The organism is Deinococcus sp. AB2017081 (assembly GCF_034440735.1).
GTDB classification, from domain to species: domain Bacteria; phylum Deinococcota; class Deinococci; order Deinococcales; family Deinococcaceae; genus Deinococcus; species Deinococcus rufus.
In genome coordinates this window covers 706,588-760,973 of the sequence record NZ_CP140098.1, presented here as the reverse complement: position 1 = coordinate 760,973, position 54,386 = coordinate 706,588, and the positions used below count along the sequence as shown (strand labels likewise).

Sequence of the window (54,386 nt, the reverse complement as noted above, 5' to 3'; positions counted from 1 at the left end):
CGCCGTGGCATGACCGGCCCCGTGACGGCCGTGATCATCGCCTGGGGGGTCGTCCGCGCCATGTTTCGCGGCAGCGGTGCCCAGCGCCAGGGCAGCGGCGAGCAGAACGTACAGCGTCCGGGATTTCGCGTTCATTCGAGACCTCCTGACCCTGTGGTGTGCAGGTGCCCTCACCGTACGTCCGTGCGCAGACGTCCGCCATGGCCCACGGGCGGGCCTGCCCCCCGGGCCATCGTCCATGCGGCGCACGTCCTGAGGCTGTCCGTGCATCCTGCGGATCCGCGTGGAGCGGATCGGCCGCCCTCCGACCTTGGCCCACTGCACGGGGGGCAAAGCGGGGCGGATAATGACCCATGGCCCTGTCCGCCCCGCCGCTGCGTGCTGCCCCGCGTCGGGCGTGGCGCTGGCATACGCTCACCCTCGCGGCCCGCTTCAATCTGGCGAGCCTGCTGGTGCTGCTGGTCAGCATGCTGGTGACCGGATGGTGGGTGGGCGCCCAGATCCGGCAGGGTGTGATCCACCGCACGGCGGCGACGGCCGCGCTGTACGTGGAGAATTTCCTGGTCACGCAGCTTCAGGAACTCGGTTCCTCGACGTGGCTGTCGCCCGGGCGTCAGGCGGCCATCGAGAAGCTGCTGGCGACCACGCCGCTCGGCCGCGAGATCGTGTCCATCAAGATCTGGGCCCCGGACGGCCGGGTGGTGTACGGGCAGGATGCCGGCGGCATCTTCCCGATCAAGGCGGACCTGGCCCGGGCGTGGCGGGGAGAGATCTCGGCCGAGATCACGAACCTGCGCGACGAGGAGAACGCCTCGCAGCGCGGTCAGTACCGGCACCTGATCGAGACCTACGTGCCCATGCGGCTGGAGGGCACGGACCGCGTGATCGCCGTGGCCGAGTTCTACCAGACGACCGGCCCGCTGGACGCGGAGATCGCACAGGCGCAGCGGCGCTCGTGGGGGGTGGTCGCGGCGATCACGCTGCTGACCTACGCGCTGCTGTCGGGGCTGGTGCGGCGGGGCTCGGACACCATCCGGCGGCAGCAGGCGACCCTGCGCGAACAGGTGGGCACGCTCGAAGGACTGCTCGCGCAGAACGCGCAGCTGCACGGCCGCGTGAGCCGCGCCGCCGCCCGGTCCACCGCGCACAGCGAGCGCGTCCTGAGCCGCGTGTCGAGCGACCTGCATGACGGCCCCGCGCAGGATCTGAGTTACGCCCTGCTGCGGCTGGACAGCCTGGGGGCCCACGCGACCGGGCCACAGCAGGAGGCCCTGGGCAGCGTGGAGCAGTCGCTGGAATCCGCGCTGCGCGAGGTGAGGGCCATCGCCACGGACCTGCGGCTCCCGGATCTGGCGGCCCTGACGCTGCGCGAGGTGCTGGAACGGGCGCTGCGCGACCACCGCCGCCGGGCCGGGGTGGACGTGCCCCTGGACGCCGCGGCACTGCCGGACGATGTGCCCCTGCCGGTCAAGATCACGGCCTTCCGGATCGTGCAGGAGGCCCTGAACAACGCCCACCGGCACGCTCCAGGCGGCCCGGTCACCGTGACGGCCGACACGGCCGACGGCGGCTGGCTGGTGCTGCGGATCACCGACGCCGGGCCGGGCTTCACGTGGTGTGGCGCGGCCCCCGACGGCCACCTGGGTCTGGTCGGCATGCGCGAGCGGGCCGAGAGCCTGGGCGGGACGTTCACGGTCAGGGCGCAGGCCCACGGCGGCACGGTGGTCGAGGCCCGGGTGCCGCTGTCGCCCGAGGAGCATCATGACTGACGTGCCCGTCGATGCCATCCGGATCGTGATCGTGGACGACCATCCCCTGTTCCGCGAGGGCGTGGCGGCGACCCTGGCCGCCGAGCCCGGCCTGGAGGTGGTCGGCGAGGGCGGCAGCGCCGAGGACGCCCTGCAGCTGGCGACCACCCTGCTGCCGGACGTGCTGCTGCTGGATCTGAACCTGCCGGGCAGCGGCCTGAAGGCGGCGCGGGAGGTCACGGCCGCGTGCCCGGTGACCCGGATCGTGATGCTGACGTTCAGCGAGGAGGAGGCCGACGTGCTCGCCTCACTGAAGGCCGGAGCACGCGGCTACATCCTCAAGGGCGTGTCGGGACGCGAACTGCGGCGCGTCGTGCGGGCGGCGCACGCGGGCGAGGTCGTGATCACCCCGTCCCTGGCCGCCGGCGTGCTGGTCGAGATGGCGTCGCCGGGGCGCGGCCCCGTCCACCCGCTGAGTGACCTGACTCCCCGCGAGCGTCAGATCCTGGAGGGCGTGGCCTCGGGGCGCAGCAACAAGGAGATCGGCCGCGACCTGGAGCTGACCGAGAAGACCGTCAAGCACTACATGACAAACATCCTGCAGAAGCTCCAGGTGCGCAACCGCGTGGAGGCCGCCCTGCTCGCCCAGCGCGAGGCGGGGCGGTAGGGCGGGTCGCCGGGCTCACTCACAGCGGCCTTCGCGGAGTCGAAAGGTGAACAGCGCCCCCCTGGGCTCCACGGAGGCCGCTGTCAGGGCGCAACGACGACCACGTTGTAGGTCTTGCCCGCCAGCATGGGCTTGCTGGTGTCCTCGTGGTAGATGCACCACTTGCTCTGGTAGTACCACACGCCGGTCAGGTTCGGATCGTAGTTGTTCAGGGCCGAGTTCCCGCCGGGATTGAAATTGTGCGTGACGGTCACGATGGCGTCCGGGCGGCCATTCGTGGCGGCGTTGTCGAGGCACGTCCAGTTGCCGGTGATGTTCGTGGCCGTGCTGGTATGCACGAAGCCGACCACCTTGCTGTCCAGGCGACGCAGTTCCGTCTGGGCGGCCTCGAAGTTGCTGTTCACCTCGGCGGCCTTGATGGGCGACCCCGCCGTGAAGGTGTGCGGCGTGGTGAAGGTGGCGGCCAGCGCGACGGCGGTGGCCAGGGCAGCGGTGATCATCAGGGAACGGAACATGGTGGTCTCCTTGAAACGTGGCGGCACACGGCCACGACAGCCACGGGGGATCCCGCAGCCCGGGAACGGTCGGTCAACGGCGGGCCTACTGGTACAGGGCGCTGTCCCACATGCTGGTGTCGAAGACGCCGGGCGGGGTCGTCGTGGCCGGCGGCCCTCCACCGCCACACGCGCTCAGCAGGAGCAGGGCGGCGGCGCACACGGCACCCAGGGACAGGCGGGCCCGGCGGCCCACGGCGGACTGGCATTTCGGCATGGTTTCCCCCCGGAAGTCGGGCTTATCCGCCCCTCGCGGTCAGCGCCGACTTCTGGATTGATCATCCCGACGGGCCGTGACCCTGCCATGATCGCCACCCGGCCCGCCATGACCGGCTCATGATCAGGGGGCCGGAACGTGGGCGGGCGGAGACCGGAGGACGCTCCCTCCAGTCTCCGCCCACGCTGTGATGACCGTCAGTCCCGCGCGGCTGCGCTCAGGGCCTCGGCCCGGTCCGTCTGTTCCCACGGGAACTCGCTGCGGCCGAAGTGCCCGTATGCAGCGGTCTGCGCGTAGATGGGGCGGCGCAGATCGAGCTGCGCGATGATCGCCTGGGGCCGGGCGTCGAAGTGCGCGGCGACGAGCTGGGCCAACGTCTCGTCGCTGACCGTGCCGGTGCCGTAGGTGTCCACCCGCAGGCTGACCGGGCTGGCGCGGCCGATGGCGTACGCGATCTCGACCAGGGCGCGGCGGGCCAGCCCGGCCGCGACCAGATTCTTGGCGATGTAGCGGGCGTAGTACGCGGCGCTGCGGTCCACCTTCGTCGGATCCTTGCCCGAGAACGCCCCGCCCCCGTGCGGCACCGCGCCGCCGTAGGTGTCCACGATGATCTTACGGCCGGTCAGCCCAGTGTCGCCGTGCGGCCCACCGATGACGAAGCGCCCGCTGGGGTTGATGAAGTACTTGGTCTCGGGCGTCAGGTACTGCGCCGGGATCACGGGGCGGATCACGTGCTCGATCATGTCGGCCCGGATCTGTTCCTGCGACACGTCGTCGGCGTGCTGCGTGCTGATCACGATGGTGTCCACCGCCGTCTCGGTGGCCTCGTGCGGCTCGCCGTCGCGCACCACGGTCACCTGGGCCTTGGCGTCGGGGCGCAGGTACGGCAGGGTGCCCGCCTTGCGCAGGTCTGCCAGCTGCCGCGTGAGTTTGTGCGCCAGCGAGATCGGCAGCGGCATCAGCTCGGGCGTCTCGTCGGTCGCGTAGCCGAACATCAGGCCCTGGTCGCCGGCCCCGACCTCGGAATGCGCGTTCTCGGGGCGGGCCCGCTCCTCGGCGCTCATGGCCCGCCATTCCTCGCTGCTGCTCACGCCGCCCGCGATCTCCGGGCTCTGCTCATGGATGCTGACCAGCACGGCGCTGTACTCGGCATCGAAGCCGTAGTTGGCGCGGGTGTAGCCGACCTTCATGACCGCCTCCCGCACGGTTCTCTGCACGTCCACGTGCGCGTGCTGGGCCGTGACCTCGCCCGCCACGACCGCCATGCCGGTGGTCAGCAGCGTCTCGACCGCCACGCGGCTGCCCGGCTCCTGGCGCAGGAACTCGTCGAGCACCGAGTCCGAGATGAAGTCCGCGAGTTTGTCCGGGTGGCCTTCCGAGACGGATTCCGACGTGTAGTACTTCCGCATGCGTGCTCCTTGCGGGGGGTACCGGCGTCTCGCAGAACGACCTGGAGAGGGATGCGTCCGGCCCCACCCGCCACGCCCCCGACGCGGGAGCGCACCGCAGAGCAGGGTAACGCAGGGCGGCCGGGACTGTCAGGACGTGGGACAGAACAACACGCCCAACCGGGCGTGGACTGGACACCTTGAGAGGCGCAGGCCGGAGGTCGAGAGGGCGTGACTTCAGGGCTGTTCCGCCAGAGCACTCTGATTCCACACCCTGTCGGGCACAACGCCGACAGGGTGTTCCATCGCCGTGCTCTGACTCTGTCTGGCACTCGCTCCGCTCGGGCTCGTCTCCGACTCGCCCCAGTTTTCTTCAGGATCGCCGCGAGGCCACTCACTACCGTACCGAAAGCCGCCACCAGAGCAGCGAATTCAGTGAGTCTGAGTTGTCTGCGCGGACGTTTTGGTGTACCCTTACGCTGCTTACGCATAAGGAATCACCTCCTTTAAGCGCCTGGAGCGGCAACTCCAGGCGCTTTTCTGCGCTCAGAGTCTGTGCTCCCCTCATTTCCTCCGGCTGTCATGCACCCCGTCCCTTTCGGGCCACATGCAATTTATCCTAAAACCGAACACCGCCCCGACGCGGGATGGCAAGCGACGCAATCAAGCAAACGCCTCCACAAACCACTCTCCGAACTGAAGCGCGTACTGAGGCAATGTCCGCTCAGGATCGAGGGCCAGCAACGTCGCCATACAGGCAGTCAGTCGGACATCGGCCGGGCATGTGTCCAGCGGTGTTCCGACTACACGGAGCACCTCGACCAGCTTCCCACCATCTTCCACAGCCGCTTGACCGAGAGCCAAGCCATCCCGGCAGCCCTGGATGGCCGCCGCCACCCACTCAGGCTCAAGTGATGCGTTGATCTCGCCAGCACCGGTGTCGGGATGCTCGGGCAGCACGGGAACGACATGCATGCCCAAACCCAGGCGAAACCTCACGCTCACACAGGCGAAGTGCGTGAACCCGTTCACGACGCGCAGTAGCTGGTATTCCTGGGTGACCATGGACGACAGTGTGACGGCCTCGCCCGTCAGTGAACAGCAGCCCCACCCTGACACCGCCCTGACCTGGGGCGGCAGAATGGAAGGGATGAGCCACGTGGTTGTCATAGAGGACGAGGGCACGGTGCGCGATGTCCTGCGGTTCCACCTGGAACGCGCGGGGCTCACGGTCACGGCGCTGCCGTCCACGGCGGGGGGCCTGGAGGCGCTGGAGGGCGCGGACGCGCTGGTGCTCGACTGGATGCTGCCCGGCGAGAGCGGGCTGGGCTTCCTGCGCCGCGTGCGCACCGACGCGGAGCTGCGGCGCATGCCGGTGCTGATGCTCACGGCGCGGGCCGCCGAGGCCGAGCGGGTCGAGGGCCTGGAATCCGGCGCGGACGACTACCTGACCAAGCCCTTCAGCGCGGCGGAGCTGGTGGCGCGGGTGCGGGCGCTGCTGAGGCGCTCGCAGCCGGAGGTGCCGGCGGTGCTGGCGAACGGGCCCCTGAGCGTGGACATGGGCGCGGCCGAGGCCCGCGTGGGCGGCGAGCGCCTGAACCTGACGCGGCGCGAATTCGACCTGCTGGCGTTCCTGGCACAGAACGTGGGGCGGGTGTACTCGCGCACGGAACTGCTGGACAGGGTCTGGGGCGCGGACTTCCTGGGCGGCGAGCGCACCGTGGATCAGCACGTCACGCAGCTGCGGGCACACCTGGGCGACGATCCGGGGCGACCGGGCTTTCTGGAGACCGTGCGCGGCAAGGGCTACCGGATGCGCCCATGGGCGGCCTCGGCGTGAGGGTGGGGGGGCTGCCCACCGGCGAGACGCCGCAGCCGGGGGCGGCCGAGGAGTGGATCATGTGGATGGACGCGCTGCCGCAGGCCGTGATCCTGACCCGGGATGGGGCCGTGACCCGCGTGAACGCCGCCGCTGCGCGGCTGTGGGGGGTGACGCAGGATCGCGCCGTCGGTCGCCCGGTGCTGGAGGTCGTGCGCCGGCACACGCTGGAAGCGCTGCTGGAACGTGGCGGCGAACTGGAACTGGAGGTCTCGGGGCGCACGCTGCGCTGCACCGCCACCCGTGACGGCGCGGACGGCGCCCTGATCGTGGAGGACGTCACCGATCACCGTCGCCGCGAGGCCGAGCTGCGCGAGGCGACGGCCGTCCTGAGCCACGAGTTCCGCACGCCGGTCGCCGCGCTGCGCGGTGTGCTGGAGGCGCTGGAATACGACATGCCGCCGGAGCTGTCGCAGAACTTCGTGCGCCAGGGCCTCCAGGAGACCGAGCGGCTGGCCCGGCTGGTCGAGGACCTGGCCGTGGGATTCCGGCCCACGCGGGCACGTACCCTGGCCCTGGCCGAGGCCTTCACGCGGGCCGAGCGGCTGCTGGCCCCCGAGCTGCTGGCGCGGCAGGCGGCCCTGAGCTTCGGCACGGACTACCTGGTGCGGGCCGATCCCGACAAGCTGCTGCAGGTGCTGCTGAACCTCGTCGAGAACGCCCTGAAGTACGGCCCGGCGGGGCGGCCGGTAGACGTGCAGACCGCCGGTCGCGGCACCTGGGTCGAGGTGTGCGTGCTGGATGACGGCGCGCCGCTGTCGGACACCGACGGCCTGTTCCGGGCCCACACGCGCGGCGCAGCCGCGACCGGACAGGGCAGCGGCATGGGCCTGTACATCGTGCGGAGCATCGTGCAGGGCTGGGGGGGGCAGGCGTGGGCGGAACGGCGGGACAACCGCAACGCCTTCTGCTTCACGCTGCCCGGCGTGGGCGGACTGGGGAGCTGACGACCCGCGTCTCCCCTGACCGCCCTCTGACCTTTCCCCCACCCCGGAGTGCTACGTTCACCCCACAGGAGTGTCCATGCGTGAAGCCCTTGAAACTGACCTGAGAGCCGTCCTGAACGGTGCCCTGAACATGCTCGCCACGGTCGAGCGCATGCTGCCGGTGGCGGCCGATGTGCTGCTGCACGAGAACGTGGAGCGCCTGGACGAGGTCAGGGCCATGGACCGCGAGGTGGACGCCCAGGAAGCGCAGATCGAGGCCGAGTGCCTGCGGATCATCGCCCTGCACCAGCCGGTCGCGCGCGACCTGCGGATGGTCGCCCTGATCCTCAAGAGCCTGTCGGACATCGAGCGCATGGGCGACTACGTGGTGCATGTCGCCAAGGACGGTGCGGAACTGGCCCAGGCCCCGGCCCTGAAACGCTACGTGAACCTGGCCCGCATGCTGGAGCGCCTGGGTGAGATGAGCCAGAACCTCCGCACCGCCATCGCCGAGCGGGACGTGGCGCGGGCCGAGGCGACCACCCAGATGGACGACGAGGTCGACGACCTGTACGAGCAGATCCAGCGCGAACTCGTGACCTACATGCTCGAAGATCCCCGCAACATCAGCAAGGCGCTGATGCTTATGCGGGTGGGCCGCTCGCTGGAGCGCGTGGGCGACCACATGGAAAACGTCTCCGAGCGCGTGCGGTACTGGGTGACCGGCCAGCGCGAGGCGTAGACCCGGCGAAGCATCCGGCCTGACCGGCCAGCGCAGGCACAATAGGGAGCATATGGCGCACTTTCCGACCGGGTTCGTGTGGGGCGCGGCCACCGCGTCGTACCAGATTGAGGGGGCCGTGCACGAGGGCGGGCGCGGCGCGAGCATCTGGGACACCTTCGCGCACACGCCGGGCCGGGTGAAGGCCGGCGACACCGGCGACGTGGCCTGCGACCACTACCACCGCTTCCGCGAGGACGTGGCCCTGATGAGGGCCCTCGGGCTGGGAGCGTACCGGTTCAGCGTCGCGTGGCCGCGCGTGCAGCCGGACGGGCGGGGCCGGGCAAACGAGGCGGGCCTGACCTTCTACGACCGCCTGGTGGACGAGCTGCTGGGGGCCGATCTCCAGCCGTGGGTGACGCTGTACCACTGGGATCTGCCGCAGGCGCTGGAGGATCGCGGCGGGTGGATGAACCGCGACACGGCCCACCGCTTCGAGGAGTACGCGTTCATGGTGGGCGAGCGCCTGTCGGACCGCGTGACCGGCTTCATGACCCTGAACGAGCCATACATTCACTTCCTGCACGGGTACGCCCTGGGAAACCACGCGCCGGGGCGCACGCTGGGGGTGCACGCCTTCCCGGCGGCGCATCACCAGCTGCTCGGGCACGGGCTGGCCGTGCGGGCGCTGCGCGAGGCGGGCGCGAACATGGTCGGGATCGCCAACAACCATGCTCCCGCGTGGCCTGCGGGCGACCGCGACGAGGATCTGGACGCCGCCAACCGCATGGACGCCCTGCACAACCACCTGTTCACCGATCCGCTGATCCGGGGGGAGTACCCGGCGCTGGCGCTGGACATCCTCCAGGGCACCGATCCGGCGCTGCTGGAGGTGATCCGCCCCGGCGACCTGAGCGTGATCGCCGCGCCGCTGGACTTTCTGGGCGTGAATTACGACCGGCCCGACTCCGTGAGGGCCGACCCTACGGGGCCGTTCGGCGTGTCCCTGGGCCGGATTCCCGACCGGGAGTACACGGCGTCCGGGTGGCCGGTCGTGCCCGAGGGCCTGACCCAGACCCTGACCGGCCTGAAGGCCCGCTACGGCGACACCTGCCCGCCCCTGTACGTCACCAGGAGCGGCTGTTCCGTGGCCGATGTCATTGACGTTGACGGCCGCGTGCGCGACGATCTCCGTATCCGCTACCACGAGGCGCACCTGGAGGCCGTGCGGGACGCCATCACGCAGGGGGCCGGCGTGCGCGGGTACTTCGCGTGGTCACTGCTCGACAACTTCGAGTGGGCCGAGGGCTACAGCCAGCGCTTCGGGCTGGTGCATGTGGACTTCGCCACGCAGGTGCGCACCCCCAAGGACAGTTACCACTGGTTCCAGTCCTTCCTGCGGGAGCAGGCGTAGCCGGGAATCTGGACTACTTCCGGGTCACCGTGCACACGCCGCCGGTCAGTTTTGTCCCGCTGCCGGACAGCTTCGCGAACACGGCCTTCAGCTCGGCCGTGCTCCCGGCGATGCCCACGCCGGTCAGCCGGGGGGTGAGGCGACGGGTTCCGACAGGGGCGTCCTGGGAGACAGGGCTGAAGACGATGCATGCCTTCTCGCGTCTGGGATCGCTGGTGTCCCAGAACTGGGAGGGGCCGCCCGTGACCGGACCGGCCAGGATCACGTAGCCGCCCCTCGCGTCGAACCGCCAGGAATCGGAGCTGGAGCGGTAGACCGGCGCGCTGCTCAGGACGATGGTGCCGCTCAGGGCGTCTTCGTTCTGGTCGCGCCCGCTGATCAGCAGGGTATCCCCCCGGCGGAAGAGGGGCGGCGCGGCCACCTGCAACGTGGGGCCGGTGGTGGCCGGGGCACACGCCGCGAGCAGCAGGGCCAGGGCCGGAACCGTCAGCAGGAAGCGCATCTCCGCCACTGTAGATTCGAGGTGTGAACGGTGGGCAAGAACCGCAGGGCCACCGGACAGGCCCGGATCGCCACGTGCCCGGACTACAGCTCCAGGTTCCGGGGCGTGGTCGTGCCCGCAGGAATCGCCGTCACCAGGATCTCGTGCCGGCCGGTCACGAAGACCTTGAAGCCGCGCCCGTGCAGGCCGCGCCGCGCCCCGGTCACGTCGGCCATGAGCAGGCTGTGGTCAGGCCGCGCGAAGTTCCGTACCCGTGCCCCCGGGCTCAGGGTGCCGTCGCGGTAGCGGGCGTTCGGATAGCCCAGGATCAGGCCGCCCGTGGGGGTCAGGTGGTGGCGGCGCAGCGCGGCGAGCAGCACGTCCTGCCGGATACCAGGGCTCTGGAGCAGGCTCAGGGCGATCACCACGTCGAAGGTGCCGAGCTCCGGGCGGGGCAGCGTGGTCACGTCCAGCGTGTGAAAGGTGGCGTCCGGGTGGCGGGCACGGGCCAGCTCCAGCGCCGAGGCATCCAGATCCACGCCGTGAACCTCAAAGACGCGCTCCGGGAAGGCGAGCGGCAGGGCGTCCAGTTCGCGGCCGCGATTCACGCCCAGTACCAGCACCCGGCCGCCAGGTGGGGGATTCACGCGCCGCAGGGCCTCCACGAAACTCAGCAGGAAGGTCGGATCTTCCAGCTTGTCCACCCGTGCCCAGTCGCCGCCTGCCCCGTACCCGGCCGCGTCGGGTTCTGGACGGGCCGCCCATGTCCGCAGACGCACCCGGACGTGCCCAGGCGCGGCCCGCTCTGGCGTGAGCAGGTGGGCCCCCAGCAGATCGGCCATCTCTGTCCACACGGCCCACGGCCGGTGGATGCCGTGTGGAGTCATCTCGCCCGCATACAGGCCCAGCCCGGCGTCCGGATCAGGCACGGTGAACGTCACCTCGCCCCTCTCCCACAGGGCACGTCGCAGGGCAGGAATGATGGTCGAGAGCGGTTCAAGACGGAAGGCAAGATCGTCAGGCATGAGAAAACCCCGTCAGCATAGACGGGGTTCGCGGACAAGAGGCGGTGCGGTGGCTCAGCCCTGCAGGGCAGCGGCCAGCTGGCGCAGGCCGTCCTGATCGGCGGCCGGGGCGTCCGGCGCGAGGCTCTCGGTCGCAGCACCGAGATCAGGCAGGAGGGCGGCGGCCCCTTCCAGGTCACCGCTTTCCAGCGCGCTCTTCAGGCTGGCGAGGTGATCCACGACCGTCTCGGCACCGGGAACGCCGTCGAGCGTCTGGTGCCAGGAGGTGACGTTGGCGACGGCCGCGCTGGCCGGCACGCTCTGGAGTCCGCCCGAAAGGGCATCGATGGTCTGCTGGAGCTGTTCGTTCATGATTGACCTCCTGAAGCTGGTATGTCCTGCCGCCACAGCAGACCACCACCGGACACGCGGGAGTGTACGACCGCACGCTTCATGAAGGGTGCCAAACGTGCCAAAAACACCGTCCTGGCGAGGAATTTGCAGGGAATGCTACGGTGATGCCCGGTGCGTTGCACTGGCCTGACGTCATGGCCCTTTCGTCCCACCCCAGTGGCCCCGACATGGAGGCGCTGCTGACCCGCGTGTTCCTGCGGGCCGCCGACCCCGCCCCGGCCCGTGAGCGGCTGGCCCTGCGCTTTGTGCAGACCGACCCGGACGCCTGCGTACTGGTCGATGGCCGCAGTGGACAGACCACGGTTCTCAGTGGCGACGCGGCCCGCAGTGGCCCCGCTGACCTGACCTTTGCGCTGCGTGGTACCGGTGCCGACGCCTTCTGGCGCGGCGACCTGAACGTGGTGGCCGCCATGACCGATGGCACGCTGCGGATCACCGGCCCCCTGCTGCGGGCCCTGGCCCTGGCCCCCGGCCTGAAACTGGTGCAGGCGGCGTACCGCGCCGAGACGGGAACAGACTAGGGCGCTCAGTACCCCCGGTGCCGCACCACGGCGCCCTGCCCCTCCAGCCACTCGGTCACCGTGCCCACGGCGGCCTTCACGCCGGGCGTGATGATCGGGCCTCCAAATTTGGCGAGCCGCACCAGATACGAGCCGTCCTCGCGGGCGGTGATGCCGATCAGGACTTCCTGGGTCAGGTCGCCCTCGACGACGTGTGCCAGGGCGACCCAGCCGTCGCGGCGCAGGCCCTGGTACAGGTCGAGCAGGATCACGGTCCAGCCCGCCTGGGGGCTGCGCTGTGTGACCTTCTCGAAGGCGGTGGGGGCGAAGGTCTGGGGCAGGGTCAGGACAGCGTGGGGCACGGTGGATTCGTCCTCCGGGTAGGGGTACACGTCGCCGTGTGGCACGGGCCGATGAGCGGTGGGCGTGAAGCTGGCGTGGTGGGCACCGAGCCCCAGATCTCGCCACTTCAGGGCGTACTTGGTCTCCAGCGCGGCCGGGGGCGGATCACCGGTCTGCACGTCCATGACACCGCTGGCACGGGCCTGTTCCAGTGCGAACTCGAAATACTCGTCGTGGTCGGTGGTGAGCAGCACGCGGCCACCGGGCTTCAGGCGGCTGGCGGCCAGCTGGAAGAACGGCACACGCAGCAGGCGGTGATCGGTGTGCCCGGCCTTGGGCCACGGATCGGGAAAGTTCACGATGATGGCGTCCAGTGCTCCGTGCGGGATGACCTCGCGGATCAGCACGTCGGCGGGCAGCTTGGTCAGGACGGCGTTGTCCAGGCCCGCGTCCCTCAGGCGGCGGTGCGCCTTGAGGAGCGACACGCCCGACAGTTCCACGCCCAGATAGTTCGGCACCTCGGGCAGGGTGCGGGCATACGCGGGCCAGAAGCGGCCGTCGCCGAACCCCACCTCCAGCACCCACGGCCGCCCCGGCGTATGGGGGTACAGGCGGGCCGCGTCGTCCGGAACGTGGAAGTCGCCCAGACGGAAGATCATGCGTCCCCCAGCAGGTCGGCGGCCAGCCGCGCCGCGTCGGTCAGGACGCTGGCGTAGGTGTGCTCGCCGGGCGTGCACTGGCCGACCATCCGCACCCGGTTCAGGCGGGGCACCCGGAAGCCGTCAAGTTCGCTGGGCGCGGGTGTCAGGAAGCGCACGTCGTAGGCGGGGGCACCGTCCACGGCGGCGGCCGTGCGCTCGGCCCCGATCAGCCAGATGCCGCTGCTGGCCAGGTCGTCCGCCAGGAAGTCGTAGGCGACCTCCGAGAGCCGTCCGGCCTCCTCCAGCCCGTCCCCGATCAGCAGGCGGCCCTTGAGGAACGCGCCGACCGCCAGCACGACCCGCCGGGCGTGCAACATCGGCCCTTCCCACGTGGACAGCACGACCTGATCATCGTCCTCGTCCAGCGCGGTCACGGTGCTCTGGAGCAGGTGGATGCCGCTGGTCGCCTCGATCTCGGCCTTCAGGTGGCGGTGGAACGTCCAGCCGTCGGTGTCGGGCGCGACCTGGGCCTGCACCTGCGCGAACACGCTGCCCTCGGGGAAGTCCACACCGGCCGTGGTCGGCTGGTACAGCGTGCCCAGGTGGTCGAGGGCCTGCGAGACGAGCAGCACGTCCTGGCCGCCGTGCGCGAGTCGCCACGCGAGTTCCGTGCCGGCCAGTCCGGCCCCGACGACCGCCACGTCGTACACGTGGCCGGGCTGGGGGCGGCTGCGGGGCGCGTGTCCATGTTGAGACTGTGGGCCGAACATCGCCCGGAAGTGTAGCCCGGCCATACTGGACAGCGTGACCCTGAACGCCGGCTACGCCTACCGCACGCCCGTCCAGACCGGCGGACAGACGGTGCTGGCCTTCCTGAGCACGCGCTACACGCACTCGGATGCCGGGATCTGGGCGGCGCGGCTCGCGGCCGGCGAGGTCACCGTGGACGGCCGGCGGGCACGCGGCGATCACGTGCTCCGGGCCGGACAGGTGCTCGTGTGGCACCGTCCCCCGTGGCCCGAGGAGGACGTGCCGCTGCACTACACCGTGCTGTACGAGCACGCCGGGCTGCTGGCGGTGGACAAGCCCTCCGGGCTGCCGACCCTGCCGGGTGGGGGCTTTCTGGAGCACACGCTGCTCACGCTGGTGCGCCGCACGTCTCCGGGCGCGTCGCCGCTGCACCGGCTGGGACGCGGCACGAGCGGTGTGGTGCTGTTCGCACTGGACAGCCACGCCGGGGCGGCGCTGGCCCGCGAGTGGCGGGAGCACGCCGTGCGCAAGACCTACCGGGCACTCGTGTCGGGCCTCGTGGCGCCGGACGCCCTGACCGTCACCGCGCCCATCGGGCCGGTCGCGCATCCCCGGCTGGGCGACGTGCACGCGGCCACGGCCGGCGGAAAGGTCGCCCGCTCCGACCTGCGGGTCGTGGAACGCCGCGCGGACACCACCCTGCTCGACGTGGACATCCTCACCGGGCGGCCCCACCAGATCCGCATCCACACGGCGTGGGCAGGACACCCCCTGGTGGGCGATCCACTGTATGCGCCGGGCGGCGGTGTCCGGCCGGACGTGCCGGGCCTGCCGGGCGACCTGGGCTACTGGCTGCACGCGTGGCAGCTGTCCTTCACCCATCCCCGGACGGGAGCCGGCGTCACGGTCACGGCCCCCCCGCCGACCCTGCTGCGGACAGCCGCCGCACCGGTTCTCCCCCCCTCCCGTGAATAAATGTGAACAACCCGCCGGCCTGTCAGAAGACCGAGAGTCTCCGGCGGTCATAGTGAACAGGTGAATACCAACGTGGAGCGCACCGGGCCGACCGGACGGCAACGCTCCGGGAAGCGGTCATGACGTCCACCGACGTCCCCCCCGGACGGCCCGCGTGGGCGTCGCTGGCGTGGTTCTCGGTGCGGGGCAGTCCGGTCTGGGTCACCGGACTGCTGCTGCTGTCCGTGCTGTCTGTTCTGCTGTGCTCCGTCGCCATCCGCAGCGCCGATCACCAGCGGAACACGCTGCTGCTGCTCGCCGACACGACGGCCGGCGCCAGCCGCCACAACGCCCTGGAATGGGAGGCGGTCAGCCGCGACGGCCTGACGGCAGACTTCTGGCTGCGGGTGGATGCCAGCCGCACCGACCTGATCGAGCGGCACGCGGCCCTGGGCGTCGCCCAGGTGACCGATACCCGGGGGGTGGCCGGCTGGATTCATGCCCGGCTCCACCACGTCTCCACCCATGACCTGAGCCATGTCGCCGGCCTGCTGCGGGCCTACATCCGGGCGACGGATCAGGAGTTCGTGCTGCTGCGGGACGGCGACCGGACGGCGGCCCTGGCCCTGGACGAGACCACGGTCGATCCCCTGGCGGATCAGCTGGAACGCGCCATGGCGCAGGTGCGGACGGTTCGGGAACAGGAAGCCCACGGCACCCTGGTGCTGGCCGCCGTGCTGATCGGCGTGGCCCTGCTGTCGTCGCTGGTCACCGCCTCGGTGCTGGCGCGGCGCCTGCGCGTCCAGGTGCGGGCGGCACGGATGCTCGAGGAGCAGCGCCAGCTGGAGCGGGAGCAGGATGAGCGCGATTCGCTGACCGGACTGTGGAACCGCCGCGCCCTGCACCGCCTGTATGCCCGCTGGACGGCGCAGGGTGCCCTGAGCGTGCTGGTGCTGGACCTCAACCGCCTGAAGGTGATCAACGACTCCGGCGGACATGCCGCCGGGGACGCGTACCTGCGCCGGGTGGCACTCACCCTGCTGGACGTGAGTCATCCGCACGGCCTGGCCGCCCGCTGGGGTGGAGACGAGTTCGTCGTGCTGCTGCCGGGCCTGGACGCCGGAGCTGCCCAGCGGCTCGCCGAGCGGGCCAGCGCCCAGCTGGAGGCCCCGGGCGACCCGATGCCGCCCTTCGCGTACGGCGTGGCGCACGTGCCCGAGGCCACGTCGCTGGAGCGCGTGCTGGCCCTGGCCGACGCCCTGATGTATGAGCACAAGGAGGTGCAGCGCCAGGAGGTCGCCCGGCTCGTGCCCGGGCGGCGGGTGGGCGTGACCGTCGAGGAGTTCACGTCGCGCCTGGAGCAGCTCGAACGCCCGCAGGACATCCTGACCGAGGGCCTGAGCCTGGCCCGCGCCGTGCTGGACTTCCAGGCCAGCGCCTATCTGGAGCGGGTGGGCGACGACTTCGTTCTGCGGCGCCTGGACGGCGACGTGGACGCGGATGTCCGCACCGCGCTCGAGGGCCGGATGTACCGCGAGGGCGACGGCGTGACCGGTCAGGCCATCGCCCAGAGTGCCACCCGCTGGAGCAACGACTACCCGGCCGAGCCCTTCGCGCTGGAATCGTGGGTGCACAGCGGCCTGAAGAGCGTCGTGATGGTGCCCGTGCGCTACGGGGGCCGCATGATGGGTCTGGTCGGTCTGCTGCAGTTCAACACCTGGCGGGTGGTCACCCCCCAGGCCCGGCGGCTGCTCGAGGCCCTGGCGTCCCGCCTGGGTCATTCCCACGAGCGTATGAACGCGGTCGAGAGTGTCCGCAGTGCGCTGCAGGGGGGGCTGCTGGCCCTGGGGGTGGCGCTGGAGGAACGCGACCTGGAGACCGCCGGGCATACCGAGCGTGTCGTCACGCTGGCCGAACACCTGGGCATGCAGCTCGGCATGAGCGACGCGACCCTCGACGCCCTGCGCCAGGGCGCGTCCCTGCACGACATCGGCAAGCTGGTCATCCCGGACTCGATCCTGCTCAAGCCCGGCCCACTGTCGCAGGGCGAGTGGGCGGTCATGCGCAACCACGCCGAGCGGGGCTACGAGATCGCGCACCGGCTGTCCGGCCTGATGCCCACCACGCTGGAGGTCATCCGCAGCCACCACGAGCGCTGGGACGGCAGCGGATACCCGGACGGCCTGCGGGGCACCGCGATTCCGCTCGCCGCCCGGATCTTCGCCGTGTGCGACGTATACGACGCTCTGACCCATGTCCGCCCCTACAAGGACGCGTGGACGCACGACGCAGCCGTCGCGGAGATCCGGGCCAAGAGCGGCACCCACTTCGATCCGGCGGTCGTCGAGGCGTTCCTGGCCCTGGTCACGCCCCCCACGCCGGAGGCCCGCGACGTGGCGACCGCCGAGACCCACCACCGGCCCACCGGCTGATCCCGGCGGCGCGAGGCCGCGCCCTGCCCGGTCACTCCAGCAGATGGGCGCGCTGGCGCTTGGCCGCGTACATGCGGTGATCGGCGCGGCGTACCCAGTCACTCAGGGTGTCGCCCGCCCGCACCTCGGCCAGCCCGGCGTTCACGTACGGAGCGTCCGGGATCGACCACGGCCTCAACCGGAGGTCATGCAGGAACGCGTGCACCCACTGCTGCCCGGCGTCCGCATCGCCGGGCAGCAGCACCGCGAACTCGTCGCCGCCCAGCCGGAACGCGTGGGCTGGTGGGGCCGCACAGACCATCAGGGCCTCACCCAGACCGTGCAGAACCTCGTCGCCCACCTGATGGCCGTGGGTGTCGTTGATCCGCTTGAAGTCCTGCACGTCCATGACGACCAGCGTGGCGGCGGGGGGCTGCGCGGCCGCGTCCAGGGTGGCGGCGACCTGCGCCGTGAAGGCCCGGCGGTTGGGCAGCCCGGTCAGGGGATCCGTGCGGGCCTCGTGCTCCACCCGTTCATGCAGCGCGGCGTTTTCCAGAGCGATACTGACGTGCAGACCCAGCAGTTCCAGAAATTCCAGATCCTCGGGCGTGAAGGCGCCGGCGTGGTCACTCTGCACAGACAGCACGGCATGTGGCGCGCTGCCGGGCCGCAGGGGGACGCCCATCCACGACCGTGTGATGGGCCGTCCGGAAGCGGCGTTCAGGCGGAACACGTGCAGCCCCTCACGGCGCAGGTACGCGCTCAGGTCGTTCTCCAGACGCAGGCGACCGTCCAGCACCCGCTCCAGTAGGCCGTCATGGCGGGGCGCGATGTACTCGTCGACGCTCGTGTCGCCCTCCAGGGTACGGGTCGTCCAGCTGCCGTCGGGGCCGCGCGTGGCGAGCAGCGTGACCGGGGCGGTAAACAGTTCCCTGGCCTGCCGGTGCACCGTCCGGACGAGTTCGTCCGTGCGGACACTGCGGGCCACGACAGCGGCCACCTGGACCAGGGAGCGGTACCGGGCGATCTGCCGGGCGAGGTCGGGTGGAACCGTGGCCATGCGTGCGGTCAGTATCGCACGGGCCTCCGGGAACCGTCCCGGTGCGGCGCCTGCCGTGCGCGATCCGCTGATTTGCACTGTTTTTTCTGCCGCGGTCGTCCACAGTGGGGGGAACGTGAACACGACCCCACTGGTGATCCCATGACCGCCGTCCCCATGACTGCCGGCCTGCTCGACGCCGGGCTCGCCGCCGAGGTCCTTCAGCTCGCGCGGGCGGGCGGCGCGGACTTCTCGGAACTGTTCGTCGAGGACACCCTGAACACGCAGCTGCGCCTGCACCAGGGCGACCTCAAGGACGCCGGGGGCGGCAACCTGTTCGGCGCCGGGCTGCGGCTGCTGTACGGCACGCGGGTGGTCTACGCCTACACGAACGACGTGACCCCCACCGGTCTGCGTGAGCTGGCACAGACCGTGGCCCGTGCCCAGGGCGGATCGGGTACGGTCGGTTCTGGCGGCGCGGGCGGCCTGGACTTCCGCACGGTGGAGGCCCGGCCGCTGGCGGTGGCGCGCGAGCATCCTCTGGCAGCCGCAAAGCGCGACAAGCTGGCCGTGATGCGCCGGGCCCACGGCGGCGCGGCCGGGGTGGGGGACGTGAAGACCGTGGACGTGACCTACTCGGATCGTGTGCAGCGCGTCCTGATCGCCAACTCCGAGGGGCTGTGGGCCGAGGACGAGCGCGTGCAGGTGCGGCTGTACGTGAATGCCATCGCGCAGGACGGAACGCTGCGCGAGAGCGGCTACCACGCGCCCGGCGCGTCGCGCGGCCTGGAATTCTTCGAGGAGGTGAGCCCCGAGGGCGTCGGGGCCGAGGCCGCCCGGATCGCCAACGCCATGCTGCGCGCCGGCTACGCGCCGGCCGGAAAATTCCCGGTCGTGATCGGAAATGCCTTTGGCGGCGTGATCTTCCACGAGGCCTGCGGCCACATCCTGGAGACGACGGCGGTCGAGAAGAACGCCAGTGTCTTCGCCGACAAGCTGGGCCAGAAGATCGCCGACACCTGCGTGAGCGCCGTGGACGACGGCACCATCCCGGGCTCGTGGGGCATGGTGACCGTAGACGACGAGGGCATGCCCGCGCAGCGCACCGTCCTGATCGATCAGGGCATCCTGACGTCGTTCATGGTCGACCGGCTGGGCTCGCAGAAGACCGGGTACGCCCGCACCGGGTCGGGCCGGCGGCAGAACTACACCTACGCCCCGGCCAGCCGCATGCGCAGCACCTTCATCGAGAACGGTGACCGCACGCCCGACGACCTGATCCGCAGCGTCGACCACGGCATCTACGCCCGCACCATGGGCGGCGGGAGCGTCAGCCCCGGCACCGGGGACTACAACTTCGCGGTGAACGAGGCCTACATGATCCGGAACGGAGAGCTCGCGGAACCGCTGCGCGGGGCCTCGCTGGTGGGGAACGGTGCGAGCGACCTGCTGAACATCGTCGGCGTGGCGGGCGACCTGGCGCTGGGGCAGGGCATGTGCGGCAGCGTGTCGGGCAGCATTCCCACCGACGTGGGGCAGCCGCACCTGCTGATCAGCTCCATCACCGTCGGGGGCCGGGCATGACCGCCGCCGAGCAGCTGGGCATCGCCGGAGCCCGCACCTACGTGCTCGAACGGGCCCGCCAGCGGGGGGTCGAACTGGAGGTCTACGCCGAGCGCGAGACGGCCACCAGCATCCAGGCCTTCGGCGGTGAGGTCAGCGAGTTCAAGCTCCAGGCGCGGCAGGGTCTCGGACTGCGGGCGCTGGTCGGCGGCGCGTGGGGATACGCCTTCACGGAGAACCTGTCGCGGCCCGCCCTGGATCGTGCGCTGGACAGCGCCGTCGAGAACGCCGGTCTGGTCGCCCCCGAGGCCGGCTCGGCGCTGTCGGACTGGCCCGCCCCACCCGCCCTGGATCTGTACGGCGAGGGCCTGAGCGGTGTGGGCGTGGAACAGAAGGTGCAGTCGGCGCTGACCCTGGAGGCCGCCGCGAGAGGTGCCGATCCGCGCGTGACCAGCGTGCCCTACGGCGGCTACCGCGACTCGGACAGTGAGACGCTGATCGGCAACACCCACGGCCTGGAACGCGGCGAGAAGGCCCTGAACGCCGTGACCTTCGTCGCGCCGCTGGTCAGCGAGGACGGCCAGAACAAGATGAAGGTCGACTGGCAGTTCACACGGGAGTTCACGGCGCTCGACCCCACCCGCACGGCCCTGAGCGCTGTGGACAAGAGTCTCGCGCTGCTGGGCGCCCGCCCCGCCCCGAGCGGCACGGTGCCCGCGATCATCACGGGGGAATGCCTGGGCAGCCTGCTGGCCCTGTTCGCTCCGATGTTCAGCGGCAAGATGGTCGAGGAGGGGAAGAGCCCCCTGGCGGGCCGCCTGGGGAGTACGGTCGCCAGCCCCCTGGTCACGCTGCTCGACGACCCCACCCTGCCGCGTGGCCTGAACTCGCGCTCCTTCGATGCCGAGGGCCATCCCAGCGTTCCCCTGACGCTGATCGGCAGCGGGACACTCAGCGCGTTCATGCACAACGCCCAGACCGCCGCCCGCGCCGGCACCGTCAGCACCGGGCACGCCACGCGCTCTGGCTACCAGGGCACCGTGGGGGTCGGCCCCAGCAACCTGCTGATGCTGGCCGGCGACACCCCGCCCGACCAGCTCGCGGCGGGCCTGACGGGCGTGAAGCTCACCGACATCTCCGGCGGCCACGCAGGCGCCGACCCGGTCACCGGGGACTTCAGTCTCCAGGCCGAGGGCTTCTGGATCGAGGACGGCGTGGTCGCGTATCCCCTGGAGGTCTACACGGTCGCCGGGAACATCATCGACGTGCTGCGCGACATCCAGGCCGTCGGCCGCGAGACCGAATGGACGATGCACGCCACCGGCGCGCCCGCCGTGCGCGTGGGAGCTCTGGCGATCGGCGGGAGCTGAACTACTCCGCCCTCTCCCCCGCCCGCACCGGCTCCCGGAGCACGTTCTGCGGCGGCGCGAGCGGGCAGCTCCAGCGCGGATCGTAGAAGCACGACGGGTGGAACGCGAAGTTGAAGTCCAGCACGAGGTCGCCTGCGGGCGTGCTGCCCAGGTCAGCACTCTTGGCCGTGTCGAGCAGGTACCGGCCGCCGCCGTAGCTGTCCGTGCCGCTGGTGGCGTCCCGGAAGGGCACGAACACGCCGCCGCCGTACACGTCGATCCAGTACACGTCCAGGCTGCCCACAGGCAGGGTCACGCGGCCGAAGCGCACCAGCGGCATGTCCTGCCCGGTCGAGGAGGGGATGGTCAGGCGCTCCTGCGGCAACGGTTCGATGGCCGCAGCGAAGGACAGCGCGGGGTCGTAGGGCCAGACGGGCAGGGCGTCGAAGGAGGCCCGCGCTTCGGGGAGCAGCGGGGACTGGGCGTGGTCGCGGAACAGGCGGTTGCGTTCTGTCTGCCACAGCCCATGCGCGGCCACGGGATCATGTTCCCGGAGCTCTCGGACACGGGCATACAGGGCACCGACCTGCCGCCGCCAGTCGAGCAGATCCAGCCACGCGGTGTCGGAAGCACTGGAGTCGGGAGTCATGCAGGCCATGCTAGGCCGGGCGTTTCCGCGCGGTCTTCACGCCTTCCTTACCCGCCGCCGGGTGTTCCCGGCGGGACACTTTCTGCCCCATGCCGGGCGTATCCTGCCCTCATGAAGTGGCTCTCTGACCGTGGGCTTGCGCCCGTCGTGGACAAGGTGGAGGCCGGGGAACGCCTGTCCTTCGACGAGGGCATGGCGCTGTTCCACACCCGTGACCTGAACGCACTGATGCGCCTCGCGAACCGGCGCAAGGAGCGGCTGCACGGCGACAAGGTGTATTTCGTCCACTCGATGCGGCTGGAGTTCACCAACATCTGCTACGTGGGCTGCACCTTCTGTGCCTTCGCGGCGCACAAGAACGAGGAACGCGCGTGGGACTACTCCCCCGAGGAGGTCGCGGCGCAGGTGCGGCGGCGCTACCTGCCGGGCATCACCGAACTGCACATGAGCAGCGGCCACCACCCGAACCACCCGTGGGCGTACTACCCGCAGATGGTGCGGAACCTCCGCGAGGCGTTCCCCGACCTGCAGGTCAAGGCCTTCACGGCGGCCGAGATCGAGCACCTGAGCAGAATCAGCAAGAAGCCCACGCTGGACGTGCTGCGCGAGCTGCAGGACGCGGGCCTGAGCGCCATGCCCGGCGGCGGCGCGGAGATCTTCGCGGATCGCGTCCGGAAACAGGTCGCGAAGAACAAGGTGAAGGCCGAGAAGTGGCTGCAGATCCACAGCGAGGCGCACTCGCTGGGCATGCGGACGAACGCGACCATGCTGTACGGCCACATCGAGACGCTGGAGGAACGCCTGGATCACATGGATCGCCTGCGCACCCTGCAGGACGACTCGCTGGCCCGCCACGGCGGCGGCTTCCACGCGTTCATCCCGCTGGCCTTCCAGCCGCTCGGGAACACCCTGGCGCAGAACCTCGGCAAGACCGACTTCACGACCGGCCTGGACGACCTGCGGAACCTCGCCGTGGCGCGCATCTACCTCGACAATTTCCCGCACATCAAGGGCTACTGGGTCATGATCGGCAGCGAACTGACGCAGGTGTCGCTCGACTGGGGCGTGTCGGACATCGACGGCACGATCCAGGAGGAGCACATCGCGCACGCGGCCGGGGCGACCAGTCCCATGAAGCTGTCCGAGCAGGGCATGATCCGCATGATCCAGGCCGCCGGACGCACCCCGGTGCTGCGCGACGCGTACTACAACGAACTCCAGACCTTCCCGGCCACCCAGCCCGGCACCACCGAGGCCGCCGACTGAGCGGGGCCGCCACCACGGACGACCCCGCCCCGGACGGCACCGTCAGCGACCTCGACGCCGTGCTGATGCTCGACGAGATGTGGAACGCCGCGTACCACCACCGCGACCCCGGCCGCCTGGCGGGCGTCCTCGCCGACGACTGGATGGCGTTCTTCCCCGACGGCACGGCCGTCTTCAAGAGTGACCTGCTGGACGGCATGACCCGCAACGCCCCCGCCACCCTGGTCTTCGAACGCCATGCGAGCCGCGTGTACGGCGACACGGCCGTGACGCGCGGCACCCTGTACGCCAACGGCGAGCGCGTGCAGAGCTTCCTGCGCGTCTACGCCCGCCGCGGCGGAAGCTGGCAAGCGGTGAGCGTGCAGGTGGTGCCGTGAATTACACGAGGGTTGATTTGATCAAGTCGTATCTTGACGCGCAGCGCTATTCGAATGCAGATAAGGTTTTGGCCGATGATACTCAAGCGTTTACGGTAGCACTACAGCGAGGTTTCAATATATATCTCACTGATTTAAAAGATATCGATGCGACAAATCCCCAGTGGCCTTTAGCATTTGTATTTCATCAGGGCATCAAGGTAATTCAGACACAAGACGATGGTGTACTTGAGGCAGGATTGCTCTACCTGAAGTTAGAGCAGGGCGGAGAAGCCGGGAAGCAGATTCTGAATCAGTATGTATTGGTCGGAGAGGCCAGGCAGCAGGTCATGACCCATGCAATGAAGCTCCTGACTGATGTTGTGGATGCCGTCTGGCCTGACTCGCCTCTGTCAGTCACCTCGGACAACCTTTTGCAGAATGGTTTCGATGACAGCAATCGGCCCGACCCAATGGATTTCTGGTGATCCTGTGACCTACCGTGCCGGCTGGATCCACTTCACGAACGTCGCGCCGATCCTGGATTCGCTGGTGCTGCCGGCGGGCGTCACGGCGATCACCGGCGTGCCCACGGAGATGAACGAGGCGCTGCTCTCGCGGCGGGTCGATATCGCCAACATCAGCGCGGTGGAGTTCATCCGGAACGCGGACGCGCTGGAGGCCCTGCCGGATTTCAGCGTGGCGGTGCTGGGGCCGGTGTACTCGGTGAACCTGTTCCACACGCAGCCCCTGGCGGAGCTGCACCGGATCGCCCTGACCAGCCAGTCGGCCATGAGTGTGGCGCTGCTGGAGGTGCTGCTGCGCGGGCGGGGCCTGTCGCCGGTGCTGGAGCGCGCCGAGGGCACCGCCGAGGAGCTGCTGGCCACGGGCTTCGACGGGGTACTGCGGATCGGGGACAGTGCGCTGCGCGAGTGGTACGGCGTGGTGGGGCCGCTCACGCCCGAGACGACCATGACCTCGCTGCCGCACACGGCGCGCGGCATCACCGTGACCGATCTGGCCGAGGAGTGGTTCGCGCTGACCGGGCACCCCTTCACCTTCGCGGTGTGGGCGTACCACCGGGACAATCCGCCGCCACCGGCGCTGGTGCAGGCCATGCGGGAAGCGCGGCGCGAGGGGATCGGACACCTCGCCGGGGTGGCGGGGCGGCACGCGCTGAAGCTGGGGCTGCCCGAGCGGGTGGTGCAGCACTACCTGTGGAACTTCCGCTATCACCTGGAAGCGCCGGATCGCCTGGGCCTGACCGAGTTCGCGGCGATGGCCGTACCAGGGCACGCGCCGCTGCGCTTCGGTCCCCGGCCGGGAGTGCTGGAAACGACGGGCTGAGCGGGGCTCAGGTCAGCGTGTCCAGCGGCCCCAGGGCCACCACGGTCAGGCGATCCAGGGGGCACAGCGCGAGCACGGCCTGCACGTCCTGCACGGTCAGGCGCTCGAAGCGGGCGACGAGCTGCTCCACGGTCACGACCTGCCCGGTCGCCACGTACTCCATGCCCAGCGTGAACAGGCGATCCTGCGGCGTGTCGGCCCGCAGCAGCAGACCCACGGCGTGTTTGCGGGCGGCGCGGCGCACGGCGTCCGGGGTGATCAGCGACCCGGCGTCCGCGAGCACCCGGCGGTAGGTGTCCAGCACCGTCTGGGCGCGGGCGGGGTCACACGAGAAGCCGCCCTCGAAGATGCCGGTATCGACGTAGTCCAGGTGGCTCAGGTCGGCGCTGTCGGCCAGGCCGGTGTCGATCAGCGCCCAGTACAGCGCCCCGTTGTCGCCGCCGATCAGGTCGGCCAGGACGCTGGCGGCCTCGCGCAGCGGGTGCGTGATGCCCAGGCCGGGCGCGGCCGTGGCGACCTGCACGCGGCTCAGGGCCATGTCCGTGAGCACCCGCAGCGTGCCGGGATGGGCAGGCACGGCGGGTACGGACGCCGGGGGCACCGGCGACGCCGGCCACGTCCCCAGGGTGTGCTGTGCCCAGTCCAGCACGGCCGCCGCGTCGAACTGCCCGGTCACGACCAGCGTGACGCGCCCCGCGCCGTAGCGCTCGTGGTGGTTGCGCCGCAGCGCGTCCGGACTCAGGGCGCTGACCGTATCGACGGTGCCCAGGATGCGGTGCCCCAGGGGATGCGCGGCCCAGTAGTCGGCGTGCAGTTCCTCGGCCACGCGCACCGTGGGCTGATCCGCGTACATGGCGATCTCCTCCAGGATCACGCCGCGTTCGGGTTCGATGTCGGCGGCCCGCAGCGCCGGGCGCATCAGCTCGGTCAGGGTGTCCAGCAGCTCCGGCAGGCGCTCGGGCAGGCTGGCCGCGTGGTACACGGTCGCCTCCTCGCTGGTGAAGGCGTTGGCGTGGCCGCCCAGGTCGTCCAGACGGGCATTGAGTTCCGCCGCGCTGACGTGCTCGGAACCCTTGAACAGCAGGTGTTCGATGAAGTGGCTGACGCCCATCTCGCCGCTGCGCTCGTCGCGGGCACCGGTGCGGACAAAATAACCGGCGGCCACGGTCTGCGCGTCCAGATCCGGGTCGAGCAGCACGGTCAGGCCGCCCGGCAGGACGTGGCGCCGGGCACCGGCCAGCGTCGGCATGGAATCAGGCATGCGGGAGCTCCTGTGGCCCCAGGGTGACCAGACTCAGGTCACGAACCGGGTCGTAGCCGGCCAGGAAGGCGTTCACGCGCTCCAGGGTCAGGGCCGCGAGCTGCGCCCGCAGCTCGGGCAGCGGGCGCACACGGCCGAACAGGGCGACATCGCGGGTCATGGCCCCGGCGCGGGCCCGCAGGCCCTCGGCCCCGAAGGTCACACTGGCGTGCAGGCCGGAGCGGGCCCGCCCGAACTCGGCGGCCGTCAGACCACGCGGCAGCCGCGCGAGTTCCGCGATCAGCACGTCCAGCGTCTCGGGGGCCCGTTCCGGGGTGCTGCCCGCATATGTGGCGAGAAAGCCCTGGCCGCCCAGGATCACGGGGCTGGCGCTGACCGCGTAGGCCAGCCCGCGCTCCTCGCGCACGGCGTGGAACAGGCGGCTGGCGCTGCCACCGGACAGGGCGCCCAGCGCGACCTGCCACGGCAGCCAGTCCGGGTCACGCGGGGACACGCCGGGCGCCGTCAGGCTCAGGTGGGTCTGTTCGGCATCGGCATCCGGGAGCCACGCCCGCACGCCGGGCACGTACGCGGCAGGCACGGTCTCACTCGCGCCGGGGCGCAGGTCGCCCAGCCGCGCCATGACGAGTTCCAGCGCCCGCCCGGGCTCCAGATCGGCCACCAGACCGAGCACGCCGCCCGCCTGCCCCAGACGGCGCAGGTGGGCACTCAGGCGGCCGGGCGTGAGCGCCGCCAGCCCCGTCACGGTGCCGCTGGCCGGGTGGCCGAAGCCCGCGAAGGGCGAGCCGGCCGGGGGCGGGAAAGCCAGCGCGCGCGACGTCACCGCCAGCCGATCCGTCGGGCTGTCCTGCAGGGCCTCCAGATCCTGCCGGGCCAGATCGGTCAGGATGGGCAGTTCGTCGGCGGGCAGGGTGGGGCGGTTCAGGACGTCGGCGGTCAGGGCCAGGGCGGCGTCCAGATCGTCGGCCAGGCCACCGAGGCTGAGTCGGGTGGCCTCCAGGCCCACACCACCCCCACGCCGCACGCCCAGATCGTCGAAGGCGTCCTGCAGGGCGCGGGCATCCCGGCCGGCCGCACCCTTGAACAGCCATTCCTCCAGCACGCCGGTCGTGCCCTCGTGACCGGCCGGGTCATGGGCGCTGCCGGTGGGCAGACGCAGATCGAAGGCAAAGCCCGCTGTGCGGCGGCGCTCAAAGGCCACGCGCAGGCCGCCGGGCAGCGTCCACACGGCCGTCTCGGACGGGCCCGTCTCGGACAGGGCCGGGGCGGTCAGGGAGACGCCGGGGGCGTCAGTGGGGCGGGCGGACACCGGGGGATTCTACTCCGCAGCCCGGCCCTGACGGGTGCCGTGATCCGCCCCGCCGGCACCGGTGCTCCGCCCGCTCCCCCTTGACGACCGGGGCACCGGATCATACATTGGTAACGTTACCACCCACTCTGGCCTCGGCCCCGATGATCCAGTCATCGGCTCCAGTGCCGCACATGTCGTCTTCAGCGATCTTCGGTCAAGGTCGGCGGAGCACGCCGCGCTCCGAACTGGAATCGTTACCATCAGGGCAGGAGGTGGTTCATGGACAAGCCCAGCCTGAGGGACGTCGCCCGCCGCGCCGGGGTCGGCACGACGACCGTGTCGCGGGTGCTCAACCAGCATCCGAACATCTCGGACACGACGCGGGCCCGGGTCACGGCCGCCATCGAGCAGCTCGGCTACGTGCCGGACGTGGGCGCGCGGCACTTCCGGCTGGGGCGCACCCACGCCGTGTCGGCGCTGCTGCCCATGATCGGCACCCCCTTCTACGAGACGCTGCTGACCGCCCTGCACGGGCCACTGGAGGCCCAGGGGTACGATCTGGCGCTGTTTCCGCTGCTGGGCTCACAGCGCGTGCGGAGATTCCGCGATGCCAGTGCCCTGGCGTACCGTGCCGACGCCCTGCTGATCGTGTCGCAGCACCCGGACGAGCTGTACGGTGGGCCTCCGCCCTTCCGGGGCCCGACGGTGCTGCTCGACGCCCAGCACCCCACGTACCACAGCGTGTCCTTCGACAACCACAGCGCCGGGCGGCTGGCCGCCGAATATGCATTGGGCCGCCGCCTGCCGATCGTCTTCCTGGACGGTGCAGATGCCCCGGGCGCGCCCGGCTCGCCGGTCTTCGTGGCCCGCCGCGCCGGGATCGTGCAGACCCTGGGCCGCCACGGCATCCGGCCGGTGCTGACCGTCAGCGTGCTGCCCGAGCAGGAGGGCCTGCGCCTGGCCGCGCAGCAGATCGCCGCCCGGCGCCCCCCCGGGCCGTTCCTGCTGCTGGCCATGACCGACGACCTCGCGCTGGGGGTACGCCAGCACCTGCACGACAGCGGGGGCCTGCGCCTGGGGGAGGACTACCTGCTCCTGGGCTTCGACGGCAGTGCCGCCGCCGCCGCCGCCGGCCTGAGCAGCGTGGTGCAGCCCGTGCAGGCCATGGGTGAGGCCGCTGCCAGCGTGCTGCTCGAGGCCCTGCGTGGGGAGCTGAATACCCTGGTGCAGCGCCAGTTCTCGCCCACCCTGCGGGAAGACCGCAGCACGGCCCTGCAGGCCGATCCTCAGCAGCACCCCACATGAGCACGCCGTCCGAGGCCCGTGGCCCCCCGGTCACGGACGACCGTTCCCCAGCCTGTTCCGTCAGCCCGACACCCCCCCCGGGCCACTGGCCCACAAGGAGCCCACCATGAACCGAGCCCTGACTGTCCTGTCCCTGGCGCTGCTCGGCAGCGCGCACGCCGCCACCCTGACCCTGTGGACGTCCTTCGAGGCGGCGGGCGAACTCGCGTGGATCAAGGCGCAGGCGGCCGCCTTCGAGAAGGCCACCGGCCACAAGGTGAACGTGGTCTCCGTGCCCTTCGCCCAGACCCAGGACAAGTTCATCCAGTCGGCGCCCAAGGGCCAGGGGCCGGATCTGATCGCCACCGAGCCCCATGACCGCCTGGGCCGCTACGCCGCGTCCGGCGTGATCGAGCCGATGGACAAGTACATCACCTCCAAGGCCGACCTCGACAAGACCGCGCTGTCGGCCTTCACGTACCAGGGCAAGCTGTTCGGCCTGCCCCTGAACGCCGAGGCGGTCGCGCTGGTCTACAACAGGGCGCTGGTGCCGCAGGCTCCCACCACCTGGGACGCCTTCCTCAGGGCCGCGAAGGCGAATACCGGCAACGGCAGGTTCGGGTACCTCTCCGATATCGCCGAGCCGTACAAGAGCTACGGCTTTGTCAGTGCCTACGGCGGCTACGTGTTCAGGAACAATGGCGGCACGCTGGACACGAAGGACATCGGCCTGGACAACGCCGGTACCGCAAAGGCCCTGGGCTTCCTGAACGACCTGCGCTACAAGTACGGCCTGGTCGCGGAGGGCGTCAGCCAGGACGCCGCCAAGAGCGCGTTCGTCGACGGTCGCCTGGCAATGTTCTACACCGGCCCGTGGGACATGGGCGACATCAAGAAGGCGGGCATCGACTACGGCATCCTGCCGTTCCCCACCCCCCCCGGCGCGACCGGCAAGTGGAGCCCGTTTGTCGGCGTGCGCGGCATCCTGGTCAGCGCGTACAGCAAGAACAAGACCGTGGCCGTGCAGCTGGCCCGGCAGCTGACGTCCTCGGCGTCGCAGCTGTCGTTCAACCAGGCGAACGGCTCGATCCCCACCAGCCTGTCGGCCCGCGCAAAACTCCGCGCCGATCCGGTGGTCGCGGGCTTCGGCAGGGCCGTCGCGCTGGGCACGCCCATGCCGAACATCCCGCAGATGGGCGCGGTGTGGGGGCCCTGGGCCGCCGCGACCGCCCAGGGCGTGCAGAAGGCCAATCAGCCCTACGGTGACCTGCTGAAGAAGGCCGTGACCGAGATCGAGAGCAACATCAACAAGTAGGCCAGATCACGAAGGGCGGAACGGAACCCGAACCCCGTTCCGCCCTTCGGCGTGTCTTGAGATCCCGCACGGTCTGCAACTTTCCACCGATTCGGCCCCCCGCCCGGCACGGCATGGTGGGGGCATGCGGCGCTTTCTCGGCCTTGTGCTGACCCTGGCGATCCTGGCGGGGGCGGCGTACCTGCTGTGGCCCGTCCTGAAGAATGCCCAGCGCTACGCGGCGCTGCTGTCGGCCCCCACACCCACGGCCCGCAGCCTGCCCAACCCCCTGCCCGGCACGCGCTTCGTGGACACCTGGGGCGGAGCCCGCAGCCAGGGCCGCACGCACGAGGGCGTGGACATCTTCGCGAAGCGCGGCACACCCATCCGGGCCACCACGCGCGGCATCGTGCTGAACGTGGGGCCGAACACCCTGGGGGGCCGGACGGTCATGCTGCTGGGGCCGGGCGGGCAGCGGCACTACTACGCCCACCTGGAGCGCTACCCCGACCTGAAACGCGGCGACTGGGTACAGGCGGGCGACGTGGTGGGCTACGTGGGCGACAGTGGCAACGCGAAGGGGACGCCCCCACACCTGCACTACGGCATCTATACGGGCGGCGGCGCGATCAATCCGTACCCGCTGCTGCGGCAGAACTGATCCGGTCGTCCAGACGCGCCTGCACCTGCGGCCACTCCGACGCCGTGACCGAGTACATCACCGTGTCGCGCATGGTGCCGTCGGGGCGGCGCATGTGGGATCGCAGCACGCCCTCGCGCACGGCTCCGAGTGCGGCGATGGCGGCCTGTGAGCGCCGGTTCAGGATGTCCGTCTTGAGCTGCACGCGTTCCATGCCCATGCCTGTGAAGGCGTGGGCCAGCAGCAGGCGCTTCATGCGGCGGTTCACGCCCGTGCCGTACCAGCGCGGATGCAGCCACGTCCAGCCGATCTCGACGCCGGCGTCGGCGGAGCGCAGGTCGCCGTAGCGGGTGCTGCCGGCCAGGGTTCCCGCGACCTCGACCACGAACAGAAGCTGGTTCGGGGCATCCAGCCCGGCGCGGTAGTACTCCGGGGTGGCTGGCGGCGAGCCCATGAACCGCAGCTCGTCGCCGCAGTCTGCGGCCAGGGCACACAGCGGGCCGATATCGGCCTCCGTCAGCGGGCGCAGGGTCAGATCCCCATCGGTGAGTACCACGGCATGCTGCATGCCCAGATGGTAGCGGTCAGCGCGCCTGGAGCGCCCCGATCACCGCACCGTAGGCGGGCTTCTTCGCGTACAGGTCATCGAACAGCAGCGGCTTGCCACCGGCCCGCCACGAACTCGGATCGTTCACGCCCCAGGTCACGAAGGCGCTGCACTTCACGCTCAGGCACGCGCCCACGAGGTCGCGGTACACCTGGGCCTGCCGGGCGAGGTTCGCGGGAGTCGCGCCGCTGGCGGGCAGGGTCACGTCCACCTCGGTCATCTGGATGTCCAGGCCCAGGTCGCGGAAGCGCTTGAGGTTGGCGAGCATACCGGAGTCCTTCACCGAGAAGGCCGAGCTGACATGGGTCTGGAAGCCCACGCCGTGGATCGGCACGCCCCGCGCCAGCAGCCCCTTGACCAGGGCGTACACGGCATCGCTCTTGCCGTTCAGGCCCTCGGTGTTGTAGTCGTTGTAGTACAGCCGCGCCTGCGGGTTCGCCGCGTGTGCCCAGCGGAACGCCTGGTCGATGTAGTCCGGCCCGGCCGCCGCGAAGGGACTGTTGGCCCGCAGCGGGTGGCCGGGGGCGTCCGACACGACCTCGTTCACCACGTCCCAGTACTTCACGCGTGATCCGAAATGGGTCACGACGTTCGTGATGTGGGACTTCATGGCCGCCTGCACCTCGGGAGCGGTCTTGAACTGGTACAGCCACGCCGGCGCGCTGTCGTGCCAGATCAGGGTGTGGCCGCGCACCGCCAGGCCGCGCTGCTGGGCCCACGCGACGGTGGCGTCCGCGAGGCCGTACACGAACTCGCCCTGGGTGCCCTGCAGGGTCTTCCACTTCATGCCGTTCTCCAGCACGACGACCCCGAATTCCCGCGCCACGGTATCGGCGTAGTCGGGATCGAGGTCGTCGAAGAGGGCGCTGTTCACGGCGGCGCCGATCAGGACGCCGCGTGCCTGGGCCGCCTGCTTCAGGGTGGGGGCCTGCCCGGACGCCGTGGCGACCGCGCCGAGCATCAGGGCCGGGAGGAGAAGGAGGGGGAGTTTCATGTCATGACCGCCTTGCCGGGGGTGACCACGGCGGCCCCAGCCCGCAGCGGGGCGGGTGGGGCCGGGAGAGAGGGATGGACCTCCGCAGGAGCACCGGATGTCCGGGAACCGGATGGCCATGCCGGTCAGCGCACGCGGAAGGTGTGCACCGTGCGTGATGTGAAGGTCTGGCCCGGATCGAGACGTGTGGATGGAAAGTCCGGCCAGTTGGGCGAGTCCGGGAAGTGCTGCGTCTCCAGGCACATCCCCGCGTGTTTCGCGTAGACCTGCCCATGCTTCCCGGTGACGCTGCCGTCCAGGAAGTTACCGGAATACACCTGCACGCCGGGCTCGGTCGTGTGGATGGTCAGCTCGCGCCCGGAGTGCGGATCGTGCAGCACGGCCGCCAGCCGCAGCCCCGTGCCGTCCAGCACGAGGTTGTGGTCGTAGCCGCCGACCAGCGTGAGCTGCTCATCCGGCGCGTCCACGCGCTCCCCGACCGGGCGCGGCGTCCGGAAGTCGAAGGGCGTGCCGGCGACCGGACGCACCTCGCCCGTGGGAATGCCCCCCGCCCGCACGGGCGTGAAGGCGGAGGCGTGCACCGTCAGCTCGTGCTCCAGCACGCCGCGCGACGGATCGGCCATGAGGTTCCAGTACGCGTGGTTGGTCAGGTTCAGCACGGTGGGCGCGTCGGTGACCGCGTGGTAGTCGATCTCCAGCGTGTGCGCGCCGTCCAGTTCACCCAGCGTGTAGGTGACGGTCACGCGCAGGTTGCCGGGAAAGCCCATCTCGCCGTCCACGCTCAGGCGCGTGAAGGTGACGGCCGGACGGCCAGCCTCCACGCGGGTCTCGCCGTGCCACACGCGGTGGTCGAAGCCCTGTGGGCCGCCGTGCAGGGCATTGTCTCCGTCGTTGGGCGGCACACGGTACACCTGCCCGTCCAGCGGGAACTGTCCCCCGGCGATCCGGTTGGCGTAGCGCCCGACGGTCGCGCCGAAGTACGGCGAGGTCGCGTGATCCGCGTACGGGCCGGGCTGGTCGTGCCCCAGCACCACGTCCCCCAGGACACCCCGCCGATCCGGGACACACACCCCGACGAGCGTGGCCCCGAAGTCCGTGAGGGTGGCCTGTACGCCGCCGGGCAGGGCCAGCGTGTACAGGTGGATGGCCTCGCCGGCCGGGGTCTGTCCCCAGTGCCGCCGGTCGGCCCGGCCCGTGGGTGTGCTCACGGTCTTACCGGACTCCGAGCAGCAGTTCCATGGTCAGCTGATCCAGGTGCTCCAGGCCGGGGCCACGGGCACCCAGCGCGGCACGGTCGAAGGTGCGGGCTTTCAGGGCCGTGGCGTTCTCGGCGCTGAAGGTGCCGGTCAGCTGGGCCAGTTCGGCGTCCTCGACGCGGTACGCGGCCAGCGCCGCCTGGATTTCGCTGTCGGCGGCGAACTGCGCGGCCTTCTCCTTGAGGATCAGGTACGTCTTCATGCAGCCCTTCGCGAAGGCCCACACGCCCGCCTCGTCCTCGGTGCGCAGGGCGTGCGCGTCGAAGTGGCGGGGGCCGTCGTAGCCCGACTCTTCCAGCAGCTGCACCAGGAAGAACGCGCCCTTGGGATTCTCGGCACCGAAGCGCAGATCCTGGTCGAAGCGGCCCATCTTCTGGTCGTTCAGGTCGATGTGGAACAGCTTCTTCGCGTCGATGGCCTGCGCGACCGCGTGCGTGAAGTTCAGGCCGGCCATGGTCTCGTGCGCGAACTCGGGGTTCACGCCGAACAGCTCGGACTTCTCCAGCGTGGCGATGAAGCCCAGGGCGCTGCCCACGGTCGGCAGGAAGATGTCCGCGCGGGGCTCGTTCGGCTTGGGCTCCAGCGCGAAGCGGTAGCCGTAGCCCTGCGATTCGCTGTACTCGGCCAGGAAGTTCAGCGAGTCGCGGAACCAGCCCATGGCGTCGAGCAGCTTGCCGCCGGCATCGACCTCGGTGCCCTCGCGGCCCCCCCAGAACACGTAGGTCTTGGCGCCCAGTTCGGCCCCCAGATCCATGCTCCGCATGGTCTTCTGCAGGGCATAGGCCCGCACGCGGGCGTCGGCGCTGGTGAAGGCCCCGTCCTTGAAGGCCGGGTCGCCGAACAGGTTGGTGGTCGCCATGGGCACGACCAGGCCGTGGTCAGACAGCGCCTGCTTGAACTCGGCCACGATGCTGTCGCGCTCGCTGGCGTTTGAGCTGATCGGCACGAGGTCGTTGTCGTGCAGGTTCACGCCCCACGCCCCCAGTTCGGCCAGCTTCTGGACGATGTACGGGGCCTTCAGGCCAGAGCGGGTGGACTCACCGAAGGGGTCGCGGCCGGTGTTGCCAACGGTCCAGAGGCCAAAGGTGAACTTGTCGGCGGGGGTGGGGGTGTAGTCGGGCATGGTGGGTCTCCTTGTGAAGGGGTGTGCCGGTCTCAGGGTCGGACGGTCGGACGAGGGCGGTGACTCAGGGCGTGGGACGGGGTGACGGTCAGACCTCCGGCGGATACAGGGCGTCCCGCGTGCGGGCGTACGCGCCCAGGGCGGCCGTCATGTCCACGCTGGGCACGGCCTCCAGGGCGTCGGGGCGGGTGGCGTCGATGGCGGCGGTGAGGTTCTCGTGCAGTCCGGCGGCGGGCATGGCCAGGATCGCCGCGCCGTGCGCCGCGCCGGGCCGGGCAGACGTCGGATGCACCGGCAGCCCCAGCGCCCCGGACGCCAGCCCCAGCCACATCTCCGAGCGGGCTCCGCCCCCGGTCGAGAGCAGCGACCGCAGCGGGGCAATGGGGGCCATGACCGCGTAGGCGTCGGCCAGGGCGGCCACGCTGCCCTCCAGCACGGCACGCACCAGGTGGCCACGCCCGTGCGCGAGGCTCAGGCCGGTGAAGGCCGCACGGGCATGGGGGTTCATCAGCGGGCTGCGCTCGCCCGACAGGTACGGCAGGAAGCTCACTCCATCCGCCCCGGCCGGCACCGCCAGCGCCTCGTCCAGCAGCGTGGGCAGCGGCACGTCCGGCGCGAGCCGGTGGTGCAGCCACTCCAGCGACCCCGCCGCCGACAGGGTCACGCCCAGCAGGTGGTAGCCGCCGTCGGCGTGCGCGAACAGGTGGACGCGGCCCTCGGGATCCGGCGTGGGGGTGGTCAGGGGGCTGAACACCACGCCGGATGTGCCCAGGCTCAGGCTGCCGACGTCCGGCCGCGCCGAGGTGAGGCCCAGCGCGATGCCGGCCGCCGCGTTGTCGCCGCCGCCCGCGACGACCGGCAGACCGGCGGGCAGGCCCGTCTGCGCGGCCCACTCGGCGTTCAGGGTGCCGGTGATCTCGACCGAGCGCACGACCGGCGGGAACAGCGCGGGGTCAATGCCCAGCTCACCCAGGATGTCCGTGTCCCAGTCCTGCCGCGCCAGGTTCAGCGCCCCGACGCCCGATGCGTCCGAGGGCTCGGCGGCCAGCACGCCGGTCAGCACGTACCCCAGGTAGTCCTTGGGGATCAGGGCATGCCTCAGCCGGGCGTACAGTTCCGGTTCCTCGTCCTTCATCCACAGGATCTTGGGCAGCTGGAAGCCGGTCACGGCGCGGTTGCCGGTGCGGGCGACCAGATCGGCGCGGGGAATGCGGGCCTCGATGGCCTCCACCTGCGCGCCGGTGCGCTGGTCGTTCCACAGCAGCGCGGGGCGCAGCACGTCGCCGTGGGCATCCAGCGGCACCAGGCCGTGCATCTGTCCGCTCAGGCCCAGTGCGATCGGCGTGGCATCCTGCTCGCGCAGGCGGGCGACGATGGCGCTCAGGGCGGCGCGGGTGCCCGCCAGCCAGTCCGCGGGGCGCTGCTCCGTCCAGCCGGGGCGGGGGGTGAGCAGCGGGTAGGTCTCGGTGACGTCCGCCAGCACGCGACCGGCAGCGTCCAGGGCGACGGCCTTCACGCCGCTGGTGCCGAGATCCACCCCCAGGGTGACGGGCGTGCTCATGCGCTCAGCTCCGGCGCGTTGATCGCACGTTCGAGCACCTGCGCGGCGGCTCCCCGTGCAGGCAGGTACAGGCTGTCCGGGCGGACGTCCACGCGCACGGGCGGGGCATTGCCGCTGCGGCGGGCGAGATGGGCGTTGAAGAAGTCCAGTGCGGTATCCATGAGTGGGCCTCCCAGGCGGGTGACAGCCCCGCCGATGACGACGACGCTGGGGTTGAGGGTGTGATGCAGGTTCACGAGCAGCAGGCCCAGGGCCTCGCCCGCGCGGCTCAGGGTGATCTGGACGGCCGCCTCGCGCACGCGGGGCAGCAGCGCGGCCTCCAGGGGTTCCAGGGCATTCAGACCCAGGGACGCCCGGATCGCCCAGCCGCCCAGCAGGGTCTCAACGCAGCCCCGGTTGCCGCAGTGGCAGTACAGCCCGCCGGGCTGGATGACGGTGTGCCCCAGTTCCCCCGCCAGCCCGTGGGCGCCGCGCAGCACCCGCCGCCCCCCCTCCACCAGGCCCGCTCCGACCCCGGTGCCCAGGCTCAGGTACGCCAGCACGCCGGCCCCGGTGTCCGGCGGGGACTGCACCGGCAGGTAGGCCTCGCCGAAGGCGGCGGCGTTCGCCTCGTTCTCCAGCACGCGCAGGGAACCGACCCCGTCCACGTGCGGCGCGAGCACCTCCAGAAAGTTCAGCTGCGTCCAGCCCAGGTTCGGGGCGTGCAGCAGGGTCTGGCCGCCCTGCGCGACCGGGCCGGGCACCGCGACGCCCAGACCGAGCACCGTTCGGCCCTGCACCTCCGGGTGGGCGAGCACGGACTGCACCAGGGCGGCCAGGTCGCGGGCCGCACTCTCGGGACTGCCGGTGGGGTGGTGCAGGGCCTCGCGGGCCAGCACCTGACCGGTCAGGTCGCACGCGACGGCGCGTACCCCCAGCACCCCGACCTCGGCCCCCAGCAGGACGTGCCGGCGGCGGTCGAGATACAGCTGACGACCGGGGCGACCGACCGTTCCGTGCTGCAATTCCCCCTCGTGCAGCCATCCGGTGCCCAGCAGCTCCTGCACCACGCTGCCGACCGTGACCTTGGTGCGACCGGTGCGGGCGGCGAGTTCGGCGCGGCTCAGCCCACCCTCACGGCGCAGCGCATCGAGGATCGCGGCGCGGTTGAGGTGTTTGAGATAGCCCTGGTCGCCAGAGGGAGACAGTGGTGTCATGGAGTCCTTGCCGCCGCCGGCCGAGTGGGTGCAGATAAGTAAAAGGGGTTTACGAACAGGAGCCTAGCGCGTGTCGGATCGCCCGTCAAGCCGCAGCGACCCCAGACGGCATCGAGGACAGTCCGACTCCGCTTTTCTCGGCCTATCAGCCACATCTCCTGAATCGATATTGGTGGTGTTAACCACGTTTTAAGTTCGTAAGAATTACGAATGCGTGCCCCCGCAGACCGTGATGGACGCACGTCCCTGACGCAGGCAGAAGGTGCTTGAGTTGCTGACGGGCGTCGTTCTCCTCCTCCCCCCCCGATGGCCGGGTGCTGCGGCCGACCGGGTCAGGGCTTGACAGCGCTTTCAGATGGGGGTAGGCTCGATTTATCAGAAATTAAGCCTTCGTTCAGGCACCTGTGCCTGTCCCGCACTTCGCCGTGTCCTGCCCCCTGGAGTCCGTATGCTCGAACCCGTCACCCTGGCCCACGTGGCCCAAGAAGCTGGCGTCTCGCCCAGCACGGTGTCGCGTATCCTGAACGGCACCGCCAACGTGGCGCCCGAGAAACGGGCACGGGTCGAAGCGGTGATCGCGCGGCTGAACTTCAAGCCCAATCCCCAGGCGCAGGCGCTGGCCAATGGCCGCAGCCTGACCATCGGCGTGATCACGCCCAGCCTGAACTCCACCTTCTACGGAGAGGCCCTGGCCGGGATCGAGGCCGTCCTGAACGACACGCCGTACCATCCGCTGGTCATCAGCGGCCAGTGGCGGCCCGAACGCGAGCAGGAGGCCCTGGATGTGCTGCTGCTGCGGCGCGTGGACGCCGTCATCCTGATGGGCGGGATCCTCGACGACGCCATTCTGGAGCGCGTCGCCGTGCGCGTCCCGATGGTCGCCCTGGGCCGCGACGTGCGCGGGCTCAGCGAGCGCTGCGTGGTCATGGACAACCGGCTGGGCATGCGGGCGATCGTGAGTCACCTGCTCGACCTGGGACACCGCGACTTCGCCTTCATCGGCGGGGCCGAGCGGCAGCAGGATGCTGTGGAGCGCCGGGAATCGGTCATGGCCACGCTGCTCGAGGCGGGTGTCCCCATTCCGGACGCGCTGATCGCGAGCGGCGAATACACCGAGGACGGCGGACGGGAGGCAGCGGCCCGCCTGCTCGCCACCGGACTGCCGTTCACGGCGCTGGTCTGTGCAAACGACCAGATGGCCCTGGGCGCCCGGCTGACCCTGTACCGCCACGGGCTGCGCGTCCCCGAGGACGTGTCCCTGACCGGCTTCGACGACGTCATCACGTCCTCGCTGATGACCCCGCCCCTGACCACGGTGCGCCAGGCGATCTACGACATGGGCGAGGTCGCGGCGCGTGCCGCGCTGAGCCTGCTGCGCGGCGAGAAGGTCACCATGCAGGTCTTCACGCCGGAGCTCGTGCTCCGTGAGTCCACCATGCCCCCCGCCCGCACCCACCACCCGACCACCCTGAGCGAGGCGATGACCGTGCCCAGCGGCTAGGCCGTTCCCGGCAGGTCATGAGCACCACCCGACCGAACCATCACCCATCCGAACTCTCCCGGAGGTTCACCATGAAGAAGTCCCTGTCGCTTGCCCTCGTTTCCGCCCTGCTGCTCGGCTCCGCCAGCGCCCAGGAGAAGGTCACCCTGACCGTCGCGGCCTTCCCCAGCCTGGACAGCGCCATCAAGGCCATCCTGCCGGCGTGGAACAAGGCGCACCCGAACGTCACCATCAAGCTGCAAGCCCAGGAGTACGCCGACCACCACAACGCCATGACCACGGCGCTCGCCACCGGTCAGGGCCTGCCTGACGTGATGGCCATCGAGATCGGCTTCGTCAGCAAGTTCGCCGACGGCCAGGGCCTGGAAGACCTGAACAAGGCTCCCTACAACGCCGGCCAGTACAAGAAGCTCTTCACGCCCTTCACCATCGCCCAGGCCACCGGCGCGGACGGCCGCTACATCGCCATGCCCACCGACATCGGCCCCGGCACCTTCTTCTACCGCAAGGACGTGCTCGACAAGGCCGGCGTGAACCCGGTGACCATGACCACCAGCTGGGAGTCCTTCATCGCTGCCGGCAAGCGCATCAAGCAGAAGACCGGCGCGTCCCTGATCAACACCGCGGCCAGCATCAACAACGTCATCATCCGCACCAACCTCAAGCCCGGCGAAGGCATCTACTTCGACAACAAGAACAACCTGCTCGTCGGCCCCGACAACGCCCGCTTCGTGCGCGCCTTCACGCTCTCCAAGCAGGTGCGTGACGCCGGCCTGGACGCCAAGATCGGCGAGTGGAGCAACGAGTGGTACGACGCCTTCAAGAAGGGCACTGTCGCCACGCAGTTCTCCGGCGCGTGGCTCCAGGGCGCCCTGCAGAACTGGATGGCCCCGGACACCAAGGGTCTGTGGCGCGTCCAGAACCTCCCCGAGAAGGGCTTCGCGTCGTGGGGCGGCTCCTTCTACGCCATCCCGACCAAGGCCGCGAACAAGCAGTGGGCCTTCGAGTTCATCAAGTTCATGACCCTGGAGCAGAGCTCGCAGATCACCGCGTTCAAGGACAACGGCGCCTTCCCCGCGCTGCTCGCGGCCCAGAAGGACAAGGCCTTCAGCGAGCCCGTCCCCTTCCTGGGTGGCCAGCAGGCCCGCGTGCTGTGGCGCAACGCCGCCGCTAAGACCCAGCCCATCGACGTGAACAAGTACGACTCGGTCGCCGAGCAGATCCTCCAGACCGAGCTGACCAACGTGCTCGAGCAGGGCAAGGACATCAAGCAGGCGCTGACCGACGCCCGCGCCCAGATCGCGCGCCGCGCCCGCTGAGCCCAGACCCAATCTGACTCGGGCGGGTGGGGGCCTCCAGCGCCTCCACCCGCCCACCTCATTTCGCCCTGCTCCCGAGAGAGGCCCTGCCATGTCCGACCGCGCCAACCTTGCCACCAGCCCGCCCCGGCGCTCCACGTGGAATTACGCCCGCGTGCAGCAGCGACTCGCGCCGTACGTCTTCACCAGCCCCTTTTTCATCCTCTTCCTGATCTTCGGGCTGTTCCCACTGGGCTTCAGCCTGTATCTGGCCTTCCACCTGTGGAATCCGCTGGATGGACTGGGGAACTGGAGATTCGTCGGCTGGGAAAATTTCGCCCTGGCGCTCGGCCCCAGCGACATGTTCTGGAAGGCCCTGAAGAACACCGTGTGGATCGGCCTGCTGTCCGGTGTGCCGCAGCACCTCGTGGCGCTGCCACTGGCCTTCGTGATCAACCAGGCGCTGCGGCGCTGGCAGAGCTCGATCAGCACCATCCTGTTCCTGCCCTATATCACCAACGCCGTCGCCATCACCATCGTGTTCGGCATGCTGTACTCCGAGAACCTGGGGCTGCTGAACTACCTGCTCGCGCAGATCGGCCTGGGCCCGGTGCGCTGGCTGGCCATCCCGGATCTCGTGCCGTACTCGGTCGGGGCCGTGGTGTTCTGGCGCTACGTCGGCTGGAACGTGATCCTGTACCTCTCGGGCCTGCAGGCCATCAGCGAGGACGTGTACGAGGCCGCCACCGTGGACGGCGCGAGCAACTGGCAGAAGTTCTGGTACATCACGCTGCCGCTGCTGCGGCCCATGATGTTCTATGCGTTCACCCTGACCATCGTCGGGAACATGCAGCTGTTCGAGGAACCGTTCATCATGACCGGCCAGGGCGGCGGCAGCGGCGGCGCGGCGCTGACCAGCGCCATGCACATCTTCAACACCGCCTTCCGCGACCTGGACATGGGCTACGCCAGTGCCATGAGCTGGCTGCTGTTCCTGGCGATCTTCGTGCTGAGCATGGTCAACAACTACCTGTTCAGCCGCGACGGAGGGCGTGACGTATGACCACCAAACCCCTCGACACGTCGGCCACGACTCCCCGCCCCCCCCGCCGCGCGCTGCGCCTGCCCGTGGGCCGCGCCGCGCTGTGGGTCTTCGTGGGCATCGCCTGCTTCCTGTCGGTCGTGCCCTTCTATCTGATGTTCGTGTGGGCCTCGCTGCCCAGTGACCAGATCTTCGCCGTACCGCCGCATCTGTGGTTCGGCACCGCCATCGTCGACAACTTCAACAAGATGATGGACGCGACCTTCGGGATGGCCCTGCGCCAGTTCTGGAACTCGCTGTACATCTCGCTGCTGTCGACCGTGACCACGCTGTTCTTCTGCTCGCTGGCCGGCTTCGCCTTCGCGATGTACGAGTTCAGGGGCAAGGCCTTCCTGTTCGGCTTCATCCTGCTGACCATGCTGATCCCGCCGCTGGTGATGGACATCCCCAGCTTCCTGGTCATGAACAACTTCCTGCACTGGATCGGCACGCCCAAGACCCTGTGGGTGCCGGGCATGGCCAACGCCTTCGGGATCTTCCTGATGCGCCAGTACATCATGTCCGCGCTGCCCAAGTCCCTGATCGAGGCCGCGCGGCTGGACGGCGCGACCGAGTTCGGCATCTACGCAAAGGTGGTCGTGCCGCTGATCCGCCCGATCCTGGCGACCCTGGGCGTCGTGACCTTCGTGGGCTCGTGGAACAACTTCAAGGGTGCCCTGATCATGAAGCTCAGCGAGGACAGCACCATGACGCTGCCGCTGTCGCTGCGCAAGATCACGGGCGGCGCGACCAACGTGAACGCCGACTGGGGCGCCACCCTGATGATGGTCGTGCTGACCGTGGTTCCGCTGCTGATCATCTTCCTGATCGCCAGCCGTCAGGTGATCTCCGGCCTGACCAGTGGCGCGGTCAAGGACTGACGTGACGCGACTGCTCACCCTGATCCTGCTGACCGGCGCGGCACACGCCGCCACGGTCACGCCCGGCCCGGCCGCGCCGCGCCCGATCCTGCCGGCCAGCGTGAGCGCCTTCAACCTGGGCAACTGGATGCCGGTGGTCGAGCACGTCTCCACCCTGAACGCCCTGAAGCCCGCCGCGCTGCGCTGGCCCGGCGGGAACGTCGGGGACGAGCAGAACCGTACCGAGGCCGGCCTGCAGGCTCTGAAGAGCAGCTGGACGCTGCTGGGCCGTCCCCCCCTGATGCTCCAGACGCGGGTCTTCGCCCGGCCCGGCGGTGAGCAGGGCGGCAACGCCGCGAAGAACACCCCCGCCGACGCCGCAGCGTTCGTGCGCATGGCGCGTGACCTGGGCCTGACCGTGGCGTACTGGGAGATCGGCAACGAGCCCGATCTGTACGCCACCAACCGCAGCGACCCCAGCTGGACGGCCCAGAAGTACTGCGGCGTGGTGCGGGCCCAGAAGGCCGCGATCCTGGCCGCCGACCCGGCCGCGAAGATCGCCGGCCCGGCCGTGAGCAACCCCGGCCCGTATCTGGACGCGGTCATCAAGGAGTGCGGCGACGCCTTCGACCTGATCACGTGGCACCTGTACCCGTCGAACGGGGACGGCACCGCCGCCCAGGCCTTCGCCAGCGCGGCGCGGGCGACCGACACCGTGAACCGGGTCAGGGGCCTGTGGGCCGACCCGGCCACCAACCCGCGTGCCCAGGGCCGACCGCTGGCGCAGGGCGTGACCGAGTACGCGCAGTCGTACCGCTCGGATCGAGCCACCCACCTGTCGGACGCCGTGGGGGGCCTGTGGGCCGCCGAGGCCGCGCTGCGCCTCTCCGAGGCCGGCGCCGTCTTCAATCCCTACTTCTCCCTCATGGCGACCGGGAACCACGGCCTGATCGACGACGCCGGCTTCCCACGCTTCTCGTACGCGGCCTTCCGCGAACTCACGCACTACCGGGGCGAGACGGTCGATCTGACCAGCGACGACCCCAACCTGTGGGTGCACGGCTCGCGGGAGAACGGCCTGATCACCGTGTTCGCCCTGAACACGGCGGCGGCGGCCACCCCACTGACCATCACCCTGCCCGGCTACGCGGTCGTCGGAGCCAAGACCATCACCGACGCCGACGTGAATGCGGACCGGCCTCCCCGCCCCCTGGCGGTGGCCGCTCCCCTCACCCTGCCTCCGCTGAGCCTGACCCGCCTTGTCCTGAAGTCCTCTTCTCCATCCTCTGCGGAGCTTCCATGACCACCACCCCTGATCCCCTGCACTTCCCGCCCCGCTTCGCGTGGGGCGTGGCGACCGCCTCCTACCAGATCGAGGGCGCGGCCACCGAGGACGGCCGTGGCCCCAGCATCTGGGACACGTTCTCTCACACGCCCGGCAAGGTGAAGGACGGCGACACCGGCGACGTCGCGTGCGACCACTACCACCGCCTGGACACCGACCTGGATCTGATCCAGGCTCTCGGCGTGAACGCGTACCGCTTCAGCGTGGCGTGGCCGCGGCTCCAGCCGACCGGACGCGGCCCGGTGAACCCGAAGGGCCTGGACTTCTACTCCCGGCTGGTGGACGGCCTGCTCACGCGCGGCATCACGCCGTGGCTGACGCTGTACCACTGGGATCTGCCGCAGCCGCTGCAGGATCAGGGCGGCTGGCCGGTGCGCGACACGGCGCTCGCCTTCGGGGATTACGCCGCCATCGTGGCCGACGAACTGGGCGACCGCGTGCAGCACTTCATCACCATCAACGAGCCGTGGTGCGCGGCATTCCTGGGCTACGGCATCGGGATCCACGCCCCCGGGCACCGGGATCTGGCGCAGAGCTACGCCGCCGCCCACCACCTGCTGGTCGGGCACGGTCTGGCCGTGCAGGCGGTGCGGGCGAACGCCCCCGCCGCGCAGGTGGGCATCACCCTGAACCTGTACGAGGGCTATCCCGCGACCGACACCCTGGCGGACCGCGCCGCGACCCGCCGCCAGGACGGTTTCCAGAACCGCTGGTATCTCGATCCCGTGTACGGCCTGGGCTACCCGCAGGACATCGTGGATCTGCTGGGCGAGGCCAGCCCGCAGGCCCAGGGGCTGGTGCTGCCCGGCGACGTGGAACTCATGGGCGTGCCCACCGACTTCCTGGGCGTGAACATGTACTCCCGCTCGGTCATCGAGGACGCGCCGGGCGAGGGCTTCCTGCATTCCCGCGCCGTGCGGCCCCCGGAGAGCGAGTACACCGGCTTTGACTGGGAGGTCGCTCCGCAGAGCCTGACCGACCTGATGCTCCGGCTCCAGCGCGACTACGATCCGCCGGCCATTTACATCACCGAGAACGGCGCGACGTACCCCGACACCGTCGAGGCCGACGGCAGCGTGCAGGACGCCGCCCGCACCCGCTACTTCCAGCAGCACATCGCGGCGCTGCAGCCCGCCCTGGACGGCGGCGCGAAGGTCGCCGGCTACTTCGCGTGGTCGCTGATGGACAACTTCGAGTGGGCCGAAGGGTACGAGAAGCGCTTCGGGATCGTGCACGTGGACTTCGGAACGCAGGCCCGCACGGTCAAGCAGTCGGGGCGCTGGTATCAGGACTTCCTGGCCCGCACGAAGGCCGGGGTGGGCGCATGACCGCCGAACCCCCGACCCGCCAGGGTGTGACCGTCACCAACCCGATCCTGCGGGGCTTCAACCCCGATCCGAGCATCCTGCGGGTCGGCACCGACTACTACATCGCCACAAGCACCTTCCAGTGGTATCCGGGCGTGGCGATCTACCACTCGCGCGACCTGGTGAACTGGCGGCCGGCGGCGCAGCCGCTGAACCGCCTGAGCCTGCTCGATATGCGCGGCGACGCCGATTCCGGCGGCATCTGGGCCCCCTGCCTGAGTCACGACGGCGAGCTGTTCCACCTGATCTACACCGACGTGAAGTCGTGGGGGATCAACGAGTCGTTCAAGGACAGCCACAACTACCTGACGACCGCGCCCAGCATCGAGGGGCCGTGGTCGGAGCCGGTCTACATGAACTCCAGCGGCTTCGATCCCAGCCTGTTCCACGACGATGACGGGAAGAAGTGGTTCCTGAACATGGTCTGGGATCACCGCGCCGGCCACCACCCCTTCGCGGGGATCGTGCTGCAGGAATACAGCCCCGCCGAGAAGAAACTGGTCGGCCCGCGCGAGATCATCTTCACCGGCACCGAGGTCAGGGTCACCGAGGGGCCGCATCTCTACAAAAAAGACGGCTGGTACTACCTGCTGACCGCCGAGGGCGGCACGAGCTGGGAGCACACGGTCACGCTGGCCCGCTCGCGCAGCCTGCACGGGCCCTACGAGGTGCACCCGCAGGGCCCGCTGATGACGGCTGTCGACGCACCGCACCTGCCCATCCAGAAGCCCGGGCACGCCAGCTTCACCAGCACCCCGGACGGCCAGTGGATCATGGCGCACCTGTGCGGCCGTCCCCTGACCACCCAGGGCGAGTGTCCGCTGGGCCGCGAGACCGGCCTCCAGATGCTGGACTGGCCCGAGGGGGCGTGGCCCACGCTGGCCCAGGGCGGCCACCACCCGGTCGAGCACGTACAGCTTCCCGCCCTGCCCCCGCACCCGTGGCCGGAGGTGCCGGCCCGCGATGACTTCACGGGATCAGAGCTGCGCTCCGAGTGGATGACGCTGCGGGCCCCGGCCGAGTTGCTGGGCGTGGAACTGACCGGCGCGGGCCTGCGCCTGCACGGCCGCGAGTCCCTGATGAGCCGCCACAGCGTGGCCCTGGTCGGCCGCCGGCTGCAGTCCCTGCACGCCCGCATGCGCACCGAACTGGAGTTCGCCCCCGACGACTTCCAGCAGATGGCGGGCCTGACGGCGTACTACGACAGCCGCAACTGGGTCTACCTGCGCGTGAGCCATGACGAGACCGCCGGGCGTGCCCTGAACGTGACGAGCTGCGAGAACGGCGTGTACCGCGAGCATCTGTCCCAGGATGTCAGCGTGGGCGACAGCGGCCCGGTACAGCTTGAGGTGACGTACAGCGGTTCCACCTTCCAGTTCGCCTACAGCACGGACGGCGAGACGTGGCAGCCCATCGGCGAGCCCTTCAGCGCCGGCCTGCTCAGCGACGAGCACTGCGGCGGCCTGAGCTTCACCGGCACCTTCCTGGCCCTGACCTGCCAGGACATGAGCGGTCGCCGGGCACCCGCCGACTTCCGCTGGGCCGAGTACACCGAATTCTGAAGAAACTGCTCTGCGCCCGGCGTCCGTGACGACGCCGGGTGTGCTCTTGTGGAGGCACCTATGACGACCACCGACACACCGCGCGCCCTGATGGTCTGGGGCGGCTGGGACGGCCACGAGCCGCAGCAGACCACCGAACGCTTCGCCGCTCTGCTCCGGGAACGGGGCTTCGACGTCACCGTGACCGACAACCTCGACGTGTACACGGACGCCGATCTCCTGGCCCGCCAGAGCGTGATCGTGCAGTGCGTGACGATGAGCACGATCACCAAGGAACAGGTCGCGGGTCTGCTGGACGCCGTGCGCGGCGGCGTGGGCTTTGCTGGCTGGCATGGCGGCGCGGGCGACTCGTTCCGCAACACGCCGGACTACCAGTACATGGTGGGCGGCCAGTGGGTCGCGCACCCCGGCAACATCATCGACTACACGGTACAGATCACGGCCGATCACGCCATCACGCGCGGCCTGACCGACTTCGCCATGCATTCGGAGCAGTACTACCTGCACACCGACCCGAGCAATCAGGTGCTCGCCACGACGACCTTCAGCGGCGAGCACGACGCCTGGATCGCGGGCACCGTCATGCCTGTGGCGTGGACGCGGATGTACGGCGCGGGCCGCGTGGCGTACTGCGCCCTGGGCCACGTGAACCCCGACTTCGAGGTCATGGAAGCGCGGGAACTGACCCTGCGCGGCCTGCTGTGGGCAGCTGGGCAGCTGGACTGAGGAAGGATCCTGCGGTAGTGGCGGAGTTGGGAATTTACGCGGCGGACAAACCCCTCAGTCCGCTGCGCGGCCAGCTCCCCTCAAGGGGAGGTGCCCCGGTGGGGTGAACTCACAGAGCTGCGAAGCAGAGGGGTTCGCCCACAGCGCAACTTGACCCAGCCCTTCCCCAAAGGGTCTTCCTGAAAACCTGAGCACCTCACCCTGCCCCTCACCGAATGCCATCGGGCGCGAAGCGCACGGGCGGTGACGGCGTAAATAAATGGAGCAGGGTCGCAGCCCCACGCCAACGAAACCGCCACCAGAGCCGCTCAGCGACGCATGGCGACCACATGCCGAGCGCAGCGCTTCGCTCCCCTGCCCCTTCGGCGTAGGGGCTGGGGGTGGGGCAGCCCGCCGCAGGCGCCCACCTTCCCATAACACGAAAAAACACTCCCTAAACCACCGTGAATCGTGGTTCGGCTTGCGTTCCCCCAGCCCATACGTTATGCTTTCAGCGTAATCATCTGCACTCACTTCAGGAGGGAGCCATGCTGTACCGTCACGGAGATGTCCTTGTCCAGCGCGTCCCGGCGCTGCCTGCCGCCCACCCCCGCCCCGGCGCGACCCTGGCCCGCGGCGAGGTGACGGGCCACAGCCACCGCTTCCGCGACCCGGCCGGGGTGCAGCTGTACACAGCAGGGGCGGAGACCTACGTACAGGTCACAGCCCCCAGCGCCGACCTGATCCACGAGGAACACGCGACGATCACGCTGCCGCAGGGCACGTACCGGGTGTGGATGCAGCGCGAGTACAGCCCCGAGGCCATCCGCCGCGTGATTGACTGATGACGACGCTGAGTACCGTCAGCGCCGCCGAGGCGCGGAACCTGATCCTGCGCGGGCAGGTGCGCGGCCCACTGCACTTCCGGGGCACGCTCGACCTGAGTGGCGAGCCGCTGACCTGCCTGCCGGACGACCTGAGCGGCGACACGCTGAACATCGGCGGCACCGGCCTGGAGGCGCTGCCCGAACGGCTGGACGTGGGCGAACTGATCGCCACCGGCCTGCCGCTGGAGCGGGTGCCCGCCAGCCTGCGCGTGCGCTTCCGGCTCACGCTGGACGGCTGCGCCGGACTGATCCGCCTGCCGGACGGCCTGAGTGTCGGGTCGCTCAGCCTTCAGGACTGCGTATCGCTGGAACGGCTGCCGGAAGGCCTGGATGTGTGTTTCCTGAACCTCAGCCGCTGCGACGCGCTGCGAAGCTGGCCCGACCTGGCCCGCGTGCGCTTCGGGCACGTGACCCTGCGTGACTGCCTGAGCCTGCGCGGGCTGCCCGAGTGGCTGACCCAGGTGGCGCAGCTCGACCTCAGCGGCTGCCGGGGCATCACGGCGCTGCCGGGGGAGCTGCGGATCAGCGGCTGGCTGGACGTGGCGGGCAGCGGGATCACCGCACTGCCGCCGGGCCAGCCCATCCCGCTGCGCTGGCGCGGCGTGCCGGTCACGGAACGGATCGCCTTCGACCCGAGCAGCATCAGCGGTGCAGATGTGCTGGCCGAGCCCAACACTGAAGTCCGCCGCGTGATGATGGAACGCATGGGCTACGAGCGCTTCCTGGCCGAGGTCGGTGCCCAGGAACTCGACCGCGACCACGACGCGGGCGGCGAGCGGCGGCTGGTGCGGATCGATCTGCCGAACGACGAGCCCTTCGTGGCTGTGTGCGTGCAGTGCCCCTCGACCGGCCGCCAGTACGTGCTGCGCGTGCCCCCGACCATCCGCACCGCCCACGCGGGGAGTGCATGGCTGGCGGGGTTCGACGACGCAGCGGCGTATGTGCCGGTGGTGGAGGCGTAGGGGGCTGTGAGCTCTGGGCTATTAGGAAAACAGGGGTTGAGCCTGTTCATAGCCCATAGCTTAGAGCCCAGTAAGCCTGCCCCCCCGCCACAGCTGCCGCGCCCGCTCCAGATATGCCCCCGGCGCTACCCACTCCGGCCCCTCTGGGATGCGGGCGAGCAGACCGTCGCCGTAGACGGCCCCCGCATCAAGGTCGGGCATGTGGACATAGCCGATGTGGCAGTGACAGGTCACTCGCGTGCAGGGGCGCGGAGCCAGCAGTTCCCGCACGTCCTGCGCGTAGATGTTGCCCAGCGGCGTGGAGATGAAGTGGCAGCGGCGGGCCGCGCCATCGCCGTCTACGCTGATGACGGTCTCTCCGGCTTGGCAGGCGTAGCCCCGGCTGCGGTAGCGGCGAGTGTTCACCTCGAACAGCGGGTCAATGTGGGTCAGGGCAGCGCGTTCGGCGCGGGTGTACGGACGGCCGCCCGTGAAGGCGTTCACCCACAGGTACGTGGCCGGGTTCAGGGCGTCCCGCACGGCCTGGATCTCGGGGAGCTGGTCAGGCACGCCAACCACGCCCACGCTGTAGCGCACGCCCATGGCGTCCAACTCGGCGCAGCGCTTCAGGAAGCGTTCCCGACTGACCTCGCCGGGGTGGTACGTGGCCCACAGACCGACTTTGCCCAGATCGGCGTCCCTGAGCCAGCCCAGCGGCCCGCTGAGGTTCGTCTGGATCGCCACCTGCCGCACGTGGGGCAGCCGGCTGAGGCGGGTGATGGCGTGCTGGTAACGCGGCCAGATCAGCGCCTCGCCCCAGGGGGTGAACAGCACGGACACGTCAAAGGGCTGCGACTCCACCCACGCCACGAACCGTTCCAGCGCGGCACGGTCGGCCTCGTGTTCCTCAGGGGTCTCGCGGTGTTTGGCAAAGGGGCAGTACGGGCAGCCGTAGTTGCAGCTCGACAGCGGCCCCCGGTACAGCACGGTCAGGTGAAATGGTGCTCCTAGCGCCACTCGTACTCCCCGCTCAGCCGGTTCACGGCGTCCGAGTACAGCCACGGGCCGATCGCGTCGGACTGCTCCAGCCCGGCGGGGGTGAGGGTCACGGTGCCGGCCTGCTGGGCGGCCAGCCCGGCAGAGATCAGCGCCGCGAGCTGCGGGAAGTCCTGCATGGCCTCCGAGCCGAACTGCGTGTGGTAGGCCTCCACATCCAGCCCGCTAACGTGCAGCAGCGATTGCAGCAGGTAGCGCCGCCGCCGCTCGTCGGGGCTGAGCCGGAAACCGTGCGTGGCGACCGCGAAGGCCTCGTCCGGCTGGGCCACGAAGTCACGGATGATGTCGCGCACGCCCACCGCGCCCACCGCGTACTCGCTGCTGTAGTGCAGCCCCCCCGTATACGAGCGGGCCCCGCAGCCCAGGCCGACCATGCCGTCGAGCTGACAGGTGTACTCCGGCTCACTGGTCAGCGGCCGGGCGGCCCGCTGGAAGCGCCGCATGGAGGTCTGCACGTAGCCATGCCCGAGCAGGAAGTCGCGGCCCAGGCGGTACAGCTCCAGCCGCTCGTCGTCCCACGAGCGCCCCAGCCGGCCAATGCCGGTCAGCGGGCGCACGTACAGCGGATACAGGAACAGTTCCTCGGGCTGCCAAGTCAGCGCCGTCTCTAGCGAGTGCCGCCACGTCTGCGGTGTCTGGTGCGCCAGGCCATAGATCAGGTCGATGTTCAGGCCCGGCAACCCGGCCGCGCGGATGGCGTCCAGCGCCCGGCGCACCTCCGCGCCGTCCTGGGCGCGCCCGACGCTGTGAACCTCGCTGTCGATGAAGCTCTGCACGCCGATGCTGACGCGGCTCACGCCCCGCGCCGCGAGCACCGCCAGCCGATCCGGCGTGGCCGTCGCAGGTGAGGTCTCGATCGAGGCCGGGAGCGCAGAGGGTGACGCGCCGAAGGTACCCTCCAGCACATCGAACACGCGCTCCAGATCGCCGGCCCGCAGGTACGTGGGCGTGCCGCCGCCCAGCGCCAGCTGCGAGAAGCGAGCCCCCTCGCCCAGCGCGTCCCGTACCACCCGCGCCTGCCGGGTCACGGCGTCCAGATACGCCTGTTCCAGCGACTGCGGCGCATTCACGGTGGTGAACAGGTTGCAGAAGCCGCAGCGCATCTCGCAGAACGGCACGTGCAGGTACAGGAACAGGTTGTCCTTCGTCTCGGTGGCCCAGGCATCGCGCAGGGGCACGGGTGGGTCGAGCGGGCGGTATGCGGTCTTGTGCGGGTACGCATACGTATACGCCTGGAACGGGCCGCGCTTCAGGGCGTCTGGCAGGGGGGGCAGCGTGTGGGTCATGGCGTGGCCTGGAGGAGCAGTTCAGCATACGGAACCGTCCACACCGCCGGGTGTGCGATCCGGTGGCCCCAGTAGCCGTCGTCGCCGAAGCAGGTGCCGTGGTCGGCACACACGATCAGGAGGGTGGTTCCACGGGCACGCAGGGCGTCCAGCAGCGTGGGCAGGGCGGCGTCCACGGTTCTCAGGGCGGCCCGCTGGGAGTCTGGCGAGTCGCGCCGTACGTCGGGCAGATAGAAATGCGTGGGCGTGTGAGTGGCAGCCACGTTCAGCAGCAGGAACACGGGCCGGCTTCCCGCACGGGTCACGGCGTCGGCAGCGACCTGCATCTGCACGCGGGCAGAGTCCGGGTTCTTCACGCCCAGCGCGGGCGACCAGTGCGGCTCTGCAAACAGGTTCGGCAACGCCGACCCCAGCGCCGTGCGGCCATTGAAGAACCCCACGCCGCCCACGCAGACAGTGTGGTATCCACGGGCGGCCAGCGCCTGCGGCAGCGTGGCCTCGGGGAAGACGAAGGTGCCGCTGCCGGTGCTGGTGCTGCTCTCGAATTCGGCGGCGAACAGGCGGGGATGGCGGCCTGGACGGGCAGGCGTGGGCAGAAAGCCCGCCAGGAAGGCGTGATGTGCGGCGTAGGTGAAACTGCCCGGCGTGTGCCGCGCCTCCCACCCACCGGGCGGCAGCAGCGCAGCGAGGTTCGGCGTCTCGCCCAGTTCCAGCGCCCGCACGGCCACGTCGTACCGCAGGCTGTCCAGCGTGACCAGCACCACGTCCGCGCCGGGAATCAGGTCACGTGGACGCAGCATGGCCGGCCCCCAGCAGTGCCCGCAGTTCGGCCGCGTAGGTGTCGTGCCCACGCGCCAGTACGCCCCGGTGGTAATCCCCGAAGGCGTTGACCTCCAGCACCGCGCACCGCCGCCAGCCGGGCGTGAGCAGCACGTCCACCCCGCCGTACAGGGCACCGGGGAAGGCGGCGAGGGCGGCCTGGGCAGTGCGGGTCACGTCGGCCCAGCGCTCGGTGCCCAGCTCGGCCTTCAGCGCCCCGATGTCACCGCGTTCGTTGCCCAGGTGCAGATTCGTGACCGGGCCACGCCCCAGCCGCACCAGCGCGTGCTCGGCGCGGCCCCCGATGACCACCACACGCAGATCCACCGGGCCACCGTGCCACGACGCCTTGGGAAGCCAGCGCTCCACGTGCAGGCCGTGCGGCGCGAGGCCGTCCACGACCGCCCGCACCTCGGGCCACGTGCGGTACGCCAGCAGGCGGCGCGAGTTGTACAGCCGCCCGCCCTCCAGGCGCACCGTACTGACCGCCGACACCCGCTCGCCCGACCAGCGCAGGGCCACCGCGCCGGACGCGCTGGAGCCGTAGGCCAGCTTCACGAAGACCTGCGACCAGCCCCGCTGCCGCGCTCCGTGCAGCACGTCGTCCAGCGACCGCACCTCCGGCAGCGCGTCCGGCACGGGCACTCCGGCCGCGTGCAGGCGGGCGTGCGTGGCAGGCTTGTCGAACATGGTCAGGACGTGCCCGGTGTCCTGCATCCGGCGGTGCGGCGGGGCGTGACGCAACTGCCCCTCCAGCTCGCGCAGCACGGCGCTGAAGCCCGCGTACCACTCCCGCATCGGCGCGATCTCGCCGGCCGCCAGATCGGTGGGCGTGCCCCCACCTCGCTCGATCAGCGCGCGCTCGGTGGCGATGTCCTCGCCCGGCGAGTCGAGCCGGACGACGGTGCCGGGGCGCACGAGTTCCGGCAGCGTGACCCGCCCAGACATCAGCTCCAGATAGGAGACGACCCGTGCAGGCGGCCAGCCCAGCCCGGCCACAGTGGCCTGGAAGGCCCGCACGCGCCGTCCATCCGGCGGGGCAATCAGCAGGATGTCCGGGTCTGGATGGATAGACCCCGGCTCACTCACCCAGGGCCACGAACCGCCAGTCGTCGTCATCCTCCTGGCGCTCACTGACATCGACCTGCACCGGCAGCGCCTCCAGGCGGGCGACCATGTCCTCGGACATGAAGTGGTGCACCAGATGCAGCTTTTTCAGGCCGCGCACGGCCTGGCTACCCAGCAGGGCCTGGCCGCCCTCGTCGGTCAGGACACCCAGCGACAGGTCGAGTTCCTCCAGGCGGGTCAGCACCGGCGCGTCGGCCAGTACCTGCGCGATCTGATCCTGGTGGTCGCTGTTCTTCAGGCCCAGGTACGTCAGCTTCGGGAACAGTGTGCCGTCCAGCACCGGCGTCAGGTCGTCCACGCTGCTGTTGGCCCCGTAGCCCTCGGTGCCCAGGAACAGCTCCAGGTGCTCCAGCACGGGCAGTTCGGCCGTCATGACCTCCCGCACCACCGACACGTCCAGGCCACCGGTCTGCACGATCAGGTGCCGAAGCTCTGGCAGGCTCAGCCGCCCCAGGCTCAGGTTGTTCCCGCCGCGCACGCCCAGGTGTGTGAGGTGCGGGTACGCCGCCAGCAGCGGCGACAGGTCGGCCTGCTGGATCCACGAGATCTCGTTCTCCTCGTAGGTGACGTCACCGAGGAACAGCACGCGCAGCTCGGGCAGGGCGGCGTGGGCGGCCACCAGCGCCTCGACCACGTCCGCGGCCGGGGCCTCGCTGTCCTCGGTGCCCCACCAGCCCACCACGAAGCCGCGTGACGCCCCCACGCCGGGCAGCTCCAGGAACGCCCGGAACTTCTGCACCCACGGCTGCTCGTCGTCCCAGTCCACGCTGATGCGGTGGATGGTGGTGGCCGGATCACCCAGCGGGTCGCCGGGATTCCACTGCCGCACTTGCAAACCGCCGAACTCCGTCAGGTGCTCGCTGATGGTCATGGCCGAAGTGTAACGACCCTGCTCTTTACCGGGGCGGCAGGTGCGGCGGACGTGGTGGCACTGCCCAGGAGAGGGAACCCTCGAAGAAGTGCTCGACGACCAGTCCGGCCGCCCCGCGCCCCCACGCGTCGTCGCTCCAGCGGTCGACCAGCACGTCCGGCTGCCACGCGTCCGGCAGGTGCCGGGCCTGGAAGGCCGCCTGCATGGCAGAGAGCAGAGCGTCGCCGACCACCACTCCCTCGCCGCCGATGATGATGAGTTCCGGGTCGAGCAGATCCGTGAGGTTGGCCAGCGCCTCGCCCAGGCGGCGTCCGGCGTCCTGAAGGATCGGCAGAGGTCGGTCGTCGCTAGCGTCCAGCAGGGCCAGGAGTTCCTCAACCTGCCGAACGCCCACGTCCGGATAGGCGTCGTTGAACTGCGCCACCAGATCCGGGCTGGACACATAGGCCTGCAGGCAGCCGCGCAGACCGCATTCACACGGGCGACCACCGGGTTCGGTCAGGACGTGGCCGAGTTCGCCGGCCCCCCCACGTGGTGTGCGGTACACCTGGCCGTTCAGGACGATGGCCGCCCCGATGCCCCGCCCCAGGGT

The 54,386-nt window shown here is 70.2% G+C and carries 54 protein-coding genes (2 of these 54 only partly in view); 28 read left to right on the top strand and 26 right to left on the bottom strand.

The genetic code is table 11. The features are described from left to right. On the bottom strand, positions 1-135 hold the 5' portion of the coding sequence (locus tag U2P90_RS03700) for a hypothetical protein (protein WP_295816455.1). It extends 90 nt beyond the left edge of the window; only the first 135 of its 225 coding nucleotides appear in the window; it begins with the start codon at positions 133-135; its stop codon lies beyond the left edge, outside the window. Between the two features lie 218 nt (positions 136-353). Between U2P90_RS03700 and U2P90_RS03695 the strand changes: the two genes are divergently transcribed. Together U2P90_RS03695 and U2P90_RS03690 are read left to right on the top strand one after the other, a co-directional pair. Next, on the top strand, positions 354-1,769 hold the full coding sequence (locus U2P90_RS03695) for a sensor histidine kinase (protein ID WP_295816456.1): 1,416 nt from the start codon (positions 354-356) through the stop codon (positions 1,767-1,769). Then, positions 1,762-2,415, top strand: a complete 654-nt coding sequence (locus tag U2P90_RS03690) for a LuxR C-terminal-related transcriptional regulator (protein WP_295816457.1) — start codon at positions 1,762-1,764, stop codon at positions 2,413-2,415. Before U2P90_RS03695 ends, U2P90_RS03690 begins: the two co-directional genes overlap by 8 nt. A gap of 83 nt (positions 2,416-2,498) precedes the next feature. On the opposite strand, the gene U2P90_RS03685 is transcribed toward U2P90_RS03690, so the two are convergent. From U2P90_RS03685 to U2P90_RS03670, 4 genes are all read right to left on the bottom strand, one after another. Further along, the gene (locus U2P90_RS03685) at positions 2,499-2,930 is read right to left on the bottom strand and encodes a hypothetical protein (protein WP_322473849.1); all 432 of its coding nucleotides are present in this window, start codon (positions 2,928-2,930) and stop codon (positions 2,499-2,501) included. Between the two features lie 85 nt (positions 2,931-3,015). Beyond that, on the bottom strand, positions 3,016-3,186 hold the full coding sequence (locus U2P90_RS03680; protein WP_322473848.1) for a hypothetical protein: 171 nt from the start codon (positions 3,184-3,186) through the stop codon (positions 3,016-3,018). A gap of 197 nt (positions 3,187-3,383) precedes the next feature. Further along, positions 3,384-4,595 carry a methionine adenosyltransferase gene (gene metK / locus U2P90_RS03675; protein WP_295816463.1) on the bottom strand — a complete coding sequence of 404 codons (1,212 nt, stop codon included), beginning with the start codon at positions 4,593-4,595 and terminating at the stop codon, positions 3,384-3,386. 642 nt (positions 4,596-5,237) lie between these two features. Further along, the gene (locus tag U2P90_RS03670; RefSeq protein ID WP_322473847.1) at positions 5,238-5,639 is read right to left on the bottom strand and encodes a hypothetical protein; all 402 of its coding nucleotides are present in this window, start codon (positions 5,637-5,639) and stop codon (positions 5,238-5,240) included. A gap of 85 nt (positions 5,640-5,724) precedes the next feature. Here U2P90_RS03670 and U2P90_RS03665 point away from each other — a divergent pair, with 85 nt between their 5' ends. The 4 genes from U2P90_RS03665 (at position 5,725) to U2P90_RS03650 (ending at position 9,514) form a co-directional block, all read left to right on the top strand. Then, positions 5,725-6,414, top strand: a complete 690-nt coding sequence (locus tag U2P90_RS03665) for a response regulator transcription factor (RefSeq protein WP_322473846.1) — start codon at positions 5,725-5,727, stop codon at positions 6,412-6,414. 59 nt (positions 6,415-6,473) lie between these two features. After that, entirely contained in the window at positions 6,474-7,400 is a 927-nt protein-coding gene (locus U2P90_RS03660) for a sensor histidine kinase (protein WP_295816482.1), read from the top strand. A gap of 76 nt (positions 7,401-7,476) precedes the next feature. After that, positions 7,477-8,121 (top strand): phosphate signaling complex protein PhoU, encoded by a 645-nt coding sequence (phoU, locus tag U2P90_RS03655; protein WP_322473845.1) that lies wholly within the window; start codon positions 7,477-7,479, stop codon positions 8,119-8,121. A gap of 52 nt (positions 8,122-8,173) precedes the next feature. Then, a complete protein-coding gene (locus U2P90_RS03650) occupies positions 8,174-9,514 on the top strand; it encodes a GH1 family beta-glucosidase (protein WP_322473844.1) in 1,341 nt (446 codons plus the stop codon). 13 nt (positions 9,515-9,527) lie between these two features. On the opposite strand, the gene U2P90_RS03645 is transcribed toward U2P90_RS03650, so the two are convergent. The 3 genes from U2P90_RS03645 to U2P90_RS03635 all read right to left on the bottom strand — a co-directional run bounded on the left by U2P90_RS03645 (position 9,528) and on the right by U2P90_RS03635 (position 11,371). Then, complete coding sequence (locus tag U2P90_RS03645) at positions 9,528-10,016, bottom strand: hypothetical protein (RefSeq protein WP_322473843.1); 489 nt, start codon at positions 10,014-10,016, stop codon at positions 9,528-9,530. 83 nt (positions 10,017-10,099) lie between these two features. Next, positions 10,100-11,020 carry a class I SAM-dependent methyltransferase gene (locus U2P90_RS03640; RefSeq protein ID WP_322473842.1) on the bottom strand — a complete coding sequence of 307 codons (921 nt, stop codon included), beginning with the start codon at positions 11,018-11,020 and terminating at the stop codon, positions 10,100-10,102. 54 nt (positions 11,021-11,074) lie between these two features. After that, positions 11,075-11,371, bottom strand: coding sequence for a hypothetical protein (locus U2P90_RS03635; RefSeq protein WP_295816471.1), 297 nt, complete (start codon positions 11,369-11,371; stop codon positions 11,075-11,077). A gap of 176 nt (positions 11,372-11,547) precedes the next feature. Here U2P90_RS03635 and U2P90_RS03630 point away from each other — a divergent pair, with 176 nt between their 5' ends. After that, entirely contained in the window at positions 11,548-11,934 is a 387-nt protein-coding gene (locus U2P90_RS03630) for a hypothetical protein (protein ID WP_322473841.1), read from the top strand. Positions 11,935-11,939: 5 nt separating this feature from the next. Here the strand turns inward: U2P90_RS03630 and trmB are convergent, their stop codons facing one another. Both trmB and U2P90_RS03620 read right to left on the bottom strand, forming a co-directional pair. Then, entirely contained in the window at positions 11,940-12,914 is a 975-nt protein-coding gene (gene trmB, locus U2P90_RS03625; protein ID WP_322473840.1) for a tRNA (guanine(46)-N(7))-methyltransferase TrmB, read from the bottom strand. Next, a complete protein-coding gene (locus U2P90_RS03620; protein WP_322473839.1) occupies positions 12,911-13,666 on the bottom strand; it encodes an FAD-dependent oxidoreductase in 756 nt (251 codons plus the stop codon). The genes trmB and U2P90_RS03620 overlap by 4 nt, the downstream gene beginning before the upstream one ends. 34 nt (positions 13,667-13,700) lie before the next feature. Here U2P90_RS03620 and U2P90_RS03615 point away from each other — a divergent pair, with 34 nt between their 5' ends. After that, positions 13,701-14,621, top strand: a complete 921-nt coding sequence (locus U2P90_RS03615; protein ID WP_322473838.1) for an RluA family pseudouridine synthase — start codon at positions 13,701-13,703, stop codon at positions 14,619-14,621. Between the two features lie 119 nt (positions 14,622-14,740). Further along, positions 14,741-17,032, top strand: coding sequence for an HD domain-containing phosphohydrolase (locus U2P90_RS03610; RefSeq protein ID WP_322473837.1), 2,292 nt, complete (start codon positions 14,741-14,743; stop codon positions 17,030-17,032). A gap of 31 nt (positions 17,033-17,063) precedes the next feature. Here the strand turns inward: U2P90_RS03610 and U2P90_RS03605 are convergent, their stop codons facing one another. Continuing rightward, on the bottom strand, positions 17,064-18,071 hold the full coding sequence (locus U2P90_RS03605) for a GGDEF domain-containing protein (protein ID WP_322473836.1): 1,008 nt from the start codon (positions 18,069-18,071) through the stop codon (positions 17,064-17,066). A 141-nt stretch (positions 18,072-18,212) separates the two neighbouring features. Between U2P90_RS03605 and U2P90_RS03600 the strand changes: the two genes are divergently transcribed. Both U2P90_RS03600 and U2P90_RS03595 read left to right on the top strand, forming a co-directional pair. Further along, positions 18,213-19,634 (top strand): TldD/PmbA family protein, encoded by a 1,422-nt coding sequence (locus tag U2P90_RS03600; protein WP_322473835.1) that lies wholly within the window; start codon positions 18,213-18,215, stop codon positions 19,632-19,634. Beyond that, on the top strand, positions 19,631-20,983 hold the full coding sequence (locus U2P90_RS03595; protein WP_322473834.1) for a TldD/PmbA family protein: 1,353 nt from the start codon (positions 19,631-19,633) through the stop codon (positions 20,981-20,983). The genes U2P90_RS03600 and U2P90_RS03595 overlap by 4 nt, the downstream gene beginning before the upstream one ends. Position 20,984: 1 nt before the next feature. On the opposite strand, the gene U2P90_RS03590 is transcribed toward U2P90_RS03595, so the two are convergent. Continuing rightward, positions 20,985-21,611 carry a DUF1684 domain-containing protein gene (locus tag U2P90_RS03590; RefSeq protein ID WP_322473833.1) on the bottom strand — a complete coding sequence of 209 codons (627 nt, stop codon included), beginning with the start codon at positions 21,609-21,611 and terminating at the stop codon, positions 20,985-20,987. Positions 21,612-21,722: 111 nt separating this feature from the next. Here U2P90_RS03590 and mqnE point away from each other — a divergent pair, with 111 nt between their 5' ends. The 4 genes from mqnE to U2P90_RS03570 all read left to right on the top strand — a co-directional run bounded on the left by mqnE (position 21,723) and on the right by U2P90_RS03570 (position 24,580). Beyond that, positions 21,723-22,877, top strand: coding sequence for an aminofutalosine synthase MqnE (gene mqnE, locus U2P90_RS03585; protein WP_322473832.1), 1,155 nt, complete (start codon positions 21,723-21,725; stop codon positions 22,875-22,877). Positions 22,878-22,942: 65 nt separating this feature from the next. Beyond that, entirely contained in the window at positions 22,943-23,254 is a 312-nt protein-coding gene (locus tag U2P90_RS03580; protein WP_295820071.1) for a nuclear transport factor 2 family protein, read from the top strand. Next, the gene (locus tag U2P90_RS03575; RefSeq protein WP_322473831.1) at positions 23,251-23,721 is read left to right on the top strand and encodes a hypothetical protein; all 471 of its coding nucleotides are present in this window, start codon (positions 23,251-23,253) and stop codon (positions 23,719-23,721) included. The genes U2P90_RS03580 and U2P90_RS03575 overlap by 4 nt, the downstream gene beginning before the upstream one ends. 4 nt (positions 23,722-23,725) lie before the next feature. Continuing rightward, positions 23,726-24,580 (top strand): menaquinone biosynthetic enzyme MqnA/MqnD family protein, encoded by an 855-nt coding sequence (locus U2P90_RS03570; RefSeq protein WP_322473830.1) that lies wholly within the window; start codon positions 23,726-23,728, stop codon positions 24,578-24,580. A 7-nt stretch (positions 24,581-24,587) separates the two neighbouring features. On the opposite strand, the gene U2P90_RS03565 is transcribed toward U2P90_RS03570, so the two are convergent. Both U2P90_RS03565 and U2P90_RS03560 read right to left on the bottom strand, forming a co-directional pair. Next, complete coding sequence (locus tag U2P90_RS03565; protein ID WP_322473829.1) at positions 24,588-25,841, bottom strand: M16 family metallopeptidase; 1,254 nt, start codon at positions 25,839-25,841, stop codon at positions 24,588-24,590. Then, positions 25,834-27,114: a M16 family metallopeptidase gene (locus tag U2P90_RS03560; protein WP_380101336.1), complete on the bottom strand. Its 1,281-nt coding sequence runs from the start codon at positions 27,112-27,114 to the stop codon at positions 25,834-25,836. The genes U2P90_RS03565 and U2P90_RS03560 overlap by 8 nt, the downstream gene beginning before the upstream one ends. A gap of 297 nt (positions 27,115-27,411) precedes the next feature. On the opposite strand from U2P90_RS03560, the gene U2P90_RS03555 reads away from it, so the two are divergent. The 3 genes from U2P90_RS03555 to U2P90_RS03545 all read left to right on the top strand — a co-directional run bounded on the left by U2P90_RS03555 (position 27,412) and on the right by U2P90_RS03545 (position 30,371). Continuing rightward, complete coding sequence (locus U2P90_RS03555; RefSeq protein ID WP_322473828.1) at positions 27,412-28,437, top strand: LacI family DNA-binding transcriptional regulator; 1,026 nt, start codon at positions 27,412-27,414, stop codon at positions 28,435-28,437. Positions 28,438-28,543: 106 nt separating this feature from the next. Beyond that, on the top strand, positions 28,544-29,731 hold the full coding sequence (locus tag U2P90_RS03550; RefSeq protein WP_322473827.1) for a maltose ABC transporter substrate-binding protein: 1,188 nt from the start codon (positions 28,544-28,546) through the stop codon (positions 29,729-29,731). A gap of 124 nt (positions 29,732-29,855) precedes the next feature. After that, positions 29,856-30,371 carry a M23 family metallopeptidase gene (locus U2P90_RS03545; protein ID WP_322473826.1) on the top strand — a complete coding sequence of 172 codons (516 nt, stop codon included), beginning with the start codon at positions 29,856-29,858 and terminating at the stop codon, positions 30,369-30,371. Here U2P90_RS03545 and U2P90_RS03540 read toward each other — a convergent pair. From U2P90_RS03540 to U2P90_RS03515, 6 genes are all read right to left on the bottom strand, one after another. Beyond that, complete coding sequence (locus U2P90_RS03540; RefSeq protein ID WP_322473825.1) at positions 30,340-30,918, bottom strand: GNAT family N-acetyltransferase; 579 nt, start codon at positions 30,916-30,918, stop codon at positions 30,340-30,342. The genes U2P90_RS03545 and U2P90_RS03540 overlap by 32 nt on opposite strands. Positions 30,919-30,934: 16 nt before the next feature. Then, positions 30,935-31,951, bottom strand: a complete 1,017-nt coding sequence (locus U2P90_RS03535; protein WP_295820092.1) for an endo-1,4-beta-xylanase — start codon at positions 31,949-31,951, stop codon at positions 30,935-30,937. Positions 31,952-32,076: 125 nt separating this feature from the next. Next, positions 32,077-33,159, bottom strand: coding sequence for an aldose epimerase family protein (locus tag U2P90_RS03530; protein WP_322473824.1), 1,083 nt, complete (start codon positions 33,157-33,159; stop codon positions 32,077-32,079). 4 nt (positions 33,160-33,163) lie between these two features. Further along, the gene (gene xylA / locus U2P90_RS03525; RefSeq protein ID WP_322473823.1) at positions 33,164-34,330 is read right to left on the bottom strand and encodes a xylose isomerase; all 1,167 of its coding nucleotides are present in this window, start codon (positions 34,328-34,330) and stop codon (positions 33,164-33,166) included. A gap of 88 nt (positions 34,331-34,418) precedes the next feature. Then, positions 34,419-35,891, bottom strand: a complete 1,473-nt coding sequence (gene xylB, locus U2P90_RS03520) for a xylulokinase (protein WP_322473822.1) — start codon at positions 35,889-35,891, stop codon at positions 34,419-34,421. Continuing rightward, entirely contained in the window at positions 35,888-37,087 is a 1,200-nt protein-coding gene (locus U2P90_RS03515) for an ROK family transcriptional regulator (protein ID WP_295820100.1), read from the bottom strand. Before U2P90_RS03515 ends, xylB begins: the two co-directional genes overlap by 4 nt. A 448-nt stretch (positions 37,088-37,535) precedes the next feature. On the opposite strand from U2P90_RS03515, the gene U2P90_RS03510 reads away from it, so the two are divergent. From U2P90_RS03510 to U2P90_RS03465, 10 genes are all read left to right on the top strand, one after another. After that, complete coding sequence (locus tag U2P90_RS03510) at positions 37,536-38,588, top strand: LacI family DNA-binding transcriptional regulator (RefSeq protein WP_295820102.1); 1,053 nt, start codon at positions 37,536-37,538, stop codon at positions 38,586-38,588. Between the two features lie 71 nt (positions 38,589-38,659). Further along, positions 38,660-39,907 carry an ABC transporter substrate-binding protein gene (locus tag U2P90_RS03505; protein WP_322473821.1) on the top strand — a complete coding sequence of 416 codons (1,248 nt, stop codon included), beginning with the start codon at positions 38,660-38,662 and terminating at the stop codon, positions 39,905-39,907. A 91-nt stretch (positions 39,908-39,998) separates the two neighbouring features. Then, a complete protein-coding gene (locus U2P90_RS03500) occupies positions 39,999-40,949 on the top strand; it encodes a carbohydrate ABC transporter permease (RefSeq protein ID WP_295815993.1) in 951 nt (316 codons plus the stop codon). Further along, the gene (locus tag U2P90_RS03495) at positions 40,946-41,848 is read left to right on the top strand and encodes a carbohydrate ABC transporter permease (protein WP_295815991.1); all 903 of its coding nucleotides are present in this window, start codon (positions 40,946-40,948) and stop codon (positions 41,846-41,848) included. Before U2P90_RS03500 ends, U2P90_RS03495 begins: the two co-directional genes overlap by 4 nt. Before the next feature lies 1 nt (position 41,849). Continuing rightward, positions 41,850-43,130, top strand: coding sequence for a hypothetical protein (locus tag U2P90_RS03490; protein ID WP_322473820.1), 1,281 nt, complete (start codon positions 41,850-41,852; stop codon positions 43,128-43,130). After that, positions 43,127-44,500 carry a GH1 family beta-glucosidase gene (locus U2P90_RS03485; RefSeq protein ID WP_322473819.1) on the top strand — a complete coding sequence of 458 codons (1,374 nt, stop codon included), beginning with the start codon at positions 43,127-43,129 and terminating at the stop codon, positions 44,498-44,500. Before U2P90_RS03490 ends, U2P90_RS03485 begins: the two co-directional genes overlap by 4 nt. Beyond that, the gene (locus U2P90_RS03480; protein WP_322473818.1) at positions 44,497-46,101 is read left to right on the top strand and encodes a glycoside hydrolase family 43 protein; all 1,605 of its coding nucleotides are present in this window, start codon (positions 44,497-44,499) and stop codon (positions 46,099-46,101) included. Before U2P90_RS03485 ends, U2P90_RS03480 begins: the two co-directional genes overlap by 4 nt. A gap of 60 nt (positions 46,102-46,161) precedes the next feature. After that, on the top strand, positions 46,162-46,827 hold the full coding sequence (locus tag U2P90_RS03475) for a ThuA domain-containing protein (protein ID WP_322473817.1): 666 nt from the start codon (positions 46,162-46,164) through the stop codon (positions 46,825-46,827). 527 nt (positions 46,828-47,354) lie between these two features. Then, on the top strand, positions 47,355-47,651 hold the full coding sequence (locus U2P90_RS03470) for a hypothetical protein (RefSeq protein ID WP_322473816.1): 297 nt from the start codon (positions 47,355-47,357) through the stop codon (positions 47,649-47,651). Beyond that, on the top strand, positions 47,651-48,655 hold the full coding sequence (locus U2P90_RS03465; protein ID WP_322473815.1) for a DUF6745 domain-containing protein: 1,005 nt from the start codon (positions 47,651-47,653) through the stop codon (positions 48,653-48,655). The genes U2P90_RS03470 and U2P90_RS03465 overlap by 1 nt, the downstream gene beginning before the upstream one ends. Before the next feature lie 60 nt (positions 48,656-48,715). Here U2P90_RS03465 and U2P90_RS03460 read toward each other — a convergent pair whose 3' ends face one another. The 6 genes in view from U2P90_RS03460 to U2P90_RS03435 are tightly spaced (at most 25 nt apart) and all read right to left on the bottom strand, a layout consistent with a single transcriptional unit that may run on beyond the window. After that, the gene (locus U2P90_RS03460) at positions 48,716-49,651 is read right to left on the bottom strand and encodes an STM4011 family radical SAM protein (RefSeq protein WP_322473814.1); all 936 of its coding nucleotides are present in this window, start codon (positions 49,649-49,651) and stop codon (positions 48,716-48,718) included. After that, positions 49,642-50,976 carry an STM4012 family radical SAM protein gene (locus U2P90_RS03455; RefSeq protein WP_322473813.1) on the bottom strand — a complete coding sequence of 445 codons (1,335 nt, stop codon included), beginning with the start codon at positions 50,974-50,976 and terminating at the stop codon, positions 49,642-49,644. Before U2P90_RS03455 ends, U2P90_RS03460 begins: the two co-directional genes overlap by 10 nt. Next, on the bottom strand, positions 50,973-51,776 hold the full coding sequence (locus U2P90_RS03450) for an STM4013/SEN3800 family hydrolase (RefSeq protein ID WP_322473812.1): 804 nt from the start codon (positions 51,774-51,776) through the stop codon (positions 50,973-50,975). The genes U2P90_RS03455 and U2P90_RS03450 overlap by 4 nt, the downstream gene beginning before the upstream one ends. Then, positions 51,760-52,914 carry an STM4014 family protein gene (locus U2P90_RS03445; RefSeq protein WP_322473811.1) on the bottom strand — a complete coding sequence of 385 codons (1,155 nt, stop codon included), beginning with the start codon at positions 52,912-52,914 and terminating at the stop codon, positions 51,760-51,762. Before U2P90_RS03445 ends, U2P90_RS03450 begins: the two co-directional genes overlap by 17 nt. After that, entirely contained in the window at positions 52,877-53,794 is a 918-nt protein-coding gene (locus tag U2P90_RS03440; RefSeq protein ID WP_322473810.1) for an STM4015 family protein, read from the bottom strand. The genes U2P90_RS03445 and U2P90_RS03440 overlap by 38 nt, the downstream gene beginning before the upstream one ends. 25 nt (positions 53,795-53,819) lie before the next feature. Further along, a protein-coding gene (locus tag U2P90_RS03435; RefSeq protein WP_322473809.1) for an ROK family protein crosses the window boundary here: on the bottom strand, positions 53,820-54,386 show its final stretch. Its footprint extends 642 nt past the window's final position; the window shows 567 of its 1,209 coding nt (coding positions 643-1,209); the start codon falls outside the window, past its right edge; it ends in the stop codon at positions 53,820-53,822.

Coding starts and splice junctions, on each gene's coding strand:
- U2P90_RS03695 (WP_295816456.1), top strand. CDS start 354: ATGGCCCTGTCCGCCCCGCCGCTGCGTGCTGCCCCGCGTCGGGCGTGG.
- U2P90_RS03690 (WP_295816457.1), top strand. CDS start 1,762: ATGACTGACGTGCCCGTCGATGCCATCCGGATCGTGATCGTGGACGAC.
- U2P90_RS03685 (WP_322473849.1), bottom strand. CDS start 2,930: ATGTTCCGTTCCCTGATGATCACCGCTGCCCTGGCCACCGCCGTCGCG.
- U2P90_RS03680 (WP_322473848.1), bottom strand. CDS start 3,186: ATGCCGAAATGCCAGTCCGCCGTGGGCCGCCGGGCCCGCCTGTCCCTG.
- metK (WP_295816463.1), bottom strand. CDS start 4,595: ATGCGGAAGTACTACACGTCGGAATCCGTCTCGGAAGGCCACCCGGAC.
- U2P90_RS03670 (WP_322473847.1), bottom strand. CDS start 5,639: ATGGTCACCCAGGAATACCAGCTACTGCGCGTCGTGAACGGGTTCACG.
- U2P90_RS03665 (WP_322473846.1), top strand. CDS start 5,725: ATGAGCCACGTGGTTGTCATAGAGGACGAGGGCACGGTGCGCGATGTC.
- U2P90_RS03660 (WP_295816482.1), top strand. CDS start 6,474: ATGTGGATGGACGCGCTGCCGCAGGCCGTGATCCTGACCCGGGATGGG.
- phoU (WP_322473845.1), top strand. CDS start 7,477: ATGCGTGAAGCCCTTGAAACTGACCTGAGAGCCGTCCTGAACGGTGCC.
- U2P90_RS03650 (WP_322473844.1), top strand. CDS start 8,174: ATGGCGCACTTTCCGACCGGGTTCGTGTGGGGCGCGGCCACCGCGTCG.
- U2P90_RS03645 (WP_322473843.1), bottom strand. CDS start 10,016: ATGCGCTTCCTGCTGACGGTTCCGGCCCTGGCCCTGCTGCTCGCGGCG.
- U2P90_RS03640 (WP_322473842.1), bottom strand. CDS start 11,020: ATGCCTGACGATCTTGCCTTCCGTCTTGAACCGCTCTCGACCATCATT.
- U2P90_RS03635 (WP_295816471.1), bottom strand. CDS start 11,371: ATGAACGAACAGCTCCAGCAGACCATCGATGCCCTTTCGGGCGGACTC.
- U2P90_RS03630 (WP_322473841.1), top strand. CDS start 11,548: ATGGCCCTTTCGTCCCACCCCAGTGGCCCCGACATGGAGGCGCTGCTG.
- trmB (WP_322473840.1), bottom strand. CDS start 12,914: ATGATCTTCCGTCTGGGCGACTTCCACGTTCCGGACGACGCGGCCCGC.
- U2P90_RS03620 (WP_322473839.1), bottom strand. CDS start 13,666: ATGTTCGGCCCACAGTCTCAACATGGACACGCGCCCCGCAGCCGCCCC.
- U2P90_RS03610 (WP_322473837.1), top strand. CDS start 14,741: ATGACGTCCACCGACGTCCCCCCCGGACGGCCCGCGTGGGCGTCGCTG.
- U2P90_RS03605 (WP_322473836.1), bottom strand. CDS start 18,071: ATGGCCACGGTTCCACCCGACCTCGCCCGGCAGATCGCCCGGTACCGC.
- U2P90_RS03600 (WP_322473835.1), top strand. CDS start 18,213: ATGACCGCCGTCCCCATGACTGCCGGCCTGCTCGACGCCGGGCTCGCC.
- U2P90_RS03595 (WP_322473834.1), top strand. CDS start 19,631: ATGACCGCCGCCGAGCAGCTGGGCATCGCCGGAGCCCGCACCTACGTG.
- U2P90_RS03590 (WP_322473833.1), bottom strand. CDS start 21,611: ATGACTCCCGACTCCAGTGCTTCCGACACCGCGTGGCTGGATCTGCTC.
- mqnE (WP_322473832.1), top strand. CDS start 21,723: ATGAAGTGGCTCTCTGACCGTGGGCTTGCGCCCGTCGTGGACAAGGTG.
- U2P90_RS03580 (WP_295820071.1), top strand. CDS start 22,943: ATGCTCGACGAGATGTGGAACGCCGCGTACCACCACCGCGACCCCGGC.
- U2P90_RS03565 (WP_322473829.1), bottom strand. CDS start 25,841: ATGCCTGATTCCATGCCGACGCTGGCCGGTGCCCGGCGCCACGTCCTG.
- U2P90_RS03555 (WP_322473828.1), top strand. CDS start 27,412: ATGGACAAGCCCAGCCTGAGGGACGTCGCCCGCCGCGCCGGGGTCGGC.
- U2P90_RS03550 (WP_322473827.1), top strand. CDS start 28,544: ATGAACCGAGCCCTGACTGTCCTGTCCCTGGCGCTGCTCGGCAGCGCG.
- U2P90_RS03545 (WP_322473826.1), top strand. CDS start 29,856: ATGCGGCGCTTTCTCGGCCTTGTGCTGACCCTGGCGATCCTGGCGGGG.
- U2P90_RS03540 (WP_322473825.1), bottom strand. CDS start 30,918: ATGCAGCATGCCGTGGTACTCACCGATGGGGATCTGACCCTGCGCCCG.
- U2P90_RS03535 (WP_295820092.1), bottom strand. CDS start 31,951: ATGAAACTCCCCCTCCTTCTCCTCCCGGCCCTGATGCTCGGCGCGGTC.
- xylA (WP_322473823.1), bottom strand. CDS start 34,330: ATGCCCGACTACACCCCCACCCCCGCCGACAAGTTCACCTTTGGCCTC.
- xylB (WP_322473822.1), bottom strand. CDS start 35,891: ATGAGCACGCCCGTCACCCTGGGGGTGGATCTCGGCACCAGCGGCGTG.
- U2P90_RS03515 (WP_295820100.1), bottom strand. CDS start 37,087: ATGACACCACTGTCTCCCTCTGGCGACCAGGGCTATCTCAAACACCTC.
- U2P90_RS03510 (WP_295820102.1), top strand. CDS start 37,536: ATGCTCGAACCCGTCACCCTGGCCCACGTGGCCCAAGAAGCTGGCGTC.
- U2P90_RS03505 (WP_322473821.1), top strand. CDS start 38,660: ATGAAGAAGTCCCTGTCGCTTGCCCTCGTTTCCGCCCTGCTGCTCGGC.
- U2P90_RS03500 (WP_295815993.1), top strand. CDS start 39,999: ATGTCCGACCGCGCCAACCTTGCCACCAGCCCGCCCCGGCGCTCCACG.
- U2P90_RS03495 (WP_295815991.1), top strand. CDS start 40,946: ATGACCACCAAACCCCTCGACACGTCGGCCACGACTCCCCGCCCCCCC.
- U2P90_RS03485 (WP_322473819.1), top strand. CDS start 43,127: ATGACCACCACCCCTGATCCCCTGCACTTCCCGCCCCGCTTCGCGTGG.
- U2P90_RS03480 (WP_322473818.1), top strand. CDS start 44,497: ATGACCGCCGAACCCCCGACCCGCCAGGGTGTGACCGTCACCAACCCG.
- U2P90_RS03475 (WP_322473817.1), top strand. CDS start 46,162: ATGACGACCACCGACACACCGCGCGCCCTGATGGTCTGGGGCGGCTGG.
- U2P90_RS03470 (WP_322473816.1), top strand. CDS start 47,355: ATGCTGTACCGTCACGGAGATGTCCTTGTCCAGCGCGTCCCGGCGCTG.
- U2P90_RS03465 (WP_322473815.1), top strand. CDS start 47,651: ATGACGACGCTGAGTACCGTCAGCGCCGCCGAGGCGCGGAACCTGATC.
- U2P90_RS03455 (WP_322473813.1), bottom strand. CDS start 50,976: ATGACCCACACGCTGCCCCCCCTGCCAGACGCCCTGAAGCGCGGCCCG.
- U2P90_RS03450 (WP_322473812.1), bottom strand. CDS start 51,776: ATGCTGCGTCCACGTGACCTGATTCCCGGCGCGGACGTGGTGCTGGTC.
- U2P90_RS03445 (WP_322473811.1), bottom strand. CDS start 52,914: ATGACGACGACTGGCGGTTCGTGGCCCTGGGTGAGTGAGCCGGGGTCT.
- U2P90_RS03440 (WP_322473810.1), bottom strand. CDS start 53,794: ATGACCATCAGCGAGCACCTGACGGAGTTCGGCGGTTTGCAAGTGCGG.